Origin of the sequence: Rahnella selenatireducens (assembly GCF_046449555.1) — a bacterium.
GTDB lineage: Bacteria > Pseudomonadota > Gammaproteobacteria > Enterobacterales > Enterobacteriaceae > Rahnella > Rahnella selenatireducens.
In genome coordinates, this window is record NZ_JBKEZJ010000001.1 from 57,672 (window position 1) to 115,342 (window position 57,671).

Below are 57,671 nucleotides of genomic sequence, written 5' to 3' on the forward strand. Positions count from 1 at the left end.
ACATGCCCCGGGCAGTTCATCGGTTTGATGCAATATTCACGGTTTTCAGAAGACGTGGTGAACATCGCTTCTTTGTAATTTTCCCAGTGACCGGTTTTTTCCCACAGCACGCGATCCATCATGAACGGGCCTTTCACTTCCTGATAGTCGTAAGACTTCAGTTTCATACGTACGAAGGCTTCCAGCTCACGGAAAATAGTCCAGCCATCGTTGTGCCAGAACACCATGCCCGGCGCTTCTTCCTGCATGTGATACAGGTCGAGTTGCTTACCGATTTTACGGTGATCGCGCTTACCGGCTTCTTCCAGACGCTGAATGTAGGCATTCAGTTGCTTTTTATCTGCCCAGGCAGTGCCGTAGATACGTTGCAGCATTTTGTTATCGCTGTTGCCACGCCAGTATGCACCGGAAGTTTTCTGCAGTTTGAAATGATGGCAGAAACGCATATTTGGTACGTGCGGACCCCGGCACATATCCACGTATTCTTCATGATGATACAGACCCGGGCGATCATCATGGCTGATGTTTTCATCCAGAATCGCGACTTTGTATTCTTCACCACGGCTTGCAAAGGTATCGCGCGCTTCCTGCCAGCTGACTTTCTTTTTAATAACGTCGTAATTCTTTTCAGCCAGTTCGTGCATGCGCTTTTCAAGCAGTTCGATGTCTTCCTGAGTGAGCGTGCGATCTAAATCGACGTCATAATAGAAGCCATTATCGATAACCGGACCGATAGCCATTTTGGTGTCTGGCCACAATTGCTTGATGGCGTGCCCCAAAAGGTGCGCACAGGAGTGGCGCAAAATTTCAAGACCGGCTTCGTCTTTAGCGGTGATGATCGCAAGTTGTGCGTCGGTTTCAATCAGATCAGTTGCATCAACCAGTTCGCCGTTAACGCGACCAGCGATACAGGCTTTCGCCAGACCAGGACCGATATCGAGAGCAACATCAAGAGGTGAAACGGGGCGATCAAAAACGCGCTGGCTTCCGTCAGGAAGAGTAATGACAGGCATGATAATTCCTTAATCTACAGTGGTGCCCCACACGACAGAGCACATCTAGAAAAATATTTGAGTTTAATTTCATGTAGTTATTCACGCTATTCAGCTTTACTTTGCCAAATATAGGCACCCTGGAATACATCACGTAATCGTATCGGGATGCGACGTGAAAACAGACAGCGAGTTTACCACCCGTAAAGTGCGAATTTCCAGCAACCTGTGTTGCTTAAGATGGATATTTTTCGTGTAATCCCCCCCGGACACGCTAAGGTAAACACAAACGCTTTTCAAAAGGGAAATTTATGTCAGAAGTCAGTCTGTTATTTCAGGCCATCGGATTAGGTTTAGTGGTGATTCTTCCGCTGGCGAATCCGTTAACCACCGTTGCCCTCTTACTTGGGCTATCCGGAAACATGACAGCGCAGGAGCGAAATCAGCAGTCGCTGATGGCCTCGGTGTACGTTTTCATTATCATGATGGTCGCCTACTACGCCGGACAACTGGTGATGAATACCTTCGGGATTTCAATTCCCGGTTTGCGTATTGCGGGTGGCCTGATTGTCACATTTATCGGTTTCCGAATGCTTTTCCCTCAGCCACACGTTGAAGAGAAAGTGCTGATGGAAAACAAAACCGAGGAGATGAAACGTCAGGATTCACCGAATATCGCGTTTGTGCCGCTGGCGATGCCAAGCACCGCGGGCCCGGGTACTATTGCGATGATTATCAGCAGCGCATCAACCATCAGAGAAGGTTCAGATTTTCCTCACTGGGTAATTTTAGTCGCGCCGGTGCTGATTTTCTTTCTGGTCAGCCTGATTTTATGGCTCACATTGCGCAGTGCGGGCGGAATTATGCGTCTGGTTGGGAAAAGCGGGATTGAAGCAATTTCGCGGCTGATGGGATTCTTGCTGGTCTGTATGGGCGTGCAGTTTGTAATTAACGGCGTGACTGAAATTATTTCTCATTTCCCGCCAGCAGCCTGATTTGCTACTGACGGAAAACAAAATTTAACGCATCGCCAGATAGGCGCTGTTCACTTTCCACAGATAACGCGGAGCCTGAGGCGCCGGATGTTTCTGCTGCACATGCTGGTAAAACTCTTGCGGAGACATCTGATTAATTTTCGCAATCGCGTAGGTTTTATCTTTCGCGAAAGTTCTCAGTAATGCCCCAGCCCCGTTAACGTAGGCTACCGTCGTTGCATAACGACGGGTTTCTGGATTACTGATCCCTGCCAGCTGCTGCTGCAGAATACTCAGATACGCCGTGCCCAGGTCGATATTCATCGCCGGGTCTTTCAATTCATGAGCGCTGGGCTGCCCGTAACGTCCTTTCATCCGGTAGGCATCGCGTCCTGCCGTTGAGGCCTTTAGCTGCATTAACCCAATCGCATTCGATTTACTGACAACGGTTGGGTTATATCCAGATTCAACCTGAATGATTGCTTTAACAAGTGTTTCGTCGACGCCGTAAGTATTTGCCGCCTGGTGAATAACGTCACCATAAGGCCCCGGATGCATTAATGAAGTTTCGCTTTGTATGGGTGGCGATGGATTCAAAAAATGCGTGGTTTTAACCGGTGTTTCTTTAGCGCAACCCGCCAGTAAAAGCGCGGCCATCAAATAAAGAATTTTTGGTTTCACGTTTTCTCTCTCGCGACTGGGACGAGGGCTAGCATATACATCTTCTTCCCACACCTGAATATATTTTTAGTCTATTATTATTATTGTTTTGTTAAACAAGGGGGTTAGGCACATGTCGATAAGACAATTCTGCATATAAAACCTCTTTGACGTCACATATTCTGAAATTAACAGATTCATTGATTACACTCTCAGTTCAGCCACGTCGGAATTCGCATAAATTAACAACATCATCTGATTCAGCCGTGCGCGGGATCGGGTTTTTGAAACACAAAAAACGCTAACTTAATGAATTATCGGGCCAGTCAGAAGGGGTGATACCATGTGGCAAGCCGTCAATCGTTTGTTGAGTGAACACCTGGGCAGTGCTGAAATCCGCGAACGTGTTGAACTGCCGGGAGGAGAAATTCACCCGGCCTGGCGGTTGAGCTACGGTGACAGGGATGTATTTGTTAAGTGCAATGCGCGTGAAATGCTCCCTATTTTCGCGGCTGAAGCCGATCAACTCGCCCTGCTTGCCCGAAGTCAGACAGTTCGCGTGCCTGAGGTTTATGGCGTTGGCAGCGATCGTGATTACAGTTTTCTGCTGCTTGAATATATCCCGCAAAAACCTCTGGATGCCCATAACGCCTATATCTTGGGGCAGCAGCTTGCAGCCTTACACCAGTGGAGCGAGCAGCTGCAATTCGGCCTTGATTTCGATAATGAGCTGGCGACCCTGCCGCAACCCAACAGCTGGCAGCGGCGCTGGGCGACATTCTTTGCCGAACAGCGTATTGGCTGGCAGTTGCAACTGGCGGCGGAAAAAGGAATGACGTTCGGCAATATCGAAGATATCACAGCAATGGTTCATGCCCGCTTACAGAACCATCAACCTCAGCCTTCTTTATTACACGGCGATTTATGGCCGCACAACTGTGGCCTTTCCGAACACGGCCCGGTCATTTTCGATCCCGCCTGTTACTGGGGCGACAGGGAATGCGATCTGGCGATGCTTCCGCTGTATCCTAATGTTCCGCCACAATTATATGACGGTTATCAGAGCAAAACGCCGCTTCCGGATGACTTCATTTCAAGGCAACCCATCTACCAGTTATATTACCTGCTAAATCGCAGTAATTTATTCGGAGGGCAGCATCTCGTCGTTGCCCAGCGCGCTATTGAAAGACTTCTCCACGACGATATTAATTAGCCTGATAAATATTTTATGCATAAAAAAACAAGGCCTGAATAATGAAAATATTCAGGCCTTGTTTTTGAGAAAGATAAGTTAGATGTTACAAAACCAATCTCAGATCAACCTGCAATTAAACCTAATAATTTCAAAACGAAATAGGCAACGACTGCAATAACGATGGGCAAGATATAGAGCGGGAAATACTGCACCAAGATCGTATGTCTCGGAATGACAATCCGTTCTTCAATTTGTGGTCGTGTACGCCCTTCCGCGCCTTTCGCCTGTTCGAGGATTAGCTGATCCTGAATGCCTTCACGGATATGTTTCACCTGACGGGACATTCTTGCGCCAGATGCCTGTAACGCCAGACCGACAAAAATCAGCCAGTAGATAATAAAAAACACGATGTTCGCGGTGGTCACACCCTGCCCCAAAACGGGAACGGGGGAGTTGTACCAGAAAACGTTAAGAAACGAGGTGTTGAACTTCACCATATCAACCATCACGTGGACGAAATCCAGCATGACAGCATTGATGCCCTGCTCAGTTTTAGTGTGTTCATTAATAAAATTAAGCAATGAAATCAGTGTTGAAAGCAGCGCAGGAATAAAAATAATCCATCCTGCAATCCGTTTAATCACTGCCACGCGTCCGGCTTGTTGGTACGTCATGAATTCCCCTTGTTTGGACACCTTAAGCAACACGTAAGTTTACCCACAGAAAGTATTTTGCGCCCAATGTTTTAATCAGTTACTGGCGTTGCCTGCCTGAAACAGCGCTGATGACGGTTTTCCTGACCGTTCCTGTATCGGATTTCACCCTCTGAACCGGCGGTGTTAAAGTAAAACGTCAATTCACTTTTACGGAGTCCGCTTTCATGGCTTATGTTCGCCCTGTTAATGCAGCAATTTTCGATATGGATGGTCTGTTAATTGATTCTGAACCACTTTGGGTTCAGGCAGAACTGGACGTTTTCGGTAGCCTCGGCGTAGATATTTCCCAGCGACATTTACTGCCAGATACGCTGGGATTGCGCGTCGATCAGGTGGTCAGAATGTGGTATCAAACGCTGCCATGGCAGGGGCCGACGCAGGACGAAGTGTCTAAAATGATCATCGCGCGCACCATCGAACTGGTGGAACAAACGCGCCCTTTGCTGCCGGGTGTGAACCAGGCACTTGAGCTGTGTCGTGACAGCGGGCTGAAGATTGGTCTCGCATCCGCGTCTCCTTTATTTATGCTCAGGGCCGTTCTTGAGATGTTTAACCTGCAATCCTATTTTCAGGTGATCACGTCGGCAGAAAAACTGCCTTATAGTAAGCCGCATCCCGAAGTTTATCTGCTCGCCGCTGGTGAATTGCAGGTTGACCCGCTGAACTGCGTCACGCTGGAAGATTCCTTTAACGGAATGATTGCCACGAAAGCCGCACGCATGCGCTCGATTGTTGTTCCCGCCAGTGAGTATCACGCAGATCCGCGTTGGGCGCTGGCCGACACCAAGCTCGCGACCCTTGAAGCTTTAGAGCCTGCACACATCCTCTGAGATATCTTCACGGGCAAACCGGCGCAGAGCCCCTGCTTCTGCGCCGTCTCCTGTTTCATGCCGTACTGCAGGTTATCCCTGCCACATTTTCCAGGCCTGCGTTTAATTTCCCGAATCTTGAACTGCCTCATAAACAAATAAAACGTTATTTCATTTTTATTGAATTCATATGCCAATGAACCTATGCTGCATTTAACAAGGACGAGCCGGGAGCTCTCCTGCTTCTGTACGCTGTCACTGCCACGCAACCGTCAGACTCGCCCGGCAAGTCCTCTTCATTGCAATCCTATGAGAGGCACCGACATGCAAGTTCGTCAAAGCATTCACAGCGACCACGCCAAAACGCTGGATACCGCAGAATTACGCCGCGAATTTCTCATCGAGAAAATCTTCGAGAAAAACACCTACACCATGACCTACAGCCATATCGACCGCATTATCGTCGGCGGCGTTATGCCCGCGGAAAAATCAGTTTCGGTAGGTGATGAAGTCGGTAAGCAACTCGGTGTGAGCTACTTCCTCGAACGTCGCGAACTGGGCGTGATCAACATCGGCGGACCGGGGCTGATTGTGGTTGACGGAACAACTTATGAGATTGGTCATGAAGAAGCGTTGTACGTCGGCAAAGGCGCGAAGCACGTTGAATTCAGCAGCGTTGATGCCGTAAAACCTGCCAAGTTCTACTACAACAGCGCCCCTGCGCACACGACGTTCCCCAACAAAAAAATTACGCTGTCCGAAGCATCGCCACAGACTATTGGCGATGCAGCCACCAGCAACCGCCGGACTATCAATAAATTTATCGTGCCTGACGTACTGGAAACCTGCCAGCTGACGATGGGATTAACCAAACTCGAAGAGGGTAGCCTGTGGAACACCATGCCTTGCCATACCCATGAGCGCCGTATGGAAGTGTATTTCTACTTCAATATGGAAGAAGAAACCGCCGTATTTCACATGATGGGGCAGCCACAAGAAACGCGTCATTTACTCGTTCATAACGAACAGGCCGTCATCTCGCCGAGCTGGTCAATTCATTCCGGTGTAGGCACGAAAAACTATACCTTCATCTGGGGAATGGTCGGCGAAAACCAGGTATTTGACGACATGGATCACGTCAAAGTCAGCGAACTGCGCTAACCCTTATGCTCTGCTGCTCGGCGGCAGAGCTAACATCCTTTAATGGCGAACGTGCCGTGCAAAAGAGACTTTGAATATGATCCTCAATGCGTTTGAATTAAGCGGCAAAGTCGCAATCGTGACCGGTTGTAACACCGGACTGGGCCAAGGTATGGCGCTGGGACTGGCGCAAGCTGGTTGCGATATCGTAGGTATTAACGTTTCAGCGCCAAACGAAACAGCCGAAAAAATCACGGCGACCGGTCGCCGGTTTCTCGATCTTCGCGCTGACCTGAGCAGCATTACGGGCATTCCCGAACTCATCGAAAAAGCGGTCAGTAAGTTTGGCCATGTCGATATTCTGGTGAACAACGCCGGTATCATTCGCCGGGAAGATGCTATCGAGTTCAGTGAGAAAAACTGGGACGACGTGATGAAAGTGAACAGCAAGACGCTGTTCTTCATGTCTCAGGCTGTGGCTAAGCAGTTCATTAAACAAGGTACCGGCGGTAAGATTATTAACATTGCTTCCATGCTTTCCTATCAGGGCGGCATTCGCGTTCCTTCTTATACGGCATCAAAAAGTGCCGTCATGGGCATCACCCGGCTGATGGCAAACGAGTGGGCGAAACACGACGTCAATGTTAATGCCATTGCGCCGGGCTATATGGCGACTAACAACACTGAACAACTTCGTGCGGACGGAGATCGCAGCAAAGAAATTCTTGATCGCATCCCCGCCGGACGCTGGGGTTTGCCGGAAGACGTCATGGGCCCCGTGGTGTTTCTGGCGTCGAAAGCCTCGGATTACGTTAACGGCTATACGATTGCCGTTGATGGCGGATGGCTGGCACGATAACCGTTCAATAAGTGACAGCGAAAAGGCGTATTTTTATACGCCTTTTCCTTTTTTATCATACCGTTGACAATTAGTTACAGGGTGTCTCTTCCAAGATTGTGACAGTTTCACTTATACTGGATAAAATAACAGTTATCCAGTTCGGACTCGTCATGACGGCGGAAGGCCACCTCATTTTTTCAATTGCCTGTGCAGTATTTGCGAAAAAGGCACAGCTTTCTCCGGAACTGGCGCACGGTGACTGGTGGCATATTATTCCGGGGTCCCTGCTCACGTGCCTGCTGCCCGACATCGATCATCCCAAATCCCTGATTGGCCAGCGCCTGAAATGGATTTCTGCTCCGATCGCGCGGGCTTTCGGGCACCGTGGATTCACGCACAGCCTGCTTGCCGTCGCCGGAGGAATTTTCCTTCTGCGCACCCATTTCCCTCACGACTGGGTGATCCCCATCGATGCCTTTCACGCTATGATCATCGGCTATTTGAGCCATATTCTGGCCGATATGCTGACGCCTGCCGGGGTTCCTTTATTGTGGCCTTGCCGCTGGCGTTTCCGTCTTCCCCTCATTAATAGCCAAAAAGGTAATCAGCTGGAGCGAACATTGTGCCTGCTGTTGGTCGGATTAACCCTTTTCTGGCCGGACTGGACGCCCATTATTGGTGCAATCAATCCCGACATTTTTAACCATATTCTAAAACTCTTCATCTGAACCGTACGAAAACCCGACAACCTGGCGATTTTCAATACGAATTTGGAGGAAAAGTTATAATGCATTCCTTTTGGATATAAATAATCGGACACCCAACTGATATTCTTCACCCCAATGCTATGGGATGGTGCAGTCCCTTTCGGGAACACCCGTTTGAAAAATTATAAGTTTGGAGTCTGGTATGAATTTTCCGCTCGTGATTAACGTAGTGGTTTTCGTTGCCCTCCTTTTGCTGCTGGCGCAAACCCGCCATAAGCAATGGAGTCTGGCAAAAAAAGTTTTAGCAGGTCTGGCTCTCGGTGTGGTATTTGGCCTGGCACTGCAACTGATTTATGGTTCTGACGATCCGGTTCTTAAAACGTCGATTACCTGGTTCAATATTGTCGGGAACGGGTACGTTCAGCTGCTGCAAATGATTGTGATGCCGCTGGTCTTCGTGTCGATTCTGAGCGCAGTGGCGAAATTACATAATGCCTCTTCACTGGGCAAAATCAGCTTTCTGACCATTGGCACTCTGCTGCTGACAACGCTTATCGCCTCTCTGGTGGGGATTTTCGTAACCGGCCTGTTCGGCCTGACGGCAGACGGTCTGGTACAGGGAACGCAGGAAACCGCGCGACTGACCGCTATCCAGTCCAATTACGTGGGCAAAGTCGCTGACCTGAGCGTTCCACAGCTTATTCTCTCCTTTATTCCTAAAAACCCGTTTGCTGACCTCACCGGTGCAAGCCCGACGTCCATCATCAGCGTGGTGATTTTCGCCGCCTTTGTTGGCGTTGCGGCGCTTCAGCTGGTTAAAGATGATGCAGAGAAAGGCCCGCGCGTTCTGGCATTCATCGATACCTTACAGGCCTGGGTGATGAAACTGGTTCGCCTGGTCATGAAACTGACCCCTTACGGCGTTCTGGCACTGATGACCAAAGTGGTTGCCGGTTCCAACATTCAGGACATCATCAAATTGGGCAGCTTCGTGGTGGCGTCTTACCTCGGTCTGGGTATTATGTTCGTGATTCATGCCGTGCTGCTGTCTTTCACCGGCGTTAACCCGGCGAAATTCTTCCGTAAAGTCTGGCCGGTGCTGACCTTCGCGTTCACCAGCCGTTCCAGCGCCGCCACTATCCCGCTGAGCGTGGAAGCGCAAACTCGTCGTCTGGGTATTCCTGAATCGATTGCCAGCTTCGCAGCATCCTTCGGTGCCACTATCGGCCAGAATGGTTGTGCCGGTTTGTATCCGACAATGCTGGCCGTCATGGTTGCGCCAACCGTGGGCATCAACCCGTTTGATCCGGTCTGGATTGCCACGCTGGTCGGGATTGTCACCCTGAGTTCCGCCGGTGTTGCCGGTGTCGGCGGGGGTGCGACTTTCGCAGCACTTATCGTGTTACCGGCGATGGGCCTGCCGGTCACGCTGGTCGCGCTGTTGATCTCCGTCGAGCCACTGATTGATATGGGTCGTACTGCCCTGAACGTAAGTGGTTCTATGACTGCCGGGACAATCACCAGCCAGCTGCTAAAACAGACAGACAAAGCGGTGATGGATTCTGAAGAAACCGCTGAACTGGCTCATCGCTGATACCGGTTCACTGAAAACAAAAAACCGAAGCCAATGGCTTCGGTTTTTTTATATCTGTGTTATTTATCCAAAGACTCAGAACGGGTAGTCGTGAAAACCAATCTGCTCAGAGATGTTGCGCGCGGCGGTATGCAGCATTTCGACGTAGTGCGCTTTGCTTTCTTCTGAGAAACGGATAGTAGGGAACGAAATACTCAGACCGGCAATCACCACGCCAAAACGGTCAAACACGGGAACCGCTATGCAACGAAGTCCCTGTTCCTGCTCTTCGTTATCTTCCCCGTAACCCTGCACACGCACCTGATCAAGCGCAGTCTGCAAATCAACGGCATTCATAATGGTGTTTTCAGTGCTGCGGGTAAACTCAATTTCCTGCAACAACGCGCTAACTTCCGCTTTATCGCCCCAGGCCAGAAGCACTTTACCGATAGCGGTAGTGTGCAGCGGATTGCGGCGACCAATGCGCGAATGCATGCGTAGGTTGTACATCGAATCGATTTTATGAATATAGACAATACCGTCTTCATCCAGCGCGCCAAGGTGGATCGTTTCGCGGGTCAGACGGGACAGTTCACGCATCTGAATGTCGGCACTGCGGATCAGATCCACATTTTGCAGCGCTTTCGCCCCTAACTCGAATAACTTCAAAGTGAGTGAATACTTTTCAGATTCCCCTTCCTGCGCCACGTATCCTAAAGATTTCATCGTCTGCAAAAAACGATAGACGGTACTTTTGGACATCATAACGCGCTGAGAAAGTTCAGTAATACCAATCTCCCGTTCTTCACCCAGGGCCTGCAAAATGCCAAAAACTTTCAGAACGGAAGAAACAGAATCGGGTTGCTTATCAAGATCTGCGATAGCCATAGGACGAATTACCTGCTCGCGTGAGTTTTGTTTCAAAAAAAATAGAACGTGGTTTTTATTATAGTGGTAAGCATCGGCGATAAGCAATCAACCCGATGCGTGAGAATGTAAGAACTGTTAAGCCAGTTTCATAACGGAGAGTTCAGTAAAAAATTCATTACATCGTGTGACAATTGTCACTTTAACTTCATTAGCGTAGTAATATTCCCCTCTCTGATGACTACGCACTGACATAACTCATGACACCTACACCCAACGACGGGCTTCCCGTTCCACAACGTTACGGTGCGATCCTCGCAATTGCTCTGGGTATTACCGTTTCGGTGCTGGACGGCGCAATTGCGAATGTCGCCTTGCCTACTATTGCCAATGATTTTCATGCCAGCCCGGCGGCCTCAATCTGGGTCGTGAATGCCTACCAATTGGCGATTACTATTTCACTGCTCTCTCTGGCGTCTCTGGGGGATATTTTTGGCTATCGCCGCATCTATCAGACCGGCCTGCTGGTATTCAGCATTACGTCGCTCTTCTGCGCCCTTTCCGATTCGCTGCTGACGCTGACCGTCGCGCGCGTATTGCAGGGGTTCGGGGCGGCGGCGATCATGAGTGTGAATACCGCGCTGATACGTATTATTTATCCGCAACGTTTTCTTGGGCGGGGAGTGGGGATTAACGCGCTGATCGTTGCTGTATCTTCCGCTGCAGGGCCGACGATTGCAGCGGGGATATTATCCGTGGCGTCATGGCAGTGGTTGTTTGCAGTTAACGTTCCGATTGGTATTGTCGCGCTGATTCTGGGTCTGAAATTTCTTCCGGCCAACTCAACACGCAGTCAGGGGCAGCGTTTTGATATCACCAGCAGCGTGATGAACGCGCTGACCTTTGGCCTGCTCATCAGTGCAATCAGCGGTTTCGCGCAGGGTCTGAACCATCTGCTGATTTTGGGCGAAGTGATAGCGCTACTGATTATTGGCTGGTTCTTTGTCCGCCGTCAGTTGTCGAAACCTTTCCCGTTGCTGCCGGTGGATTTGCTGCGCATCCCGATTTTCAGCCTGTCGCTGGGCACGTCGTTGTGCTCTTTCAGTGCCCAAATGCTGGCGTTCGTTTCGCTGCCCTTCTTCCTGCAAAATACGCTGGGGCTGAACTCTGTAGATACCGGCCTGCTACTGACGCCGTGGCCGCTGGCAACGATGGTGATGGCACCGATTGCGGGCCGTCTGGTAGAGCGTTTCCATCCGGGGATGCTGGGCGGTATCGGGTTGATTGTCTTTTCATTCGGGCTGTTTTCGCTCTCACTTCTGCCGCCAGAACCTTCGCATCTTGATATCATCTGGCGCATGTTATTGTGCGGTGCAGGCTTTGGTTTATTCCAGTCTCCGAACAATCACACCATCATCAGTTCCGCACCGCGTAACCGCAGCGGTGGCGCCAGCGGATTGCTGGGAACGGCACGACTTTTAGGCCAGACAACCGGTGCGGCAATGGTTGCCCTGATGTTTAACCTGTTTCCGTCACACGGGACGCATGCATCGTTAATTCTGGCAGGGACACTCGCCGGCGCGGGCGCGCTGGTCAGTCTGATGAGAATGACGCAAAAAACCAGCAGCCAGAAAGCCGCTGAGGGTTCTAAACCATAAATTCCGGAAAGCAAAATGCCTGGCATAAGCCAGGCATTTCTCTACATCTAAACGAACGGATGTTTATTTGATGTACTGACCGCTGCGCAGCGCTTCGATACGTTTGTCCAGCGGTGGGTGAGACATAAACAGCTCACTGAAAGACTTCGATTTGCCGTTGATACAAAACGCCATCATGCTGCCCGCTTCCTGCGGTTCATGGCTGGTTTTCAGACGCTGCAACGCAGCAATCATTTTTTCACGCCCAACCAGTTTCGCCGAACCGGCATCCGCGTAGAACTCACGGTGACGCGAGAACCACATGGTGATAATGCTCGCCAGAATACCGAACACCAGCTCAAGCACCGTCGCCACCGCAAAATAAATCATCGGATTGCCGTTACTTTCTTCGCCATCACGGTTGCCGGAAAGGAAACCAGAAGCCACCTGCGCAATCAGTCGCGAAATGAAGATCACAAAGGTATTCACAATACCCTGAATCAGCGTCATGGTGACCATATCGCCGTTCGCAATGTGGCTGATTTCGTGGGCGATAACCGCTTCGGCTTCGTCCTGGTTCATGCTTTGCAGCAAACCTGTGCTCACTGCCACCAGCGAGGCGTCACGGCGCGCACCGGTTGCGAAGGCATTAATATCTGGAGCGTGATAAATCGCAACCTGCGGCATGGCAATGCCTGCCTGCTGAGACTGGCGACGAACCGTTTCCATCAACCAGCGCTCAGTTTCATTTCGTGGCTGCTCAATAACTTCACCACCCACCGAACGCAACGCCATCCACTTCGACATCAGCAACGAGACAAAAGCACCACCGAAGCCAAACAGCCCGGCCATGATCATCAGCCCCGGCACGCTGCTGGACTGAATGCCCGTCAGGCTTAACACCAGCCCAAAGACCAGCATAACCGCCAGGTTAGTCAGCAGGAACAACGCTATACGCATCATAAAATTTTACTTCCTCATTGTTACTTCGTTGTTATTGATTGAGTCACACCGCCGGCACATAGCCTGCCCGGCTGTACTGATCCTATGGGCTTCTTCCCCAGATTCAAGAGTCCCTGCCCGCTAAAGGTCTAAAATCACAATACTTTACATTTTGAAGCGTTTTATTTCACAACCACCGCTGAAATCTATAGGGTTCCGGCGAGCTTTACTGCCCGGTTTTATACATAAAAAAAGCGCACCGGAGTGCGCTTTTTCATCTGACCACCGGGTGAAGAATTACTTCGCCGCGGTCTGGTCGCCCTGAGCTTTTTCCAGATTGCCCAAGTCAACGGCAATGTGGTCAGCTTCATCGAGATAAGGGTCCGGAGCCACGTAATCTTTCGGCAAATCGTCGAGAGATTTCAGCGGTTTCTTACCTTCACGCTTGAAGCGTTCGTTCAGACGGCTCAGACGTAATGCATCGTCCTCTTTGTCCTCTTTATCACGCTGTGCGTAATTAAGGGAGGCGGTATCACGTTTGTCCTTCAGTGCTTTGTAACGGGCGATATCTTGCTGGATGTACTGGAACTCAGGATCCTTCGCAATTCGTGCTTCATGCTCTTTCAGCAAGTCAGGCAGGAACGGTTTCATGTCGCCCAATTTGGTGTAAGTCGCCGCGTTGATGCTATCCCACGGAAGCGCGTTATCTTCGAACTTCTCACCCGTTTCAATCGATTCAATACCGGTTGGCATCAGTATATCCGGGGTAACCCCTTTACGCTGGGTACTGCCGCCGTTGATACGATAAAATTTCTGGATGGTGTACTGGACAGAACCCAGCGCAGGCCATTCCGGACGCAGCATCTGATCATAGATGCGGTTAAGTGAACGGTATTGCTGCACGGTCCCTTTACCGAAGGTCGGCTCACCAACAATCAGCGCACGGCCATAATCCTGCATTGCGGCTGCAAAAATTTCTGAAGCTGACGCACTGAAACGGTCAACCAGCACCACCAGCGGGCCTTTGTAGTACACGACGCCATCGGTATCGCTGTCCTGACGGATACGACCGTTGTTATCGCGAACCTGCACAACAGGGCCACTTGGGATAAACAGACCAGACAGAGAAACTGCTTCAGTCAGGGCACCGCCACCGTTGGTACGGAGATCGATAACCAGGCTATTCACGTTTTGCTTAGCCATTTTCTGCAACTGAACTTTAACATCGTCTGTCAGACCCACGTAGAAACCCGGAATGTCCATCACTGCGACTTTCTGATCACCGACATTTTTGATGGTCATTTTGACCGCGCGGTCTTCCAGACGGATTTTTTCGCGTGTCAGGGTAATAACGTGGTTTTTAGCATTTTTGCCCGCAGGTAGGATCTGCAGGCGCACTTTGCTGCCTTTAGGTCCTTTGATGAGTGCGACAACGTCATCAAGACGCCAGCCTATCACATCAACAATTGGGGTTTGTTTACCGGCCTGAACCTGGCCCACACCGACAATACGGTCGCCAACAGCAATGGCTTTACTTTTGGCCGCCGGGCCTCCAGCTACCATTGAATTGATGACGGTATAATCATCATCACCCTGCAGGACGGCACCGATACCTTCCAGAGACAGGCTCATTTCGGTATTGAACTGCTCAGTGCTGCGGGGAGAGAGATAATTGGTGTGCGGGTCAATTTCATGCGCAAAGGCATTCATCACCAACTGGAACACATCTTCGCTGTTACTCTGGGTCAGACGTTTCATCGCAAAATGATAACGTTTGGAGAGCACATCGCGAATTTCCTGATCGTTTTTGCCAGTTAGTTTGAGGTTCAGCTCGTCATATTTGACTTTCGCATCCCACAACTTATCCAGCTCAGCGCGGTCTTTCGGCCACGGGGCTTTACTGCGATCAAGCTCAATGGTGTCATTGCCAGTGAAATCCATCGGACGCTCAAGCACTTTCAACGCATAGTCATAGCGTTCAAAGCGTCGTTTTTGCGCCAGATTGAATAAGGCATAAGGCGTGGTTAACTGACCGGATTTCAGTTCCTCACCCAAAGTGGCACGTTTATCAGTAAACTGCGCCACGTCGGAAGCCATGAGTACGTTATGGCCATAATCGAGCATGTTGAGGTAACGGTCGAAGATTTTCGCTGAGAAATCTTCATTAAGGTCGAACTGACGATAATGTGAACGGGTAAAGCGTGCAGTCACACGCTCACTTACCGTTGCATCTTGCGGATCTTGCGTTAAGTTAGGGAGTTGAGCGAGAGTCACCGGTGCACTCTCGTTCGCTGCAAAGCTGGTATTCACCAGCCCTGCCCCTGCTATTAACAGACCCGCAATAACGCTTAATCTGACAAATTTGTTCATGCCTGAGTTGGCCTCCGTATCAGAACTGCAAGTGTTCTGCGCGCACAATCATCGCCAGACCCGAAGAGAGCTGAACGCGAACACCGTCTTTGGCAATTTCCAAAACGGTTGCATCCATCGCACTCTGACCAGCTCTGACTTTGATTTCCTGGCCAATTTGCAGTTTTGAAATGTCTGTTACTGGCACCTGACGCGGTTCACGTTTTTCCTCACGCGGAGGGCGAGGTGTACGTGGTTTGCGATTTTCCTGACCAGCCACAGCTGCGGGCGCATTTTCACGACGCGGCGCAGGTTTTTTAGCGGCCGGACGTGGACGACGTGGCTCAGTGGTTTCACCGGCTTCACGACGTTTAGCCTGTTGTTCTGCACGTTGTGCCTGAACGCGGGCTTTTGCTTCTTCCAACTGTTTACGGGCATGTTCGACGTGTTGCTCTTCGAGAACGCCACATGAATTACCATCAAGGTCAACGCGTTCAGCGCCAACTTTAACGCCATACAGATAGCGCCAGCTTGAGGTATACAGACGCAGAGCAGAGCGTAACTGAGTTTTGCTCAGATTCTCTTCACCTTGCACGCGCTCGACCAAATCCGCAAAGATACCGATCTTTAATGGGCGTGCTTCGCCTTCGGCGGTAAAACAGAGCGGGAACCGCTCAGCCAAAAAGGCGATGACTTCTTTACTACTGTTCAACTTAGGTTGATTTTCCATGAAATTTCCTGATTACAACGGGTTTGCCAACCGGCGCAGGCATGAACAGGCGCCATTATAATGACGCCATTATTAAATGCCACGTTATCCGACGATCAACTTGCGATCAGATTGACATATTTTTCAGCATCGCCGTTTTCGAGATGCTGGCAAAGCCCGCTGACTAACTCTGTGAGCCCCTGTTCATCGGCTTCATCGAAGCGCTGATAAACGGTGCTATCAATGTCTAATACGCCGATAACCGCGCCTTTCACCGTAATGGGAAGGACAATTTCGGCATTACTTGCAGCGTCACAGGCGATGTGGCCCGGGAAGGCATGAACATCACCAACACGCTGTACGGCATTTTCCGCCACTGCGGTACCGCAGACGCCTTTTCCTACCGGAATACGCACGCAGGCAATTTTACCCTGGAATGGTCCCAGCACCAGCGATGTGCCGTCCATCAGATAAAAACCTACCCAATTCACGCCGTCAAGACGCTCAAAAAGTAAGGCACTGGCGTTCGACAGAGTCGCAATAAAATTGTTTTCTCCGGCGATCAACGCGCTCAAATCACGTTTTAATTCCGTGTAGAATGCTTCTTTATTCATGTAGTAACCAATAATAACCTAAGGGCACTGAGCCGTTCTGGTGTGCTTAACCTCTCTAAAATAAGCATTAAATGCCCATATGAACAAGGTTAATCCTGTGTGACATCAAAAAGACTCACCTACAATAACTGTTTGCCGACCGCATAATACGTTATTTTGTCAAAAAAACCTGGCTGATATTGGCTCAATGGCCTCGCCTGACCCCTTCGCGGGATGCGTAATTGTAACAACAGGTATTCTTTACTATTCCAGGTACTATGAAAATACACACAATTTCAGCCCAACTGCCGCATATTCGCTACCAGCGGTGCAGTGAATGTGACTACCTTTTTGCGCTTCCCGCACTGCTGCGGACGCAAACGGCGCACTGTCCGCGCTGTAACGCCAAAGTTGAAAAGGGCCGGGTTTGTTCCCTGCCACGTCTGATCACCATCGCCATCAGCATTTTATTGCTGATGCCGTTCGCCTATACCGAGCCCCTTATCAGCATCCGCCTTCTGGGCACGCGTATTGACGCCAGTTTGCTGGAAGGAATCTGGCAAATGTCGCGTCAGGGTGATCCGGTCACCGCCAGCATGGTCGCGTTTTGCACCATTGGCGCGCCGCTGACGCTGGCCCTCTCCATTCTTTATCTGCATTTTGGCAGCAAACTGGGGATGAACCTCAAACCCGTTTTGCTGATGCTTGACCGTCTGAAAGACTGGGTGATGCTCGATATCTATCTGATTGGCATGGCCGTCGCCAGTATCAAAGTCAAAGAATATGCCGATATCAATGTCGGTATTGCGCTGGCGGCGTACCTGATGATGACAGTCATGGTCACACTGACGATGATTAATCTGAACATTGAACAACTTTGGGAAGAGTTTTATCCGCAGCGCCAGCCGAAAGGCGTCCCCTCTTCCCTGCGCCTGTGTCTGGCCTGTAAATTTACGGGGCAGCCGGATGAAAGGGGGCGCTGTCCGCGCTGCCATGTGCCGATGCGTTTACGTTATAAACACAGCTTGCAAAAAACCTGGGCGGCACTGATTGCAGCCATCATCTTTTTGATCCCCGCAAACCTGCTGCCCATTTCGATCATTTATGCCAACGGGCAACAGCTAAAAGACACTATTTTTACCGGTGTTGTTTCCCTCGCCACATCAGGTAACGTGCCAATTGCCGCCATCGTTTTTATTGCCAGTGTGCTGGTACCTTTTACAAAAGTTATCGTGATGCTGACTCTGCTGATCAGTATCCACTTCAAGGCGATTCAGGGATTGAAAACGCGTATTCGTCTCTTACGACTGGTGACCTGGATCGGACGCTGGTCGATGCTCGATTTGTTTGTTATTTCATTGATGATGTCGCTGGTAAATCGTGACCAGCTTTTGTCTTTTACAATGGGACCGGCTGCCTTTTATTTTGGCTCTGCCGTGATCCTCACCATTCTTGCCGTTGAATGGCTTGATAGCCGCTTGATTTGGGATGCACATGCAACAGGAAACGCCGAATACACCGACTGAAGCACGGATAAAACACAGGCGCCGGATTTCACCCTTCTGGCTTCTGCCGTTTATTGCTTTACTGATCGCCGGATGGCTGATTTACAGCAACTTTCAGGAGCGGGGAACGACTGTCACTATTGATTTCCAGTCAGCAGCGGGCATCGTTGCAGGCCGCACGCCTGTGCGTTATCAGGGCGTTGAAGTCGGTTCGGTCGAATCCATCAGCCTGAGTAAAGATCTGCGCACCATTCAGGTGAAGGTCAGCATTAAAAGCGATCTGTCTGACGCGTTGCGCGAAGGCACTCAGTTCTGGCTGGTGACGCCGAAGGCATCGCTGGCGGGAGTGTCCGGCCTTGATGCGCTGGTGGGCGGTAACTACATCGGCATGATGCCGGGTCCCGGTAACGAGAAAGATCACTTTGTCGCCCTCGATACACAGCCGAAATTCCGGCTGAATACCGGCGAGCTGATGGTTCATCTGCACTCAAAAGATCTGGGCTCGCTGAGCACCGGTTCGCTGGTGTATTACCGTAAAATCCCGATCGGCAAAGTTTACGATTACGATATCGAAAGCGGCAACAACGGTGTGACAATTGATTTACTGATCGACAAGCGCTTTGCCAATCTGGTCAAAGACAACACCCGGTTCTGGAATGTTTCCGGCTTTAAAGGCGAATTCAGCCTGAGCGGTGCAAAAGTTCAGATGGAAAGTCTGGCTGCGTTGGTTAATGGCGCGATCTCGATGGATTCTCCGAACGACGGGCAACCCGCCAGGGCCGACCAGTCTTACGTGCTTTACCCCGATCTGGCGCAAAGCCAGCGCGGCGTGGAAATCGACCTGGATTTGCCGAATGGCAATGGTCTGTCCGAAGGCCAGACACCGCTGATGTACCAGGGTTTGCAGGTCGGGACGCTGACAAAAATCACCTTGCAACCGGATAACAAAGTCACCGGGAAACTGACCGTCGACCCTTCCGTGCTGGATATGATGCGCACCGGAACGCGCATCGAAATGAACAGCCCGAAACTCAGCCTGAATAATGCCAATATCAGCCAGTTGCTGACCGGCAACACGCTGGAACTGATCCCGGGCGACGGCGATGCGCAGAAGCATTTCACCGTCCTCGACAGCAACCAGCGTCTGCTTCAGGATCCGGGCACCAGCAAGATTCAGCTGATCGCACCGCAAAGCTATGGCATTGATGCAGGTCAGCCAATTAAATTGTATGGCATCACTGTCGGTCAGGTTATCGACCGCACGCTGACCGACGAGGGCATTTTGTTTAATGCCGCGATCAAACCGGAATACAAACACTTACTGCATAAAGACAGCAAGTTTGTCGTCAACAGTCGTGTCGATGTGAAACTGGGTATCGACGGGATGGAAGTGCTGGGTGCCAGCGCGCAGGAATGGGTCGACGGTGGCGTCCGTATCATTCCGGGCACAAAAGGCGACCCACTGCAGAAATATCCGTTGTACAGCAATGCGGAAAAAGCCGCCGAGGGTATTCAGGGAGACCAGCCGGGCGCGACACTGACGCTGACGGCGAAAAGTCTGCCAGATATCCAGGCCGGTTCCGTGGTGCTTTACCGTAAATTCCAGGTCGGCCAGATTGTTAACGTGCGCCCGAAAGCCAGTGAATTTGAGGTGGATGTTTATATTTTGCCGCAATACCGCAATTTGCTGACGGAAAAAAGTATTTTCTGGGCAGAAGGTGGCGCGAAAGTTCAGCTAAACGGCAGCGGCCTGACCGTTCAGGCATCGCCGCTGGATCGCGCACTGAAAGGGGCGATCAGCTTCGATAACTTTGAAGGCGTGCTGACCAGCAAAGGCACCAAGCGCATTCTTTATGATTCTGAAACCTCCGCACGCGCCGTGGGCAGCCAGATTACGCTCAATACCTACGACGCCAGCAAACTTTCCGCGGGCATGCCAATCCGTTATCTGGGGATCACCATCGGTCAGGTGGAATCCCTGAAACTGGATCCTCAGCTCAATCAGGTTTCCGCCAAGGCCGTGCTGTACCCGGAATACGTCGACAACTTCGCCCGCCGTGGCACACGTTTCTCGATCGTTTCACCGGAGATTTCGGCCGGTGGTGTCAGCAATCTCGACACGCTTCTCCAGCCATACATTAACGTTGAAGCCGGTAAAGGCGTTCCTGCGCGTAACTTTGATTTGCAGGAATCCACGATTACCGATTCGCGTTACACCGACGGTCTTGGCATTGTGGTTGATGCTGCAGAAGTCGGCTCACTGCAAATCGGCACGCCGGTGCTGTTCCGCGGCATTGAAGTGGGTACAGTTTCAGGCTTCTATCTGGGCGCGATGGCTGACCGCGTCAACGTGACATTGCGGATCAGTAAAAAGTACCAGTATCTGGTACGTGAAAACTCCGTATTCTGGCTGGCCTCTGGCTATGATTTACAGTTCGGTCTGACCGGTGGCGTGTTCAAAAGCGGAACATTCCAACAGTTCATCCGCGGCGGGATTGCCTTCGCAACGCCACCGACCACACCGCTCGCACCGAAAGCCGCCAACGGCAACCACTTCCTGCTCAATCCGGAAGCGCCGAAAGACTGGCAAAAATGGGGAACGGCGATCCCAAGAAATTAACAGACTCAGTACTTTTAGAGGCCACCTTCAGGTGGCCTTTTCATTGCAAACGAGCAATGCGCACGCCTTAATCTGCCGCTAAATATGATAAACTGCGCAGCAGAAATTACTTTCAGTTCTGGAACCCAACTCTTGTCAAAACTCACCACCGCCAGCGATTTTGCTGATAAGTTACCCTCCGAATTTCTGGACGCCACGCGCGCAATCATGCCAGCCAGCCTGACTATGGAAGATTTCATTGCGATATGTCAGCGCCCTCTGCGCCCGAGTCTGCGGGTCAACACCCTGAAAATCAGCGTGGCCAGTTTTCTCGAAATGGCGTCAGGCTATCAGTGGGAACTGGAGCCGGTGCCCTGGTGCGCGGAAGGTTTCTGGATAAACCGGCACGCACTGGATGATTCACGTTTAGGCAATGCGCTGGCACATCTCGCCGGGCTTTTCTACATTCAGGAAGCCAGTTCCATGCTGCCTGTCACTGCCCTGTTTGCTTACGACACGCAGCCTGTGCTGGTGATGGATGTCGCCGCTGCACCGGGCTCAAAAACGACGCAGATTGCCGCACAGATGGAAAACCGCGGGGGCATCGTTGCCAATGAGTATTCCGCCAGCCGCGTGAAAGTGCTGCATGCCAACATCAGCCGCTGCGGCGTGAGTAATACCGCGCTGACCCATTTCGACGGGCGCGTGTTCGGTGCCGCGTCACCCGAAACGTTCGATGCAATTCTGCTGGATGCGCCCTGCTCTGGCGAAGGCGTGATTCGAAAAGATCCCGATGCCATGAGCAACTGGTCAGAAGCCAGCGTGGCTGAAATTGCCACCACGCAACGCGAACTTATCGACAGTGCGTTTCACGCCTTAAAACCGGGTGGCGTTCTGGTGTATTCCACCTGCACGCTCAATGCGCAGGAAAATCAGCAGGTTTGCCAGTGGTTACTGGAAACTTACGCCGGTGCGGTTGAAACGGAAACACTGGAAGATTTATTCGATGGTGCGAAAAAAGCCGTCACGCAGGAAGGCTATCTCCACGTATTCCCGCAAATTTATGACAGCGAAGGATTCTTCGTTGCCCGTTTCCGTAAAAGAGACTCCGTACCCCGTTTGCCGGCTCCCGGATATAAAGTCGGTCGTTTCCCGTTCTCACCACTTTCACGACAGGACAGCGCGGAAATAATCAAAGCCGCCGCCAGCTCCGGGCTTTCATGGCCGGAAAAACAATACACATTGTGGCAGCGCGACAAAGAAATCTGGATCTTCCCGGCCGTGCTTGAACCCTTATTCGGCAAGGTCAGATTTTCGCGTATTGGCGTCCGTCTGGCTGAACGCTTTCCAAAAGGTTTCCGCTGGCAACATGAAGCCGTTGTCGCTTTCAGCATTAATGACGCAAACAACCGCTTTGATATTGATGATGTGCTGGCACAGAACTGGTTGCGCGGCGTCGATATTTATCCTGAAAATACCCCGGCGACGGATGAATGTCTGGTGACGTGGGCTGATCAGCCGCTGGGGTTGGCAAAAAAAATAGGGAGCCGTATCAAAAATAGCCTGCCGCGTGAGCTGGTCCGGGACGGCGCTACGCGACATCAGATAATCTCAAACGATTAATTAGCTTAACCCTCCCCTAATTTCTGTGCCACAGCCCCCACCTGCTGGCGCAGAAAATTCTAATAAACTCTCCTTAAATTCGATAAAAAATAAATCTGCTAAGCTTTTAAGCCAATACTGTGACAGTACATTTTTAGGTGAAATCGGGGTGACAAACTGCATAGAACAAATGACTGCGAGGAATTTTGTGCTGCATATATTGGATATCTCTTTATTTTATCTATAAAGGTGATTGGAATTATAAGTAGGAATAATCCTACCCTGACATGTATTATTGCCCTCAAGATAACATTGCCGGTGATATATCATTTTTAGATATAAATCATAGTGCCTGATGTTGAGTAAAGACCTGCCAGTCGGAGAAGTATCATGTCGGATGAAATGAAACTCGAATCAGCAGATGGCCTGCTTTTACAGCAAATGGCCAGTCTGCGGGATATTATCGATAACAATTCTGACTGGATCTGGGAAGTCGATGCACAAGGGCGTTACGTCTTTTCCTCCAATAAATGCATCGAGTTTCTTGGCATTCCGCCCGAACAAGTTTTAGGCAAAACGCCTTTTGACTTCATGCCGCCTGACGAAGCCAAACGCGTGGGTGAGCAGTTCGCTGCGATTGTTGAACGCCGCGCCCCTTTTGGCGGATTACTGAACCGTAATATCCGCCCGGATGGCAGCGAAGTTATCCTCGAAACAAGCGGTGTTCCGCTGTTTGATAACGACGGCAATTTCCGCGGCTATCGTGGCATCGACCGTAATCTGACCAGTCTGGATCAGGCTCCCGGCCAACGTCTTTTCCAGCTCGAAACCATTTATTCTAACGCCCCGGTTGGCCTGTGCTTCATTGATTTGCAAATGCGATATGTCACCGTGAATGATGCGATGGCCAATATTATTGGCCTGCAACCGTATGAAGCGATTGGTCGCAAAATCGGGGTCTTCCTGCCCGGCCTTTCACCTCTGCTCAATAACGCATTGGAGATGGCGCAGCGTAATGAAACCACACCTGATCGTGAATTTTCCGTTCCCGGTAAAAATCAGGTTTTCTTCGTGCGCATCAAAGCGGCTTACGATGCACAAAATCAGCTGAACGGGCTTTCTGTAGCGATGACGGACATCACCAGCCTCAAACGTATGGAGCGGGCGCTGCGCGAAAGCCAGGAGCATTACCGCAACATGGTCGAGCTGAACCCGCAAATCCCATGGACCGCCGACCCGCGCGGCATGCTCAATGACGTCAGTTCGCGATTTCAGCGCATCACCGGCATGACGCGTCAGGATATTCTGGCGGATAAATGGATCCAAAGTATGCATGTTGAAGACCGCCGTGCTGCGGTTCAGACCTGGGAACAATGCCTTAAAACCGGCGCGCCTCTGGATATTGAAGTCCGTTTTTGCCACGTTGACCGCGGCTGGAACTGGATGCGTATCCGCGCGGCGGCCAGTTATGCAACGGACGGCTCAATTCAGCGCTGGTACGGCACGGCTGAAGACGTTCACGAACGCAAATTGCTGGAACTGAAACTGGTTAAAGCCAACCGCCGTCTGGAAATTCAGGCCCGCACCGATTCGCTGACCAAGTTACCGAACCGGCGCGAATTTAAAAAAGTGCTCAGCCACGAATATATGCGCGCCAAACGCAACCGAACGCCGCTGACCGTAGTGATGATCGACATCGATTATTTTAAACATTTCAACGACCATTACGGGCATCTTTCGGGCGATGCCTGTCTTCGTCTGGTGGCAAGAACGCTGCGGAAATCGCTCAAGCGCAGCACAGATGTAGTTACCCGTTTTGGCGGTGAAGAATTTGCCGCTATTTTGCCGGATACCGATTTAAAAGGTGCATGGATTGTCGCGCAGCACATTATGGAATCAATCGAAGTGCTGGGTATCAAACACAGCTTCAGCGAATTTAATCGTGTGACCATCAGTCAGGGCATTGCAACCTACCGGCCTGATCACGATCCGGATATCGAAGATCAGTCGGACATTGTCAGCGCGGCAGACGAAGCTTTGTATCTGTCCAAAAATAATGGTCGTAATCAGATCAACGCAATGCCGGTTTCAATCAGATTTAACCCGCTCTGAGAACAAATGAAAGGGGCCAGTTCGTTTATCAAACACTGGCTCCTTATTATCTTCCTTCCGCACTTTGGTTTCCCCTCTGAAAATTCGTTTCTTCACTGCCATGAAAAAATCCAGTGGCACTTTTTGTGCTGTCGACTATTCTGAGATCAGGGCGCCCAACTGGTCGTACCTGATGTTACTGAAATCACTGACGTCATCCTGGCAAGGAGTACCTTATGGGAAAATCGATTATCAGAATTGGCAGTTATGAAATTGACGATGCACATCTCTCAACGCCTGAAGCAAAAGGCGGCGATAAAGTGCATATTCCGTGCAAATCAGACCCTGATTTGTGCATGCAACTTGATGCGTGGGATGATCACACCAGCGTCCCGGCTGTTGTCGATGGCCGTCATTCTGTTTTGTATAAAGAGAAGTACGATAAGCAGAAAGATGAGTGGATCATGCGACTGGAGTAACACAGCATGGCGAACGGTATTGTGTTCGCCATGCCGCTTGCGGTCAGTCAGTGTCAGACACCAGAGCTATTCCGCGCCCGGCAAAAAAGCGGGCAAAAATTTCAACTGGCAGGGTGACATCCTGCTGCGAGGAAATATCGTGACCCGACGGGTTATGGAAGGTCACTGATCCGGCATCAGCCCGCGTGACCAGAACCAGATGTCCGCCCTTATTCGGCGGAATAGTTTCAGGAAGACGAATAGAAGGATGCACCGAAGCTATAAAAAACCGGTGTGAATCCAGTTGTGAAGCAATATCTTGCGCAGAAATATCTACTTTGACCTGTGCGGTCAGACCTAGCTCTTCCCGAACATACTCCACAAACGGCGCATAAATCAGCCCTTTGATATGACTCCCTTCACGGACGTAAGCACCGTACACCAGGCCTCGGTAAGTCAGTTCGAGAATGGGTACGATAGTTCCGGAAACTGCCGCCAGCACCATTTTAAGACAGCACATTCCGCACACATGGTTGGCCCATTCGATAAATTCCTCCTGAGAAGACGCCCCGGACTGGCGCCAGAGGCGGATATCACTGAGCGCAATATCACCGGCGATAATTCCCGCTGCGCAGGACGGATCTTCCCACTGGCTGAAATACGGAACTCCGGAAAGGGGTGAAAACGTATGAGGGTTTGCTGTATTGGCGGACATGACTCATTCCTGAACGACAGATCGACAACATCAGGTAGATCTTATGCCTTAAGGTTTTGGCCTGATTTTCCTTATCAGGCCATATGATGAAGTTAGAACTTTTCGATCATCCGGAACTTCATGAGCAACAGAGGCATGGTCGGTTCAAACATTTCATATTCCTCGAAGAAACGCTGGTGCTCTTTACGCCAGTAAGCCAGCGTGCGGTCACCTTCACCTTCTTCCCAGGCATGCTGCTCTGTTACCTGATCAAACGGAACTTGTTTCACTTCGGTCAGTTGCACGGCACAGACCGGATTATTGCGACCATCGACCACAACAAACACTTCGCCCGGCTCGGGTTCCGGATCGTCATCAAGATTTGAGCAGGTCGCTGTTTTGGTACCGGCTATAACACGCTTGGCCAGTTCATCTGCTGACGATTCAGTATCACCAAAAGACCAGCGTTCTGCGTCCCTGTATTTAAGCGGGATCTGCGGGATCATAATTTATCCTTTCAATTGAGATAGTTCACTGCCATTACAGTTAAACATTAGCACAAAAAAACCCGCCGTAGCGGGTTTTGAACGCAAGCATCAGACTCAGGGTTTGCAATTATCCGGCATTTTCTGTGGCCACTGGCGCGAGCTACCCGCGCCGTATAAAACAGAAATGCCGCACTCTTTATCTAAGCGCGCGAGTGGCTTGCCTGTCTTATCGATCATCATCGACATTGCCGGTGTCGAAACAATCGCAACCCCACCGTCAAAGGGTGAAACTGCGCTGTAAACAGGCGCGATCACATAGTTACCCTGCGCATCCACGAAGCCATAGGAAGTATCCGCTTTAGCGAACGCGAGACCGTCCTGAGGTAAACCGAGATCGGCGTAAGAGACAGCATCAGCGGCTTTCCCCTGCCCGTCAATCCAGGTTTTTGTGCCATCAGCACGTGTCAGAACAGCATGTCCGTCAACCATACGGCTGGCGAAACCTGCCACAGTCAGAACCAGCTTGCCGGTATTATCAACATAGCGCGTTGCGGCCTCACTGTTTTGCGGATCATAAGAAACAGACCACGAACTGCCCAGCGGCAGGTTCCATTTCCCGTCAGGCAACGCGGCGACACGCGAACCTTTATCGTCAATCAGCTCAGTTCCGGCTGACGTTGAACGCAATGCCCGCCCTTGTACAAAACGGGATCCCTGCATATCAATGGCGGGCTGGATTTGCCAATCACCCTGCGCGGATAAATAACCTTCCTGTGGCTGACGGGATAGTTTCACCCAGTCGCCCAGCGCACTGATACGGGTTTGCTGCTCATGAAGCTGGATATTGCCTTTGGCGTCCAGAAGCCAGGATTGCCCGGCGGCAGACGTAGCCAGAATACGCCCATCACTGAACTGATTCACCGCCAGACCGGCTGTCGGCGCAATCCGGGTTTTCGTATCATTGCCGATAATTTCTGCAACTACGCCGGACTCTGGCTGACCATCCGTGGCTGGCTGTGTCAGCAGCCACAAGGCCGTATTGATGCGCTTAACTTTAGCGTATTTAGCATCCACCACCGTTTTACCCTGACCGTCGAGTATCCCCCAAAGACCATTTGGCGTCTGAACTGCAACCTGATTGTTGGCATAATCACCCACATCCAGATAGGAGGGCTGAATGACCATTTTCTGGTTAATGGCATCGTAAATTCCCCACAATGCGCCTTCTGCTGCCGTTTCGTGGTAACGGAACCAGCCGTTACCGACCGACTCCAGATCGAACACATCCGGCAAATTATAATGCTTACCGGCGTGGTCGAGCGCCGTCAGCTTGCCGTCCAGATAATCCAGCGCATAGCCTTGTACAAACGGAGATATATTGTCTTCTGTCAGAGGAATCACCACTTTCCCTTGTGGATCAATCACACCCGTACCGTCGGCCGTTCTGACAATAAATTGCCCGATATCCGCACTGCTGTCCGCAGATTCAATATCCTGCCATTTATTGTCAATTTGCAGAGTGCCATCCGGTTTTAGGAAACCTGCACCTGTTTTACCGGTTCCTGCCTCAGGGCGTATCAGAGCCAATGGCGACTGAGCGGTAACGTGGTCACCGCCAGCATTGAGCGGTTCAATCCGGGTATTTTCTAGCGCGCTGATCGTCTTCTGATTCAGCAACGCCTTTCCGGTCGCATCCACGACATTCAGGACGTCGCCTTGGTCATTGCGCAGCCACAGCCGGTGATTGATCACTTCCGCACTGGAAATTTGCGCCAGCCAGCCGACATTCTGGGCACCACCAATCATTCCGCCTGAAGGCGCAACGATAGCATTCACTTTTTTCTGCTCACCGCGGGTGGTCACCAGAAACTCACCGGTAGTCTGCCCCCACGGCTCGCTGGCGGCAGGCAACGTCAGAGGTTGTTTACGGCCGGGAACAAATACGATGAGATTTTCTTTCGGTGTCAGGTTAAGGACATAGTCTCCCGAAACCCGCAGAGCGGCGGCATCAGAATCGCTAAACGTTGCAATCACAATGGCGGAGTTATCCAGTAACTTCACACCATCAGCCGTTTTCGCCAGCCAGAAAGCGCCGGTTTCTTCACTTACTGATAAATACTTTTGCTCATCCGGAACACCGTCTGCACGAATTAGCGTAATTCCGTCGGGATTTTTCGCGAGTGCCACTGCCGGATTACGCGGGTCGAGAGCAATTTCGGCGTACTGCGGTGTAACACGCCAGCTCAGATTTTCATCCACGATGCCATAACCTTTGCTGGCATCGAAGGCGATGAATAATCCCTGAGAACCAAAGGGTTCAGTAACTTCCATTTTGTCTGTTGCAACATGACGGACGCCATCAGGGGAAAGCAGCACACTGTTAAATGAAAGCTGCAATCGTGCCGGAAGACCGTTGCTCAGAATGGCCTCATCCACTAAACCATCCAGTGCTTTTCCAACCTGTAAGCCTTTGCGGTCGATAATCTGTGATTTGCCTGCAACCGTCACAACGGCCAAACCCGATTCAGTAAAAGGTTGTACCGCATCGAAAGCTGGCTGAATCAGCCAGTTCCCCGTGGTATCAATAAACCCCCACTTCCCCTGCTGTTTAGCAGCCGCGATGCCGTTGTGATAATCACCTACATCTTCAAAGACAGGTTTTATAACCAGTTGCCCCTGATTATCCAGAAAACCCCAGCGTTCAGTGGCTGCGTCAGCAGCCGGTAAAAGCACAGCCGCGCGCCCTTCACGAACATCACGGATACACAGGTTTTGAACAACCGGCAGCGCGTTACGCCGTTGTACATCGTTTTGCGAAGCAGGCAACTGAGCAAAACAACCAGAAGTTTCAGCCGCATTTACAGAAACTGTCAGCGTCGATAAGGCCAGTGCACTGCTGGTATTCAATGCGCAAAGAAGTGCTATCCGTAGCCTTGAAGGTTTGCTGACAATCATCAATTACTCCCGGTACCGCATGAAGGCGCTTTTGCAGGCCAGAGATAAGCGCCTTTTGCGTCCACGATTACGCGCTGATTACAACGCACCTGAATTTTCGCCTGAACGGCACCTTCTGCGTTCAGCAGACTGACAATACCTTTGCCGCCCGCCCAAGCATGTTTCTCGCTGAAGTTATCTGCCCAGTCGAATTTAGGCAAGACAGCAAAACGGCCGGTTGTGCTGATATAACCGAACAGGTTTCCGTAAGTTGATTTCTTCATGGCAGTGGCAAAGTTATTATTCATAGCGCCAACCTGATCAAAATAAGAACCGATCAGTTTCTTACCCTGTTGATCAACAAAACCATAAAGCCCTTTGCTGTCTCGTAGCGGGATAACGCCCGCACTGGCTTTGTCTGCCTGTAAGCTGTCGAGCCCGGCGAAACGCTGGATCTCATTACCATCATTATCATAAAGCACCGTTTCACCATTCACGTCATCGTTCATGGTCAGACGCACCAGTGAATTCAGCGGTTGAGCCTGCGCGAAGCCATCCAGCGGAACAGCACCGTGATCGTTAATCAGTGTAGTATGCCCGTCGCTGACGGCACGACTCCAGTTCAGAGGTGAAATGAAATTGAATTCGGCCGTGTAGAGAGGCTGAATCTGCCAATCACCCTGCGCGTTAATGGCGCCAAAGTGAGGCGCGAAACTGAGCATTACCCAGTCTCCCTGCACTGAGCTTGATGAAGATACAATGGCTTTACTGACAGGATAGCGCCCAGCGCTGTCTAACAGTGCCACGCCCCCTTCAGTTGGCTGGACCAGCCAGTGTCCCTGCCCGACGGATTGTGGTCTTGCCAGCAGGTCTTCGGCGATCGCCTGACCGCTGTTTGCGCTGTACAGGCTGTAATGACTCGAAATATCACTGCGTTCGCCTGGCTGATCGTTATCGGACAGGGTGAAAACGCCCTGTCCGATATACTGGAACTTCCCACTGCGGCTTGAATCTGGCGCAATTGCCCATACGCCGTTAGTGCTGATCACCCCCCAGCCGGCATCGGCTTTCGCCAGGGCGAACCCCTCATTGAAGGATTCGATTTGAGTAAACTGAGGGGCAGCTTTAATACTCTTGCTCGCAATATCCCATAAGCCCCAGCGACGGGCATCATTAGCACCTTCAGTGTAATACAACAGACCGCCGGAAAGACGCTGGGCATTTTGCAAGATATCTGCTGGCACATCCGTTGCGATGCCATTGCGGTCAATTAAGCGTTTGGTATCGGTATTATTACTGTTTTCGACAGCCCAGGTGTAGTCACCGGAAAACGCGCTGATCTGCTGATAAGCCGGCTGAATAACCCATTTACCCGCGCCGTCTACCGCTCCCACTTTTTGGGTTTGGGTATGGACAATCAGCGGAGCCTGAGACGCATCGCCATCGAAAGCAGCCCACTGAGGATCTGAAAGAACGTTACCCTGCGAGGTCAGGATTGCCGGTGGTTTAGCCGTATCCGCAGGCGCGAGAATTGCCCAAGGCAGCGTATGCGCTACATCCGCAGTAACTTCCGGCAATGTGGCAATATCATCGGTCAGCACAGAGGTACCCAGTGGCTTCACCTGATAATCTTTCAGCGCAGCGAGCGTGGCATCATTGAGTAATGCAACGCCATTGTTGTCATAAACCTGTACAACCTGCGGAGCTTTACCTTCAGTTTGCATAACCCAGAGGCGGTTTCCCTGTTGCAGGAACTGAGGCTTATTCACTTTAAGGGAAACGACCTGGTTATCGGCCCCAACAATAACAATACCTTTGCTACCAGTTCCCAGCGTTGCCTTGCCCCAGACAATAATATTTTCCGACTGATCGGCAGGAATATCCTGCACTTTTTCCAGTTTGCTGCTGAGCAACTGCCTGGAATTATCGTTGCCGGTAACCAGCCAGCTACCGGAAGAGAGAGGACGTACAGATTTATACTGTTCTTTATTTAATGAAACGCCCTGACGATCAACGAAACTCCACATATTTTTGATTTTGACAGCAACCACGTCGCCGCTGAGCTGAGGCTCATCGCGCGCTTTCAGGATCATAGGGTCAATTGCCCAGTCACCATGCTCGTCCAGATATCCCCAGTAACCGTCATTTACGGAATCACGCTTTTTAGCAGGGATAAGCCCGGACTGCGGCAGATCGAGCGCCATAACATCGTCAGGCAGAGAAAGAGAGCGATCGGTTGCAGCATTCCACAGCGTCGGGGAAACCTGAGTTTGGACGCTTGCCAGCGCCTGTCCGCCCGCAAAACCATGGCTGTCGGGAGAAACGGCAAACGGCAGCGTTTTCAAAACGGCACCTTTGCGGTCAATTAATGCCAGACGATTATCCGTGACAACCAGCGCCGTACCCTGTGCATTGAAATCGGTTGCGCGGGTAAAACGCGGTTCAATTACCCAGTGGCCTTTCTTGTCGATGTAGCCGTATTGATCGCCTTTTTTAACAACGGCGAGACCATTAACAAATCCGCGCGCGTCGCTGAAATCGGGTTTGATTGCCATGTGCCCGGTGGTATCAAGATAACCCCACTGCGGCTCACGTGATAACCCTACCTGAACAGCCGAAAGCCCCTGTTGAAAAGGTAACTGGCAGTCTTTGGCCGTTTTTGCATTGCCACATGCCCGTAACTGCGAGTCATCCGCATTTACAGGCAGGCTAAAAGTCGCATTCAGAACCAAGGCTAATGCGCTGAAGTTTCTGAAATGTTTGAATTTTTCGGAGCAAATCATCCGATGCCCTTATAACTGGAGAAAATAAGAAAGTGTAGCGCACGTTTTTTTCATCACCCGCATTGTGCGCGTGTGAGACGGTAAAAATCCGATAATAATCAATTTCAATCGCACGCACATGCCATACACCTATAGGGTGTCAGCTTGTGAAAGAAAAAGCAGCTAATTTATTACACTGTAACGAATGAATACACTTCATCACTGCATAGAAAGATAATCTTCGAATGTTACCATCCAATTTAATTTCTCACCGGTCATTAACCGCGCAACTACATTTACGCTGCATTGGTAAAAGTATGGTCATTTTCATTTACAGCTACATGACTGATGAATAATTAATCTTCAGAAGAGTCTTACAAGTTTTGATTAAAGTCATTATTCCCCCTGCTTTACTCTGGTTTTATAGGTTAAAGAGCGTTATGTGACCAAAATCACTCCTGGTCTGGGTGACGTAAAACCTGGCAGTGTTCCGTTACAGCGTATTTCAGGTACTTTATCTTCATTGGGGGAAAGTCATGCCTATCGTTCGAGCCAGATTGAGTCTGTTTGGTGGCGACACTGTCGTCATTCGTTGTTCAGAAAAATGCCACATCCATCTGATGTGTGAAAATGATATTGAGCGAAATGGACGCCACTCAGGTTTCGGGGATATCTTGACGGTTAACGATCAAAATACGGCCTACGTGGGCATCCCTTATAAAGGGATCTGGAATGTGCTTATCGATTCCCAATGCGATTCTCTGGAGCATTCCATTAGTTACATGCCCGCTTAATCCTCTTTATTTCCTCTCAGACACCGTCATTATCTTGAGACGTCATATCAGGCGGATGCATAGCATTTGCCTGATATTTATAAAATCTGCCTGTGCCGGTAGAAGCAATACAACGGTATAGACATGCGACCAGAGCGTCCAGAGTCAAAATCATGAATTGCGCAACATCGCGTAAAAACTTTAGCTCGTTACATCAATTACATACCGTGATTGAATTGAACATTCCATAATTTCAAAAACCCGGTTTTCTCACTGATTAATTGATTGCCAGTCGGGTTTTCGCATTGCATTCTGTTCCCTGTAATGACGTGGCACCGGTCCTGAGGCCGGATATCTTTCAGGCAAAAACAGATCCTCATAATGAATAATAAATCATTTTGTACCATCGCTGACGTGGCCGACCTTGTTCCGGGGCTGCGTGAAGTTCGTCAACACCTGCATCAGAATCCTGAGCTTTCTAATGAAGAATCCGACACTGCAGCTTTAGTCGCTGAGAAGCTGCAGTCTCTGGGGTTTAAAGTCACATCCGGCGTCGGTGGTCACGGGGTTATCGGTTCGATGACTCTGGGGAAGGGGAAACGCAGTATCGGCATCCGTGCAGATATGGATGCCCTGCCTATCACTGAACAGACAGGTGTCAGCTATGCAAGCCAGTCGCCGGGGAAAATGCACGCCTGTGGCCACGATGGCCATACCGCCATGTTGCTGGGAGCCGCCGGGCAACTGGCACGCAGCAAAAATTTCTCAGGCACAGTGAACCTGATTTTCCAACCCGCAGAAGAAATTGGTTTCAACAGTGGCGCAGAGCGCATGCTGGCCGAGCAATTGTTCGAGCGTTTCCCCTGTGACGCGGTATACGGCCTGCACAATCACCCCGGTTATCCGGTTGGAAAAATGATGTTCCGCTCAGGTCCGTTCATGGCGGCCTGCGATACGGTAAATATCACGATCCACGGCAAAGGTGGTCATGCTGCACGCCCTCATATGACCGTCGATCCGATTCTGGTCGCCAGCAGCCTGGTTGTGGCGCTGCAATCCATTATTTCCCGGAACATTGATCCCAATGAAACAGCCGTTGTCACCATCGGCTCTTTACATTCAGGGCATGCGGCCAACGTAATCCCGGAAATAGCTCGCCTTGAAATGAGCGTTCGTTCATTTGATGCTGGTGTGCGAAAAATACTGGAGGAGCGTATCCGCACGCTGGTATCCAATCATGCCTCGGGGTATGGCGCGCATGCTGAGATTGAGTATGTACCGGGGTATCCGGTGCTGGTTAATCATGATAAAGAAACAGCGTTCGCGCTGGAGGTGGCACAAGAGCTGGTCGGTGAAGAGAACGTGGTCGAAAATCTGGCCCCTATTTCCGGCAGTGAAGATTTTGCGTATTTCCTGCAACAAAAACCGGGCTGCTTCCTGCGTCTTGGGAACGGCGACAGCGCCGTACTGCATAACCCCGCCTACAATTTTAATGACGAAAGCCTGAGTTTCGGTGCCGCATACTGGACGCGTCTCGTTGAGCGTTATTTAACGGATGAATAACCAACCGGACTGTTACATGTTGCGGAATAAACTTACTTAGGTCTGACATAAATAGACACTGCGTTTGTTAACTTTATTACCGAGGAAAACATTCCTTCTCCTGTGTCCACTATGAACTGTCCTTCATAGTGTGTAAGACCCTCGCATTACCCCTTTCAGCCCGCCCCGAGCGGGCTTTTTTTTATCAGCAGATTAACCTTCATTCTCTTAAAGATATGCCATGAGTGACGCCGGATATTTTTCAGCAGCGCCACCCACATGATGAATATTTTACTTATGAGTAAAATCGATCACCATTCTGCCTTTAATTTTGCCTTGTTCCATTTCATGGAAAATTGCATTGATGTCACCCAATGGGCGTTTAGTGACTTTTGGTACGACTTTGCCTTCAGCGGCAAACTGGAACGCTTCCGTCAGATCTTCACGGGTACCGACAAGCGAGCCGACAACCTGAATACCGTCCAGAACCAGACGCGGAATATTCAGGCTCATAGATTCAGGAGGCAGACCAACCGCAACGATACGTCCACCGGCACGCATGGCATCAACGGCAGAGTTGAATGCCGATTTCGCCGTTGCAGTGACAACTGCGGCATGAGCCCCCCCCACTTTTTCCTGAATGATTTTTGCAGCATCGTCTTTCAGCATATTAATGGTCAAATCTGCGCCCATTTCAGCGGCAAATTCCAGTTGCAGGTCATTCACATCGATTGCGATAACTTTTGCATTGAACACATTTTTAGCATACTGCAACGCCAGATTACCCAGTCCACCTAATCCATAAATAGCAATCCATTTACCCGGCTGAATACCTGATACTTTTACGGCTTTATATGTGGTTACGCCCGCACATGTCACGCTGCTTGCTGCAGCCGATTCCAGACCATCCGGAACTTTCACAGCGTAATCAGCCGAAACGATACATTCTTCAGCCATACCTCCGTCCGCGGTATAACCCGCATTCACAACCTGACGGCAAAGTGTTTCATTGCCGGTGGTACAGTACTCGCAGTGTCCGCAGCCTTTAAAGAACCATGCGACGCTCGCACGATCGCCTACTTTCAGCGCAGTCACACCCGGACCAATTTTCTTAACGATACCAATGCCTTCATGGCCAAGGATCACGCCAGTCTTGTCACCAAAATCCCCATTTTTTACATGTAAATCTGTATGACAAACACCACAGCACTCCATCTGTAAAAGTGCTTCACCATGCTCCAATGCACGAAGAGTTTTCTCAACGACATCAACAGAATGATCTTTATTGACAACAGCAGCTTTCATTTTCCTTTCCTCTCATTGTGGCGGAATATCAAAGTTAAAACTGTCACTCTGTAACTGCAATACAAATAATAATTATTTCATGTAATACAATAAATTAGGACTGTATTACCAGGTTTACAAAGCGTGTAATACTGTCAAAAAATCGGGTTGAAGTCTGAAAATGGAGTGAGAGAAGCTATTCCCTTTTAGTTAAAAATCTTCTGCTGATACACTTTCCGATTGATTCTTTTGAAGAATTTACTATTTATCATCGAGGGCTACGTCTTGCTTTGGAATATTCTGACCTATTTTGGCGACAGTATGCTCATTTTGCCCACAGGAATAACCCTCGCTTTATTTATGTTATGGAAGGCTGCCAGCCCGGCAACATCATTAATATGGCTGATTACTTTGGGTATTTCGGGTCTTGCAGTAAGCATCTCAAAACTACTGTTTCTCGCCTGGGGTATTGGCAGCAGTACATTTAATTTTACAGGCTTCAGCGGACATACCACGATGTCTGCCACTTTATGGCCGGTGATGTTCTGGCTGATAAGCCAACGTTTTCAGCCTGACAGACGCAGGCTGATGATTGCTGTTGGGTATTTCATTGCCATCATGGTGGGTATCAGCCGGCTCGCACTAAATGCCCATTCTGTCAGCGAAGTGATCTCAGGGTTAATCCTCGGCAGTTTTTGCAGCGGAATCTTTTTATATACACAACGCAGCCGTGACATGCGTTATTCCACATTCACTCCATTAGTTATTCTTCTTATTCTTCCTCTGTCCCTGATGAGTTATGGCAAGAAAGCACCAACGCAACAGCTGATCGAACAGATCGCCTCACAAATCACCGGCAAACAACCTTGGACGCGTGCAAAACTGCTTCAATGACTGTCGAAATCCACCGGAAATAGGTTGCGGCTAAGAGAGCTGAATTGCAGCTATGGAAGAAGTAGAGGTACGTAACTCACTGAGTTAAAAACAGGCAAAAAAAAGACCGAATACGATTCCTATATTCGGTCTAGGGAAATGGCTCTTGGGAGAGAGCCTTGCGCTAAAAGTTGGCATTAATGCAGGCGGTTAAGCCGTACAACTTAAAGAGTAGCCGAGGACTGACTATTTTCCACCCAGTTTGAAACATAGTGATAATAACAATGATGTATTATTCTCATTGTGTGACAACATACGCAAAACATGGGATTAACATCAGGCGGTTACCGGCTGCACGGCGATTCAGCAAAGCGTCTCGGCTTTGGAGATAAACGGCGCGAGGCTCATTTTTTGCCCCGGATTAGCCGGGTCGTCTAGCCAGATTTTCTCCAGCGGCACGGCCTGAACCTGGCGGTTTTTGACCTGCTCTTTGGCGACATCGTTCAGAGGATATTGTGCCAGTGTGCTGTCGTTAATGACATACAACGCGTTACCGGGACGGCATTGCAGCATGACTTCTTCACGCGTAAAAGCCCAGGCTTTGCCATATTGCAGGCGGCTGATCGTCTCGACCTGCGGCGCCGCAAAACTGCTGGCAGATAAGGTTAGCAACACACAGGCGAGCAGTGTTTTCCTCATAATTTTTCCTCAGTAAATAGTAAGTTCTTCATGCTTTTCAGCCCGGTGCAAGGGTTGCAAACCAGCTCACCGCCAGTAAAACCAATAACGCCAGCCCCCATTCGAGCCACGTCATCATGATGAAACGGCGCTGAGCCTGCTCCGGCTGTTTACCCATTAACGGCACCAGCCGGTAACGGTTGAAAACAGCAATGCAGCACATCAGCCCGACCAGCACCACTTTGATAACCAGAAGACGCTGGTAGAGCGAGGCCATATCGACCGGCCAGCGTTGCAAAATAATCGCTGTATTCAAGATGCCAGTCAGTATAACCAGCGCGACGGCGGCATGGCCCCAGATGGAAAACCGGATGAGCGTGGCGATCGCATAAGGGCGGATCGCAGGTTGTCGTGTATATAACATGCAGGTCAGCAGCGGAAATAAGCACCCGAACCAATAGGCCGCGCTAAGCAGATGCACGACGTGATTAGTCCGTTGTAGCAGGCCCAGCACACCGTCGTGCATCGCCGCATGGCCGATCAGCGCCTGAGTTATCAGTAAACCGAGTGCGCACAGAAAGACGATCACATTGCGTCCCGGCAACCAGTCCATCAGCATGACCAGCAATAATGCTGCCGTCAGCAACAGATGCCAGCGCCAGACATCACCAAACGAGGTCGTGAGCACCAGTAGCCAGACGTTCAGGTTCAACCCGTCCCCCCAGCCATTACCCATCAGCGCAGCCTGAATCGCCAGCATTCCTACCGACGTCACCGCCGCCAAAATGCCAGACCACATCATCAGAGACTGATTTTTACGCAGCAATACGGCAGAAAAACCTTGCGGTGCCAGTAAGGAGCAAAAAACGCTCAACCCAAAAATTTGCATCAGTGAAGCAAAGTGGACAAACCGGCACAGGATAAACATGGCAGTCAGGCTCATCGTTTATTTAACGGTGAAGCTGTACTGACCGTGTGTTTTATGACCATCAACCGAGACAACGCTCCACGTGACCAGGTATTTACCCGGATTCAGCGTTTCCAGAAGCGGGAGAACCGCCTGAGTTTTGTCATTCGCGGCAAGCGTCATAGCGCCGGCTTTAACGGTATTCTTATCTGCGTCAGTCAGCGTAATTTTACTGAAATTAGGTTCGATGCCTTCGCTAAAGCCCAGTGACAATTCGGACGGGCTGACGGTGACAATGGTGTCGGCGGCAGGTGTTTCTGTTTTCAGATGTGCATGAGCAGTAGCCTGCTGTGAGATAAATCCGCCCAGCAAAACAGCTGAGACTGCCAGTGCACGGCAAAGAGAAGTGGTTTTTTTGAACACGATAATTCCTTGGCTTGCTTAACGATGAATTTATAACGCCGTCACTTTATCGCAAACCGCTCCAAAACGTTTGTCAAAAAAACATAAAAAAACGCAGAGGCCTGAGCACTCTGCGTTTTTATGAACCACAACGACTGCAAAATTAGCCAGCCGGCGCCTGTGCCACCATGTTCTTCAGGTCTTTATCCACGAAGAACAGGCCGTTACCGGTGTTGCTGACCAGAGCCAGTTTATCGAGAACGGATTTGAACAGCGTTTCTTCTTCATGCTGCTCAGATACGTACCATTGCAGGAAGTTGAAAGAAGAATAGTCTTTCAGCGTCATGGACAAATCAGCCAGTTCGTTGATTTTCTGGGTGATCAGTTGCTCGTGCTCATAGGTTTGTTTGAACAAATCAGTCAGAGATTCAAACGTCACCGGTGGTGCAGCAATCGCGCCCAGCAAAGGTAATGCGCCAGTATCGCTGACGTATTTAAACAGGCGATGCATGTGATCCATCTCTTCCATGGAGTGCTGTTTCAGGAACGCCGCTGCGCCTTCGTAGCCTTTATCGCTGCACCATGCACTCATCTGCAAATATAAATTGGCAGAGTAAAACTCGAGATTCAGCTGTTCGTTCAGCTGGTCGATCATTTCTTTTTTAAGCATGATGCGGCTCCATAAATAAATTAAGGCAAATGAATGGGGTTATTTACCCGCATTATGCCCGCATCAATACAAAATAAAAACACCCGATTCACATTATTAATCAAGCAGGCAACAATACATTACAACCAATTGAATTATATTGGATTTATTTTGCATTAAATATACATTAATGATAATCATTAACATAAAGAATGTTATTAAAAAGAATCATTCTTATTTAAATCTCCAGTTTTATTATTCCCGTTGAATATAATTATCACTTAGATTTCAGGAATAATTCTTATTTACTCATTATCACCAAGGAATCACACCGACAGCGCGGGGGATAATAAAATTCAAAAGACAACATTCACCCTACGCAGGGTGTCGGGTACAATGCGGCGAAATGGTTTAGCAGGAAACAACAATGAGCATCAATCTGGCCGAAATCAGCAAAGACGAGATGGATCGCATTAACGTCGATCTCGCCGCGTCAGCCATCGCTTTTAAGGAACGTTACAATATGCCCGTCGTGGCTGAGATGGCGGAACGCGAGCAGCCTGCGCATTTGCGCACTTACTTCCGTGAACGTGTCATGTTTTATCGCGGGGAATCACATAAATTCTCCCGTTTACCTTATGAACCGAAGCAAAAATAGCGACGAGCTCACCGGTAAACGGAAGCAGAAAAGCCGTTAACGCCGGGCGGAAAAACGCTGGTTGGTGCGGATCAATTGGTCGAGGATCCCGGGCTCGTCAAACGAATGCCCTGCCCCTTCGATGATGTGCAGTTCAGCTTCAGGCCAGATTTGCGCCAGGTCCCAGGCATTTTGCACCTGACAGGCCATATCGTAGCGACCGTGGACAATCACGGCGGGAATGTGGCGGATGCGTTCCACATTGCGTAACAGCTGATCGTCGCTGTCCAGAAAACCCAGATGCGTAAAGTAATGGTTTTCGATGCGGGCAAAGGCCAGCGCGAAGTTATCCTCGCCGAAAGATGACGAACCTTCCGCAGGCAGAAGCGTCACGGTTTCCCCTTCCCACAGGCTCCAGATTTTCGCGGCTTCAAGCTGAACGGCGCGATCTGCTGACGTGAGACGTGCGCGATAGGCGGCGATGACATCCTTGCGTTCCTCATCATCTAAAATCGACAAAATACGCTGCCATTTTTCAGGGAAGAAACGGGATGCACCATCCTGGTAATACCAGGCCAGCTCCTGCTTGCGCAGGGTAAAAATACCGCGCAGAACCATTTCACTGACACGATCAGGATGCGTTTCGGCATAAGCCAGCGCGAGCGTTGATCCCCACGAACCGCCAAACACCAGCCATTTCTCGACCCCCGCTAATTTACGCAAGCGTTCAATATCTTCGACCAGATGCCAGGTCGTGTTGTTGTCGAGACTGGCGTGAGGTTTTGAACGCCCGCATCCACGCTGGTCAAATAGCATGACGTCATAATCATTGGGATCAAAAAGTTGCCGGTGAACCGATGAGCAGCCACCGCCCGGGCCGCCGTGTAGAAATACCGCTGGTTTACCTTCCGGGTTTCCGCTGCGTTCCCAGTAAATCTGGTGTCCATCGCCCGTATCAAGCATGCCGCTGGCATAGGCTTCCAGAGGTGGATACAACCCTTTTAATTTTGGCATGACATTTCCTGTTCTATTCGGCCAGTGTATTGATTGATGTAGTTGCACCTTAATAACAGCGCATTGATTACCCGCCGACAAGGTGTAATGACCAAAAAGCATTGTTTTGCATGCTGTTCGCATACTTATCGCGCAATCTCACTACCGGGTTATAAAACAGAAGCTGTGTAAAGTTTTGCAGGAAACACGATGACACTTGCAACTGGCACGGATTAGGCAGTAAATAGCAGAGCAACCCAATCCACCAGCTTTAAAGAGAGGCGATTATGAGTAAAGGAATGGATAGCAAAAAAAATGCGAAGAAAAAACCATTGAAGACCCCTGCCGAGAAGAAGGCTGATAAAAAAGCCAAAAAAGCAGCTGCCTGATAAAGCTACTTCGTAGAATAAACCCGCTGAATGCGGGTTTTTTTATGGCAGAAATTCATTAACGGAAGCGATATCAGTCCTTCGCCGCCAGCGACAGAACAAAGGCATATTCCAGCGCGATATCTTCGTAAGCCTTGAAGCGGCCAGATTTACCACCGTGGCCGGAATCCATATCCGTGTGCATCAGCAGCTGATTAACGTCAGTTTTGAGATCACGTAGTTTCGCGACCCATTTCGCTGGTTCCCAGTATTGCACCTGTGAATCATGCAAACCGGTCGTCACTAACATGTGCGGATAAGCCTGCGCGCGAACCTGATCGTACGGGCTATATTGCAGCATATAGTCGTAATACGCTTTGTCGTTAGGATTACCCCACTCGTCATACTCGCCGGTCGTCAGCGGAATAGATTCATCGAGCATGGTGGTGACGACGTCGACGAAAGGAACCTGCGCAACGATGCCGTGGAACAAATCGGGAGCCTGATTAATCACCGCCCCCATTAGCAAGCCACCTGCGCTGCCGCCCATCGCATAAACCTGCCCTGCATCGCCATAACCTTCGGCCACCAGTTCTTTCGTAACGTCGATGAAATCGTGGAACGTGTTGAGTTTATTAAACAGTTTACCGTCGTCGTACCACTGCTGACCAAGTTCAGCGCCGCCGCGAATATGCGCCAGTGCGAAAACAAAGCCTCTGTCGAGAAGGCTCAGACGGCTGCCGCTGAACGCAGGATCCATGCTGCTGCCGTACGAGCCGTAGCCGTAAACCAGTAACGGATTAGTATTAGGCTTGAACAACTCACGACGATAAACCAGGGAAACCGGGACTTTCACGCCGTCGCGCGCTGTTACCCACACGCGTTCGCTGCGGTAATTCGCCGCATCAAAATCTTTCACATCCTGCTGTTTGAGCAACGTGCGTTCGTGCGTGTCGAGATCCAGCTCAAAGAGTGAACTTGGCATGGTCATCGATGAATACCCGTAACGCAGCAACGACGTATCCGGTTCAGGGTTATACGCCAGCCAGGTGGTGTACGTCGGGTCATCAAACGCCAGTGATTTTTCCTCACCGCTGGTCCAGTGGATCTGGCGCAGCTGCGTCAGCCCCTGATGGCGTTCTTCTACCACCAGCCAGTCGCGGAACAAACTAAAACCTTCAAGCATCACTTCAATGCGCGGTGCGATCAGCGTCTGCCACTGCGCCTCGGTGCCGTTTTCACTTTTATACAAACCGAAATTTTTACCGTCTTTGTTCGAACGGATATAGAAGTTTCCCAGATAATGATCGAGCGCGTATTCATGATCTTTACGGCGCGACAGGAACACTTTCGGCGTCGCCAGCGGATCATCGGCATCCAGCAGCAGGATCTCGGACGTTGTGGTGCTGTCCAGGTGGATCAGGATGTATTTTTCTGACGTGGTTTTATCCAGCCCGACGTAGAATGTGTCGTCTTTTTCTTCGTAAACCAGTTGGTCCGTCTTCGGATCCGTGCCAACAACGTGGCGATAAACCTGATACGGCAGCAACGTTTTCTTGTGCTTACGGACGTAATACAGCGTCTGAGAATCGTTTGCCCACTCGCTGCTGCCGGAAGTGTTTTTCAGCAGGTCGTCAGTCCAGGTTTCATCATCCAGTTTTTTTATGCGGATGTCGTACTGGCGGCGGGACAGGAAATCTTCGGCCACGGCCATCAGTTTATTGTCCGGGCTGATATCTAAACCACCCAGCGTATAAAACTCGCCGTCGCTGGCACGTTCATTTCCGTCGATCAGCGTCTGCCATTTTTCATGTTCGGCGGCGGGCTGACGCAGATAAATAGCGTATTCATTGCCCGGTTCATAGCGGGTCTGATAACGATAGCCGTGTTTGATGTAAGGAACGGAGTGATCCTGCTGCGCAATGCGCGCGACCATTTCCCCGTAAAGCGTTTCACGTAACGCCTGATGTGGCTGCATGGTCTGATCGGTATATTCGTTTTCTGCCGTCAGATACGCCAGAACCTGAGGATCGGCGCGGTCATCGTCACGCAGCCAGTAATAATTATCGACACGGTCATCGCCGTGTACGCTCAGAGTTTGCGGGCGTTTTTCAGCCTTTGGAGGTGTCATCATCTCGGATCTCTTTGTCCTCTTTATGGTGTGACAAGAGTGACAGGTTTACACGGGGAAACCAAGAGACGGAATGTACGGGAATTAGCGGGAATGTGCGCCCGTCAGGGGCTGCGGGCGCAGGGGAAAAACTCAGGCCGGCGTACTGTAACTGATTTCACCGAGCTGGCAGTTGAGCGTAACGTCGTAGGTTTTGTCGGCATGATCACCGCGGACTTTCAGCGGAATATCCCATTTCTTGTTATCGCCGCTGATGCTGCCAGCATCAACCCACGCAACCGGCGTTGAGGTGCCGAGCGCTTTTTTATCCGTATCCCAGCGCGGAATACGGTTTTGCAGAAAATCGCGTTTCACCAGCGCCGCGAGTTCATCTTTCGTCGCATTTGCGCACGGTGTAACCGTCGCCGTTCTCACTTCAGGCTCATCGGCCTGAGCAGTCTGGACCAGACCGCTCATTCCTGCGACTGCCATTACCGCGCTCAAGATTATCTTTTTCATCGTTCGTCTTCCCAGTCTTTGTCATTTATTACGCTGACCTTGCCGGAAAAATAACCATACATACCGAAAGGTCATCACTTGTGTCAGACAATATAATCACCAACAAGCCAATAACACAACATTAACAATCAGACGAACAATGGAAAACGCGACATAACACTTTTAGCGCAAAATAATTGCTTTGCAGTTTTTGCCTTTGACTTTCCCTTCCTGCAGGCGTTGCAGGGCTTTCTTCGCACTCTTCTGACGGATAGCGACGTAAGCGTGGATCGGGAACATATCAATTTTACCGACTTCTGCCGCGGTCAGCCCGGCATCGCCGGTCAGCGCGCCGAGAATATCGCCGGGACGGATTTTGGCTTTACGGCCACCGTCGATACACAGCGTGGCCATTTCAGCATCCAGTGCCACCGGCGTTGCCGCGAGTGCCTGCACGGCAGGTTGCCATGTGAAGCGCTGACGGGTGTAATCTTCCAGCGCCGTCACACGCGGCATTTCCTGCGGAGTCACCAGACTGACCGCCAGACCGCTTGTTCCCGCACGCCCTGTCCGGCCGACACGGTGAACGTGAACTTCCGGGTCGAAAGACAGTTCATAGTTAATGACCAGACCTAACTGTTTGATGTCCAGTCCGCGCGCTGCAACGTCTGTTGCGACCAGCACACGACAACTGCCGTTGGAGAAACGCACCAGCACACGGTCACGGTCGCGCTGTTCGAGGTCGCCGTTCAGCGCCAGCGCACTGATCCCTTTGCCCGAAAGCGCGTCACACACTTCCTGGCAGTCGCGCTTGGTATTACAGAATACCACACATGATGTCGGCTGATGCTGGTACAACACCGCCGCCAGCAGGGATAAGCGCTGATGTTTATCCGCTTCGATAAACACCTGCTTGATATCTGCCACATCATCTTCGCCTTCAATTTCCACTTTCAGCGGCTCGCGCTGGAATTTGGAGCTGATGCGCTCAATGCCGTCCGGATACGTCGCGGAGAACAGCAGTGTCTGGCGGGTTTGCGGCGTATAGCTGACCACATCTTCGATATCTTCACTGAAACCCATGTCCAGCATGCGGTCGGCTTCATCGAGCACCAGCACTTTCAGATCATCCAGCTTCAGCGTGCCTTTGCGCAGGTGCTCCTGAATACGGCCCGGCGTGCCGACCACGATGTGCGGCTGACGAACCAACGATTCGTTCTGAGGGCCGATTGACTGGCCACCGCAAAGGGTCAGGATTTTGATGTTCTGGGTAAAACGTGCCAGACGGCGCAATTCTTTACTGACCTGATCGGCCAGTTCGCGCGTCGGACAAAGCACCAGCGCCTGCGCCACAAACTGTGAAACGGTGATGCTGTTCAGCAAACCAATGCCGAAAGCGGCTGTTTTACCACTGCCGGTTTTGGCTTTGGCGCGGACGTCCTGACCTTGCAGGATAGCGGGCAAAGAGGCTTCCTGAATCGGAGTCATTTCGGTGTAACCCAGTTCATTCAGGTTGGAAAGTTGCTCAGCGGGCAATGTAAGGGCAGAAAAGGAATGCGTGCTCAAGGCGATAACTCTTTATGTGAGGCAAAAATCGGGGCAGCGGCAGGAGATCTGGCGCCATGGTTTGCTAAATGATAACAGAGACGCCCGCAGACTGCCTTAAACAGCGGAAAACCGGCTTAAAAAATCCTGTAAATCCCCTTCTGACTTACGCAGGGAATTTTTCAAACGTGCCGCGCAATCGTTTTCGTCCCCGATAATTTCAGATATACTGCGCCCCGAAATTCTTACTTTCCTTCATCAAAGATCTGGGTACGAAGCTATGTTAACCATTGGTACTGCACTGCGCACCGGCGCCACCCGCGTCATGTTGTTAGGCTCTGGCGAGCTGGGTAAAGAAGTGGCGATCGAATGTCAGCGCCTGGGTCTGGAAGTGATCGCCGTCGATCGCTATGCGGATGCACCCGCGATGCAGGTCGCTCACCGCAGCCATGTCATTAACATGCTCGATGGCGATGCGCTGAAAGCCGTTATTGAAAGCGAACGCCCTGATTTTATCGTGCCGGAAATTGAAGCTATCGCCACCAGCATGCTGGTCGAGCTGGAAAAACAGGGCCATAACGTGGTGCCGTGCGCCGAAGCGACGCGTCTGACCATGAACCGTGAAGGCATCCGTCGTCTTGCCGCGGAAACCCTCAAACTCCCGACATCGACGTATCAGTTTGCTGACGATGAAGCGTCTTTCCGTCAGGCTGTCGACGCAATCGGTTACCCGTGCATCATCAAGCCGGTGATGAGTTCATCCGGTAAAGGCCAGAGCCTAATCCGCAGCGCCGAGCAGCTACAGACGGCCTGGGATTATGCCCAGCAAGGTGGCCGTGCAGGTGGCGGACGCGTCATCGTTGAAGGTCTGGTGAAGTTTGATTTTGAAATTACGCTGCTGACTATCAGCGCCGTTGACGGCATTCATTTTTGTGCGCCAATCGGGCACCGTCAGGAAGATGGCGATTACCGCGAATCCTGGCAGCCACAGCAGATGACCGAACTGGCATTACAGCGTGCGAAAGACATCGCGGAGAAAGTGGTGAAGGCGCTGGGCGGCAAAGGTCTGTTTGGCGTTGAGCTGTTTGTCTGTGGCGATGAAGTGATTTTCAGCGAAGTGTCACCGCGTCCGCACGATACCGGAATGGTCACGCTGATTTCTCAGGATCTGTCCGAGTTCGCCCTGCACGTTCGCGCATTCTTAGGTCTGCCGGTCGGGAAAATCCGCCAGTTCGGTCCGTCGGCTTCCGCGGTTATTTTGCCGGAACTGACCAGCAACAACGTCTCTTTCAGCGGGCTGGAAAACGCGCTGACCGGTTTTAATCAGATCCGTCTGTTCGGTAAACCGGAAATTAGTGGCAAACGCCGACTGGGCGTGGCGCTGGCGATTGCCGATAACGTCGAAGACGCGGTTGAGCAGGCGAAACAAGCCGCAGCGGCAGTTGCCGTTAAAGGCTGATACCTGAAGGAAGATGAAAAAAAACCGGACTCCGCAAAGGGTCCGGTTTTTTATGCCTGATATGTGTCTATCAGGGCGGAAATTTACTCGTCTTCGTCATCAAAGATAACGGTCACGCGATCGCCTTTGTGCGTTTCACGGATTTCTTCCGCAACGGTTGCAATGGCTTCGCCGCTGCTCATTCCGGTTTCCATTAACTGGCGGATACGATCGGCGGCCTGTTCTTGTTCGGAATGTGATAATGAAGGCATACCTGTCAGCATGGGAGATTCCTGTTGTACGTTAAATCGGCCCGCAGGCTGCGGGGTTGCACAGTATACGCCTTATTGCTGCAAATCGCCTGTGCTGCTTTCAGGCAGCCGAATCTATGTTAGGATCGGCGCTACAGTACGTTTTAATTGCGCCCGGAAGCTTTTACCTGCCATGCAATCCACCCGTTCCATAAATTTTCATACTTTGCCTTATCATCCCGATGCGCTGTCCGAACAATTTTCTGCGCTCTCTGCTGTGCCCTGGGCCATGCTTTTGCATTCCGGCTCTGCGCAGCATCAGCATAATCGCTTTGACATTCTGGTGGCGGATCCGCTGGTCACGCTGACGACACACGGTGAGATCACGCAGGTTGAGCAAAACGGTGAAATGACGTCACGGAAAGACGATCCGTTTGCTCTGCTGGAGGAATACCTGTCGGCGACCGGTTTGCAGGCGGAAAGCTCGCCTGATTTTCCGTTTCTGGGCGGTGCGCTCGGGTTGTTTGGCTATGATTTAGGGCGGCGTATTGAGGCGCTGCCCGACACGGCAGAACAGGATATTGCCCTGCCGGATATGGCGGTGGGTATCTATGACTGGGCGCTGATCGCCGATCACCATCTGCAACGTGTGACGCTGATTTGCCACGATGATGTTGCAGTCCGCCTGCACTGGCTGGCGCAACATAAAGCCACCGCCGCGCAGCCTTTCCGGCTGAAAGCACCGTGGCAGTCCAACATGACCCGCGAGGCATACGGAGAAAAATTCCGGCAGATTCAGGAATACATTCACAGCGGTGATTGCTATCAAATTAACCTCGCGCAGCGATTCTCTACGCACTATTCCGGTGACGAGTGGCAGGCATTTTTGCAGCTGAACAATGCGAATCGTGCCCCCTTCTCGGCGTTTATGCGTTTGCCTGAAAATACGGTGATCAGTCTGTCACCTGAGCGTTTCATCTGGCTGAAAGACCATCAGATCCAAACGCGTCCGATTAAAGGGACATTGCCGCGCAGTGAAGATCCCGCAGAAGATGTGCGTCAGGCTGAGCGGCTGGAGGAATCGGAAAAAGATCGTGCGGAAAATCTGATGATCGTCGATTTATTGCGAAATGATATTGGCCGCGTTGCCACGCCGGGCAGCGTGCGCGTTCCCGAATTATTCAAAGTCGAGCCTTTCCCTGCAGTCCATCATCTGGTCAGCACCATCACCGCAAAACTCCCGGAAGCGTGCCACGCCAGTGCGTTACTGCGCGCCTGCTTTCCCGGCGGCTCGATTACCGGTGCACCGAAAGTCCGCGCGATGGAAATCATCGAAGAGCTTGAGCCACAGCGGCGTAACGGTTACTGCGGTAGCATTGCATACATCAGTTACTGCGGCACGATGGACAGTAACATCACCATCCGCACGCTGCTAACGGCGAAAGGGAAAATTTACTGCTGGGCAGGCGGCGGGATTGTGGCAGACAGCCAGGAACAGGCAGAATATCAGGAAACGTTCGATAAAATTGCCCGCATACTGCCTCAGTTAGGAGACGTTCAGCCGTGACTTTGCTGGAACAACATGCACCCGTGCAGACTTTTTCCCCCGCGGTGGAAGATTTCATCCTGCGCTTTCAATTGCAGCAACCGCGTATGCCTGCCCCCGCATTGCGCGGAACCCGTCACGCCGCCGTCTTAATTCCGATCATCTGCCGGAAAGAGCCGACAATCTTACTGACGCGCCGTTCCGACCATCTGCGCAAACACCCCGGTCAGGTCGCCTTTCCCGGCGGCGCAGCCGATGTAACGGATACCTCAATTATTGCCACCGCGCTGCGGGAAGCTCAGGAAGAAGTCGCCATTGAACCGCAACAGGTTAACGTTTTAGGCACGCTTTCACCGCAGGACAGCAGCAGTGGTTTTCAGGTAACGCCGGTTGTCGGGCTGTTGCCGGTCGATGTGACGTTCCATCCGGCTGAGGATGAAGTCGCCGAGCTGTTTGAAATGCCCTTGCAGGAAGCTTTTGATCTTGCCCGCTATCACACTCTGGATATTCACCGCAGAGGCATCCATCACCGGGTGTATTTATCTTGGTATCAGCAGCAATTTGTCTGGGGACTCACGGCGGCGATCATCCGCCAGCTCGCCCGGCAGGTTGAAGCCTGAGCTCACTGATTACATTCCGATCACACTTTTGCATCAAATAAGTTTATTTCATGCGAAAAATGAAACTTTTGCCCCTCAGGCCTTTTAAACTATAGAGTGAGCCACAAGTTCTGTTGTGGCTGTCAGGGTCCCGTTCCCTGCCGTAATTCATTACAGGAGTATTCGACGTGATTAGCGTTTTCGACATGTTCAAGGTCGGGATTGGCCCTTCCAGTTCCCATACTTTGGGCCCGATGAAAGCCGGGAAACAGTTCGCTGATGACTTGCTTGAAAAGGGCTTGATGCCTGCCGTTACGCGTGTCGCCGTGGACGTTTTTGGTTCTCTGTCACTGACAGGCAAGGGCCACCACACAGATATCGCCATTATTTTAGGTCTGGCGGGTAACCAGCCAGATACCGTCGACATCGACGGTATTCCCCATTTTATTCGCGACGTTGAGCAGCGTCAGCGCCTGCCGCTGGGTGTCACTCAGCATGAAGTCGATTTCCCCCGTGACACCGGCATGGTGTTTCGCGGTGAGAATTTGCCGCGCCATGAAAATGCAATGCAAATTCATGCCTTTGCAAGCGACAAAATGATTTACAGCAAAACCTACTACTCCGTCGGTGGAGGTTTTATTGTCGATGACGAGCATTTCGGTCAGCCAGTGCTGAATGAAGTGACGGTGCCTTACAGTTTTAACTCGGCCAGCGAAATGCTGGCAAAGTGCAAGGAAACCGGCCTTTCGTTGTCAGGTTTGATGATGAAAAATGAGCTGGCCCAGCACAGCAAACAGGACATCGAACAGTATTTCGAGAAAATCTGGCACACCATGCAGGCCTGTATTGACCGGGGTCTGAATACCGAAGGCGTTCTGCCTGGTCCGCTGCGCGTTCCACGTCGCGCTTCTGCCCTGCGCAGAATGCTGGTGTCAAACGATCAACTCTCTAAAGACCCGATGAATGTAATCGACTGGGTGAACATGTTTGCGCTAGCGGTAAACGAAGAAAATGCCGCCGGTGGACGTGTGGTTACCGCTCCGACCAACGGCGCCTGCGGGATTGTTCCCGCAGTGCTAGCCTACTATGACAAGTACATACAGTCGGTCAGTCCTGACATTTACCTGCGCTATTTCCTGACCTCCGGCGCGATTGGCATTCTCTACAAGATGAATGCGTCGATTTCGGGTGCGGAAGTCGGTTGTCAGGGCGAGGTCGGCGTGGCCTGTTCGATGGCGGCAGCGGGTCTTACGGAACTGCTGGGCGGCAGCCCGGAACAGGTGTGCGTGGCAGCGGAAATAGGCATGGAACACAATCTGGGCTTAACCTGCGACCCGGTTGCCGGACAGGTTCAGGTTCCGTGTATCGAACGTAATGCGATTGCTTCCGTGAAAGCCATCAACGCCGCACGCATGGCCCTGCGCCGGACCAGCGAGCCACGCGTTTCACTCGATAAAGTCATCGAGACAATGTATGAAACGGGCAAAGATATGAACGCGAAGTACCGCGAAACGTCCCGTGGCGGTTTAGCCATTAAGGTTCAGTGCGACTGATCCTTTCCAGGGTTTGTTGTGTTTCTGCGGCAGGAGGGTTGAACCCTTTACAGCCCCTTTGCCGCAGGAAATAGCCCCCGGGTAGTAGCCCGTAGCAATAAAACCTTCGTTAACAACAACCTGTTGTATTATCAATACATAATGGTACTGACACTTGCATTATACCCTGCAGGTACGGCATGCTGATTTCCGCCTGATTTTCCCGTTCAGAGAACCTCTCTAAAACACTGAAAATACATGCCGGAGAAAGGCAGGAAAAACGGATGTGACAACGTCACTGATACGGATTTTCTTTGTTTTTAACAGAGAAAAATAGGGAGTTTTCTATAACTCAGGCAGAGCGCCCGGGGATTTACAGCTACTATCAATAATAACAAAATGGCTGTTACGCATCGGTAAACCTTTAAGAATAATAATTTTGAGCCTGCACTTAACACGGGATACAAGGATTAGAACGATGCTGTTCTCCCAGACCGGACTTGCGAGGTATCGTTACTATCGCATTGCGCTTGCCTGCGCAATGGGGATATGTACGTTGCTTCTGACTCTGGGCATTCGTATTTACGAACAAGCTCAGGTCATCGCGGAAGATCAACAACGCGTGGCAATTCACACCGTTGAAAAATTAGAGAAATTACTCGAACCTGCCTCGCCAGCCGGCAGAGCGATTCCTATCGACCAGACACTCAGTTGCAACGCGTTGCAACCGGTTATGCAACAAACCGTCGCCCGTATGCAAACGCTGCGATCCATCAGTCTGGTCAGTAACGGCACCATCGTCTGTTCGAGCCTGATCGGAACTTTAGACCTTAATTTCAATAAAACACTGCCGGCTCTGGCTCAGGGCAAAACTCAGCTTGATCTGCGCGCGTCAAAATGGAGCAAGGTTGATGCACCGACGCTGGTACTCTGGCAACCGACAACGCCGGATAATCTCAACGGCGAACTGTTTGTTTATAACATCGGTGTCCTTTCAAACTTCCTGCTTGAGCCGCAACCGCCTTACGCCAGCCACATCGTTCTCAATGTTGGAAGACAAAACCTCGAGTACGGCAGTGACGAGATTGTGGAAAGCAGTCATCTCCCGCAGCCCGCGTTGCTCAGCGTTAGCTCTGATAAATACGATTTTTCCGTGTCGCTCTATGGTGAAGAAGCCAGCGATTTGGCCTGGAGTGAGCTTTTATCGCATCTGCCCCTTTCGGTTTTAATCAGTCTTCTGACCGCCACGGCGGTTTATCTGCTTTCCGGCAGCCGGATCAGCCTGGCTTATCCGATCAGCCACGGGATTTCACACCGCGAATTTAAGGTCTATTGCCAGCCTATCATTAACAGTACCGATGGCCGCTGTATCGGCGTGGAAACCCTGATGCGCTGGAAAAATCGCCGTCAGGAATGGGTGTCGCCCGATGTCTTTATTCCGCTCGCCGAGCAGCATGGGTTGATCATTTCGCTCACGCGCTACCTGATTCAGACGGTGGCCGATAATCTGGAAGTTTTCCCTGCCACACCGGGTTTTTACGTCAGTATTAATGTCGCGGCACAGCATTTTAATAACATGGAAATTGTGGATGATATCCGCAAAATCTGGCTTCCGGCGCAGCCTTCGGTTTCCCTAATGCTGGAACTGACCGAACGAACACGTTTGCAGGAATTACGCGCGGCAGAAATTTCACAACTGAAAGAGATGGGGATACTGCTGGCCATTGACGATTTCGGCACCGGCCACAGTTCGCTGAGTTATCTCAAGACGCTGAATCCTGACGTACTCAAAATTGATCAGGCCTTCACCGCGTCGATTGGTACGGACGCGATTAACGCGACGGTCACCGACACCATCATTACGCTAGCGCAGCGCCTGAATCTGAAGCTGATTGCTGAAGGGGTGGAAACGCGTGAACAGGTGGAATATCTGCGGCAGCGGAAAGTTGATTCATTGCAGGGTTACTATTTTGCCCGGCCAATGCCCATTGAAGTGTTTCCTATCTGGCTTGAGCGCTATAAAAAATCGACTCAAATCATCACGCCGCCGAATGAAACCAAACCGGCCTGATAGCCTGCCACTGAATTCAAACCATAAAAAACGGCGACCGGAGTCGCCGTTTTCACAGAAGCGGAACCGGTTACTGTTCCTGCTCCCAGTCATTTTCTGACTTAATGCGTGAAATGCGCACACGCTCAATGCGGTATTCCGACACGTCCAGGATTTCGAAGCGCAGCGAAGCCATTTCAATCACCTCACCCGCCACCGGCATCTGCCCGGACTTCGAAAGCAGTAAGCCCGCCAGCGAAGCGAAATCATCGTCAGGACTGACCAGCGTGTTCACGTCGAGGATTTGCTGCAACAAATGCAAATCCGTACCGCCTTTCGCAATCCAGGACTCACCGTCGGCAATAACGTCCGGCGTTTCATCTTCGTCCGGGAACTCGCCCGCAATCGCTTCGAGCACGTCGAGTGGCGTCACCAGCCCCTGAATCACACCAAATTCATTGCTCACGACCACCAGACGGCCTTTCGCCTTACGCAGAACCGCCAGCAGGTTGATGACGTCCATGGTTTCCGGCACCACAATCGGCGGCGTTTTCTCCGCAAATGCCACGATGTTTTCACCGTTTTCCAGCGCAACCAGCAGGTCCTTCGCACGAACGACCCCGATCACATCATCCAGAGAATGGCGGCAGATAGGGAACAAACTGTGCGGCGTATCGAGCAACTGACTGCGAATTTCAGCCGGGGATTTTTCACAGTCAACCCAGGAAATTTCGGTTCGCGGCGTCATTACGCTGCGCAGGGTTCTCGATGCCAGCGTCAGTACGCCGGTGATCATATGCCGTTCTTCTTCAGCAAACGTCTCGCCGGCCGGTAACACGTCGTCAGCCGGTTCATCTTCGTTCTGATTCTGACGTTTCCCGCCCATCAGACGCTGAATTGCTTCGGCAGTACGTTCACGCATCGGCCTGTTCGACTGGCTTTTCAGGAAGTTGCGGCGCGCAATCTGGTTGAACAGTTCAATCAGAATCGAGAAACCAATCGCGGCGTACAGATAGCCTTTCGGAATATGGAAACCAAATCCTTCTGCAATCAGGCTCAGGCCGATCATCAGCAGGAAGCTCAGGCACAGCACGACAACCGTCGGATGGTTATTCACGAAACGCGTCAGCGATTTCGACGCCAGCAGCATCACGCCCATGGCGATCACCACCGCCGTCATCATGACAGCCAGGTTGTTCACCATGCCGACGGCCGTAATCACCGCATCGAGCGAGAATACTGCATCAAGCACAACAATCTGCGCCACCACTGACCAGAAGCTGGCATAGCCGCGGTTTGGCGTTCCTTGTTCGTCGTGCCCTTCCAGCCGCTCATGCAGCTCAGTGGTGGCTTTAAACAGAAGGAACAGACCGCCGACCAATAGGATCAGATCCCGCCCCGAGAAGCTGAACTGCGCAATGCTGAACAACGGCGTGGTCAGTTTGACCATCCACGAGATCAGCGACAGCAGGCCTAAACGCATAATCAGCGCCAGCGACAGGCCGATGATTCGGGCTTTATCTCGCTGTTTAGGCGGCAGTTTATCGGCAAGGATGGCGATAAAAACAAGGTTGTCGATACCCAGAACAATTTCCAGGACAACAAGCGTCAGTAAACCGACCCATATTGAAGGGTCCATCAGAAATTCCATGTCAGACTCCGCAATGAGTTAAAGAAAAAAGACGCAAAGAAACGCAGTTCGCAGAGCTATTGATAGCACGGCAAACTTTTTTTACTGCAAAATTAACAGATGAAAGCGGTTTCAGTGCGGCAAAAATCAGGCCCATTGGGGCGGATTTGCCGGTGATCATGAGGTGAAAAAGCGAAGAATAGTGACGTCGGTGACAGTCCATAGGGAGGGCTGAGGCCCGGTACTCCTGTTCAATTATTGGGAAATTCACTCTATCAGGAATGATTATATGAAGAAAGTATGTTTTTTTACCTTCAGCATCATCCTGTAACAACTATGCTGTTTTATTGCCCACGTGAAGCGTATTCACATTACGTCGTTGAATAACGGACAGTCGTCACAAAAATTATTTTTTCGCACACTAAAATAAATCACGTCGCACAACCTGTTGAGGTTCTGCAGTTTCACTGTTTAGCAGTCTTATCAGAAGTTAAGGAAAGATCAGTTACGCAGGGAGTGCCCTGTTCGCCTCAGGAATAAAAACGGGCGGACATCATCAGCACCATTACTTATGTGCATAACTCTTTCCCAGAGTTAACAGAGGAGGTAGCGAGTGAGTATTGCTATTATCATCGGCACGCACGGGTCAGCAGCTGAGCAGTTGCTGAAAACAGCGGAAATGATTTTAGGTGAACAGGATAATGTCGCCTTCATTGATTTCGTTCCCGGCGAAAACGCCGAAACCCTGATCGAAAAGTACACGGCAAAGTTGGGTGGTTTAGACACCAGCAGCGGCGTTCTTTTCCTGGTCGATACATGGGGTGGCAGCCCGTTCAACGCCGCCAGCCGCATTGTTGTCGATAAAGAAAATTACGAAGTTGTCACCGGTGTTAACATCCCGATGCTGGCAGAGACTTTCATGGCTCGTGATGATAACCCCTCTTTCGCAGAGTTGGTTGCCATCGCAGTAGAAACTGGCCGAATCGGTGTGAAAGCACTGAAAGCGCCGGAAGCTGCGCCTCAAGTTTCTGCTGCCGCCCCTGCGCCAAAAGCAGCCGCCCCGGCGAAACCTGCCGGTCCGAACGACCATATGAAAATCGGCCTTGCCCGTATCGATGACCGTTTGATTCATGGCCAGGTAGCGACCCGCTGGACCAAAGAAACCAACGTGACCCGCATTATTGTTGTCAGCGATGAAGTGGCTGCCGACACCGTGCGTAAAACGCTGCTCACTCAGGTTGCCCCTCCTGGTGTTACCGCACACGTTGTCGACGTCGCGAAAGCCATTCGCGTCTGGGACAACCCGAAATATGCCAACGACCGCGTCATGCTGTTGTTCACCAACCCAACGGACGTTCTGCGTCTGGTTGAGGGTGGCGTGAAAATCACTACCGTAAACATCGGTGGTATGGCTTTCCGTCAGGGTAAAACTCAGGTGAATAACGCCGTGTCTGTCGACGAAAAAGATATCGAAGCGTTCAAGAAATTGAATGAAAAAGGTATCGAGCTTGAAGTGCGTAAAGTCTCTACCGACTCGCGCCTCAAGATGATGGATCTCATTAATAAGATGAATTAATAAGCACATCGAGTTTGTGCAGATTCCCTCAACGTTATCTGCCTGATGCGCCTGTTTATACTCAGCGTCCTTTGGTCATAGGAGAAGTGCAATGGAGATCACCACACTACAAATTGTGCTGATATTTATTGTTGCATGTATTGCCGGGATGGGTTCGATCCTGGATGAATTCCAGTTTCACCGTCCGTTAGTTGCTTGTACCTTAATCGGTTTTGTTCTGGGTGATGTTAAAACCGGGATCATCATCGGCGGTACTCTGGAAATGATCGCTCTGGGTTGGATGAACATCGGTGCTGCTGTTGCACCCGATGCCGCTCTGGCTTCCATTATTTCCACCATTCTGGTTATCGCAGGCGGACAGTCTGTTGGTGCAGGTATCGCACTGGCAATCCCGCTGGCTGCGGCCGGCCAGGTATTAACTATCATCGTTCGTACCATCACCGTTGCCTTCCAGCACGCTGCCGATAAGGCCGCTGAAAAAGGTAACCTGAACGCGATCAGCTGGATCCACGTTTCAGCGCTGGTTCTGCAGGCAATGCGTATCGCAATCCCTGCCGTCATCGTTGCAGTTTCTGTGGGTACTGCCATCGTTCATGATTTGCTGGCGTCCATCCCTGAAGTGGTCACCAACGGTCTGAACATCGCCGGCGGTATGATCGTCGTTGTCGGTTACGCCATGGTCATCAACATGATGCGCGCTGGCTACCTGATGCCGTTCTTCTACCTTGGTTTCGTTACTGCTGCATTCACCAACTTCAACCTGGTTGCACTGGGTGTGATTGGTGTGGTGATGGCGGTTCTTTACATCCAGTTGAGCCCGAAATACAACAAGTCTGCGCAAGCAGCGGCTGCACCGGGTGTTAACGACCTCGACAACGAATTGGATTAAGGGTGAAGGACATGGTTGATCAAACTGAAGTTAAAAAACTCACGGCCAGCGATATTCGCGGTGTGTTTATGCGCTCCAACCTTTTCCAGGGGTCATGGAACTTCGAACGTATGCAGGCACTGGGCTTCTGCTTCTGTATGGTGCCTGCAATTCGTCGTCTCTATCCTGAAAATAACGACGATCGCAAAGCGGCCATTAAACGCCACCTGGAATTCTTCAACACCCATCCTTACGTTGCTGCGCCAGTTCTGGGTGTAACGCTGGCGATGGAAGAACAGCGTGCTAACGGCGCCCCTATCGACGACGCAGCCATCAACGGCCTGAAAGTTGGTCTGATGGGGCCGCTGGCCGGTGTGGGTGACCCAATCTTCTGGGGTACTGTTCGTCCGGTATTTGCGGCACTTGGCGCGGGTATCGCGATGACCGGCAGCCTGTTGGGGCCATTGCTGTTCTTCGTGCTGTTTAACCTTGTACGTCTGCTGACCCGTTACTACGGCGTGTCTTATGGCTACAAAAAAGGTGTTGATATCGTTAACGATATGGGCGGCGGCTTCTTGCAAAAACTGACAGAGGGGGCGTCAATTCTCGGCCTCTTTGTCATGGGGGCCCTGGTTAACAAGTGGACGCACGTAAACATTCCGCTGGTAGTCTCCAAAATCACCGACCAGACGGGCCATACCACGGTCACTACAGTACAGACGATTCTGGACCAGCTGATGCCAGGCCTGGTGCCGTTACTGCTGACCTTCGGCTGTATGTGGCTGCTGCGTAAGAAAGTGAATGCCTTGTGGATTATCGTTGGCTTCTTCGCCATCGGTATCTTCGGTTACTGGATTGGCCTGTTAGGTCTCTAATAACCTTGAAAACCGGGGGAGCAATCCCCCGGTTTTTTTATCGCTGTATTTTGCCGGTTTCTGTGTTTCTATCTTGTTTTGCCTGATGGCTGTTTGCTGGAGTTTTTCATGTCTGTCACCGATATTGTCCTCGCCCTGTTTACCCTTCTGTTACTTGCCTACGCCATCTACGACGAATTCATCATGGGTACCCGGAATGGCAAAACGCAG

General features: G+C 50.9%; 49 protein-coding genes (2 of these 49 cut by a window edge). 26 read left to right on the top strand and 23 right to left on the bottom strand.

Going from position 1 to position 57,671, the window contains the following annotated elements; all coding sequences use genetic code 11:
* A protein-coding gene (gene thrS / locus ACLBVC_RS00280; RefSeq protein ID WP_101077102.1) for a threonine--tRNA ligase crosses the window boundary here: on the bottom strand, positions 1-1,013 show its 5' portion. The gene continues 916 nt to the left of window position 1, outside the view; only the first 1,013 of its 1,929 coding nucleotides appear in the window; the start codon lies at positions 1,011-1,013; the stop codon falls past the left edge of the window.
* Positions 1,014-1,303: 290 nt separating this feature from the next.
* Here thrS and ACLBVC_RS00285 point away from each other — a divergent pair, with 290 nt between their 5' ends.
* Positions 1,304-1,987, top strand: a complete 684-nt coding sequence (locus ACLBVC_RS00285) for a MarC family NAAT transporter (RefSeq protein WP_104922568.1) — start codon at positions 1,304-1,306, stop codon at positions 1,985-1,987.
* A gap of 24 nt (positions 1,988-2,011) precedes the next feature.
* Here ACLBVC_RS00285 and ACLBVC_RS00290 read toward each other — a convergent pair whose 3' ends face one another.
* Positions 2,012-2,647, bottom strand: a complete 636-nt coding sequence (locus tag ACLBVC_RS00290; protein ID WP_152326331.1) for a transglycosylase SLT domain-containing protein — start codon at positions 2,645-2,647, stop codon at positions 2,012-2,014.
* Between the two features lie 322 nt (positions 2,648-2,969).
* On the opposite strand from ACLBVC_RS00290, the gene ACLBVC_RS00295 reads away from it, so the two are divergent.
* A complete protein-coding gene (locus ACLBVC_RS00295) occupies positions 2,970-3,839 on the top strand; it encodes a fructosamine kinase family protein (protein WP_195814429.1) in 870 nt (289 codons plus the stop codon).
* 104 nt (positions 3,840-3,943) lie between these two features.
* Here ACLBVC_RS00295 and ACLBVC_RS00300 read toward each other — a convergent pair whose 3' ends face one another.
* A complete protein-coding gene (locus tag ACLBVC_RS00300; protein ID WP_410147430.1) occupies positions 3,944-4,495 on the bottom strand; it encodes a YniB family protein in 552 nt (183 codons plus the stop codon).
* 206 nt (positions 4,496-4,701) lie between these two features.
* On the opposite strand from ACLBVC_RS00300, the gene hxpB reads away from it, so the two are divergent.
* From hxpB to ACLBVC_RS00325, 5 genes are all read left to right on the top strand, one after another.
* Entirely contained in the window at positions 4,702-5,367 is a 666-nt protein-coding gene (hxpB, locus tag ACLBVC_RS00305) for a hexitol phosphatase HxpB (RefSeq protein WP_410147432.1), read from the top strand.
* Between the two features lie 303 nt (positions 5,368-5,670).
* Positions 5,671-6,507 carry a 5-dehydro-4-deoxy-D-glucuronate isomerase gene (gene kduI, locus ACLBVC_RS00310; RefSeq protein ID WP_410147433.1) on the top strand — a complete coding sequence of 279 codons (837 nt, stop codon included), beginning with the start codon at positions 5,671-5,673 and terminating at the stop codon, positions 6,505-6,507.
* A 76-nt stretch (positions 6,508-6,583) separates the two neighbouring features.
* The gene (gene kduD, locus ACLBVC_RS00315; protein WP_410147434.1) at positions 6,584-7,345 is read left to right on the top strand and encodes a 2-dehydro-3-deoxy-D-gluconate 5-dehydrogenase KduD; all 762 of its coding nucleotides are present in this window, start codon (positions 6,584-6,586) and stop codon (positions 7,343-7,345) included.
* Between the two features lie 152 nt (positions 7,346-7,497).
* Positions 7,498-8,055, top strand: a complete 558-nt coding sequence (locus tag ACLBVC_RS00320) for a metal-dependent hydrolase (RefSeq protein WP_410147435.1) — start codon at positions 7,498-7,500, stop codon at positions 8,053-8,055.
* A 181-nt stretch (positions 8,056-8,236) separates the two neighbouring features.
* The gene (locus tag ACLBVC_RS00325; protein WP_410147437.1) at positions 8,237-9,628 is read left to right on the top strand and encodes an L-cystine transporter; all 1,392 of its coding nucleotides are present in this window, start codon (positions 8,237-8,239) and stop codon (positions 9,626-9,628) included.
* A 75-nt stretch (positions 9,629-9,703) separates the two neighbouring features.
* On the opposite strand, the gene kdgR is transcribed toward ACLBVC_RS00325, so the two are convergent.
* A complete protein-coding gene (gene kdgR / locus ACLBVC_RS00330; protein WP_410147439.1) occupies positions 9,704-10,495 on the bottom strand; it encodes a DNA-binding transcriptional regulator KdgR in 792 nt (263 codons plus the stop codon).
* A gap of 239 nt (positions 10,496-10,734) precedes the next feature.
* Between kdgR and ACLBVC_RS00335 the strand changes: the two genes are divergently transcribed.
* A complete protein-coding gene (locus tag ACLBVC_RS00335; RefSeq protein ID WP_410147441.1) occupies positions 10,735-12,132 on the top strand; it encodes an MFS transporter in 1,398 nt (465 codons plus the stop codon).
* A gap of 63 nt (positions 12,133-12,195) precedes the next feature.
* Here ACLBVC_RS00335 and htpX read toward each other — a convergent pair whose 3' ends face one another.
* The 4 genes from htpX to ACLBVC_RS00355 all read right to left on the bottom strand — a co-directional run bounded on the left by htpX (position 12,196) and on the right by ACLBVC_RS00355 (position 16,725).
* Positions 12,196-13,074, bottom strand: a complete 879-nt coding sequence (htpX, locus tag ACLBVC_RS00340) for a protease HtpX (RefSeq protein ID WP_152325681.1) — start codon at positions 13,072-13,074, stop codon at positions 12,196-12,198.
* 276 nt (positions 13,075-13,350) lie between these two features.
* On the bottom strand, positions 13,351-15,423 hold the full coding sequence (gene prc, locus ACLBVC_RS00345) for a carboxy terminal-processing peptidase (protein ID WP_410147443.1): 2,073 nt from the start codon (positions 15,421-15,423) through the stop codon (positions 13,351-13,353).
* Positions 15,424-15,442: 19 nt separating this feature from the next.
* Positions 15,443-16,132 (bottom strand): RNA chaperone ProQ, encoded by a 690-nt coding sequence (proQ, locus tag ACLBVC_RS00350; protein WP_104922581.1) that lies wholly within the window; start codon positions 16,130-16,132, stop codon positions 15,443-15,445.
* A gap of 95 nt (positions 16,133-16,227) precedes the next feature.
* Positions 16,228-16,725: a GAF domain-containing protein gene (locus ACLBVC_RS00355; RefSeq protein ID WP_410147445.1), complete on the bottom strand. Its 498-nt coding sequence runs from the start codon at positions 16,723-16,725 to the stop codon at positions 16,228-16,230.
* 257 nt (positions 16,726-16,982) lie between these two features.
* On the opposite strand from ACLBVC_RS00355, the gene yebS reads away from it, so the two are divergent.
* The 5 genes from yebS (at position 16,983) to ACLBVC_RS00380 (ending at position 24,980) form a co-directional block, all read left to right on the top strand.
* Positions 16,983-18,230: a membrane integrity lipid transport subunit YebS gene (gene yebS, locus ACLBVC_RS00360; protein WP_410147447.1), complete on the top strand. Its 1,248-nt coding sequence runs from the start codon at positions 16,983-16,985 to the stop codon at positions 18,228-18,230.
* On the top strand, positions 18,199-20,829 hold the full coding sequence (locus ACLBVC_RS00365; RefSeq protein ID WP_410147449.1) for a PqiB family protein: 2,631 nt from the start codon (positions 18,199-18,201) through the stop codon (positions 20,827-20,829). Before yebS ends, ACLBVC_RS00365 begins: the two co-directional genes overlap by 32 nt.
* Positions 20,830-20,913: 84 nt before the next feature.
* A complete protein-coding gene (gene rsmF, locus ACLBVC_RS00370; protein ID WP_410147450.1) occupies positions 20,914-22,431 on the top strand; it encodes a 16S rRNA (cytosine(1407)-C(5))-methyltransferase RsmF in 1,518 nt (505 codons plus the stop codon).
* Positions 22,432-22,800: 369 nt separating this feature from the next.
* Entirely contained in the window at positions 22,801-24,522 is a 1,722-nt protein-coding gene (locus tag ACLBVC_RS00375) for a sensor domain-containing diguanylate cyclase (RefSeq protein ID WP_410147451.1), read from the top strand.
* A 215-nt stretch (positions 24,523-24,737) separates the two neighbouring features.
* Entirely contained in the window at positions 24,738-24,980 is a 243-nt protein-coding gene (locus tag ACLBVC_RS00380; RefSeq protein WP_410147453.1) for a YebV family protein, read from the top strand.
* A 43-nt stretch (positions 24,981-25,023) separates the two neighbouring features.
* Here ACLBVC_RS00380 and ACLBVC_RS00385 read toward each other — a convergent pair whose 3' ends face one another.
* The 4 genes from ACLBVC_RS00385 to ACLBVC_RS00400 form a co-directional block, all read right to left on the bottom strand.
* Positions 25,024-25,674: a hypothetical protein gene (locus ACLBVC_RS00385; RefSeq protein WP_410147454.1), complete on the bottom strand. Its 651-nt coding sequence runs from the start codon at positions 25,672-25,674 to the stop codon at positions 25,024-25,026.
* 92 nt (positions 25,675-25,766) lie between these two features.
* On the bottom strand, positions 25,767-26,159 hold the full coding sequence (locus tag ACLBVC_RS00390; RefSeq protein ID WP_104922589.1) for an ASCH domain-containing protein: 393 nt from the start codon (positions 26,157-26,159) through the stop codon (positions 25,767-25,769).
* Positions 26,160-26,255: 96 nt separating this feature from the next.
* Positions 26,256-29,096 (bottom strand): WG repeat-containing protein, encoded by a 2,841-nt coding sequence (locus tag ACLBVC_RS00395; RefSeq protein WP_410147455.1) that lies wholly within the window; start codon positions 29,094-29,096, stop codon positions 26,256-26,258.
* A complete protein-coding gene (locus ACLBVC_RS00400; protein ID WP_410147457.1) occupies positions 29,096-31,858 on the bottom strand; it encodes a WG repeat-containing protein in 2,763 nt (920 codons plus the stop codon). Before ACLBVC_RS00400 ends, ACLBVC_RS00395 begins: the two co-directional genes overlap by 1 nt.
* A gap of 515 nt (positions 31,859-32,373) precedes the next feature.
* Between ACLBVC_RS00400 and ACLBVC_RS00405 the strand changes: the two genes are divergently transcribed.
* Positions 32,374-32,631 carry a DUF1883 domain-containing protein gene (locus tag ACLBVC_RS00405; protein ID WP_152325668.1) on the top strand — a complete coding sequence of 86 codons (258 nt, stop codon included), beginning with the start codon at positions 32,374-32,376 and terminating at the stop codon, positions 32,629-32,631.
* Positions 32,632-32,991: 360 nt separating this feature from the next.
* Positions 32,992-34,173, top strand: coding sequence for a M20 aminoacylase family protein (locus tag ACLBVC_RS00410; RefSeq protein WP_410147459.1), 1,182 nt, complete (start codon positions 32,992-32,994; stop codon positions 34,171-34,173).
* A gap of 270 nt (positions 34,174-34,443) precedes the next feature.
* Here ACLBVC_RS00410 and adhP read toward each other — a convergent pair whose 3' ends face one another.
* Positions 34,444-35,457, bottom strand: a complete 1,014-nt coding sequence (gene adhP, locus ACLBVC_RS00415) for an alcohol dehydrogenase AdhP (RefSeq protein WP_410147461.1) — start codon at positions 35,455-35,457, stop codon at positions 34,444-34,446.
* A 264-nt stretch (positions 35,458-35,721) separates the two neighbouring features.
* Between adhP and ACLBVC_RS00420 the strand changes: the two genes are divergently transcribed.
* Positions 35,722-36,330, top strand: coding sequence for a phosphatase PAP2 family protein (locus ACLBVC_RS00420; protein WP_410147462.1), 609 nt, complete (start codon positions 35,722-35,724; stop codon positions 36,328-36,330).
* A gap of 342 nt (positions 36,331-36,672) precedes the next feature.
* On the opposite strand, the gene ACLBVC_RS00425 is transcribed toward ACLBVC_RS00420, so the two are convergent.
* From ACLBVC_RS00425 to ftnA, 4 genes are all read right to left on the bottom strand, one after another.
* Complete coding sequence (locus ACLBVC_RS00425; RefSeq protein WP_410148061.1) at positions 36,673-37,011, bottom strand: YebY family protein; 339 nt, start codon at positions 37,009-37,011, stop codon at positions 36,673-36,675.
* Between the two features lie 34 nt (positions 37,012-37,045).
* Positions 37,046-37,930: a copper homeostasis membrane protein CopD gene (gene copD, locus ACLBVC_RS00430; protein WP_410147463.1), complete on the bottom strand. Its 885-nt coding sequence runs from the start codon at positions 37,928-37,930 to the stop codon at positions 37,046-37,048.
* 3 nt (positions 37,931-37,933) lie between these two features.
* Positions 37,934-38,320: a copper homeostasis periplasmic binding protein CopC gene (gene copC / locus ACLBVC_RS00435; protein ID WP_410148063.1), complete on the bottom strand. Its 387-nt coding sequence runs from the start codon at positions 38,318-38,320 to the stop codon at positions 37,934-37,936.
* Positions 38,321-38,459: 139 nt separating this feature from the next.
* Positions 38,460-38,966 (bottom strand): non-heme ferritin, encoded by a 507-nt coding sequence (gene ftnA, locus ACLBVC_RS00440; protein WP_410147465.1) that lies wholly within the window; start codon positions 38,964-38,966, stop codon positions 38,460-38,462.
* Between the two features lie 406 nt (positions 38,967-39,372).
* Here ftnA and ACLBVC_RS00445 point away from each other — a divergent pair, with 406 nt between their 5' ends.
* Positions 39,373-39,603, top strand: coding sequence for a DNA polymerase III subunit theta (locus ACLBVC_RS00445; protein ID WP_410147466.1), 231 nt, complete (start codon positions 39,373-39,375; stop codon positions 39,601-39,603).
* A 36-nt stretch (positions 39,604-39,639) separates the two neighbouring features.
* On the opposite strand, the gene pip is transcribed toward ACLBVC_RS00445, so the two are convergent.
* The 4 genes from pip to dbpA all read right to left on the bottom strand — a co-directional run bounded on the left by pip (position 39,640) and on the right by dbpA (position 45,117).
* Positions 39,640-40,596, bottom strand: a complete 957-nt coding sequence (gene pip / locus ACLBVC_RS00450; RefSeq protein ID WP_410147467.1) for a prolyl aminopeptidase — start codon at positions 40,594-40,596, stop codon at positions 39,640-39,642.
* Between the two features lie 441 nt (positions 40,597-41,037).
* On the bottom strand, positions 41,038-43,077 hold the full coding sequence (locus tag ACLBVC_RS00455; RefSeq protein WP_410147468.1) for a S9 family peptidase: 2,040 nt from the start codon (positions 43,075-43,077) through the stop codon (positions 41,038-41,040).
* A gap of 129 nt (positions 43,078-43,206) precedes the next feature.
* Positions 43,207-43,572 (bottom strand): protein YebF, encoded by a 366-nt coding sequence (gene yebF / locus ACLBVC_RS00460; protein ID WP_410147469.1) that lies wholly within the window; start codon positions 43,570-43,572, stop codon positions 43,207-43,209.
* A 162-nt stretch (positions 43,573-43,734) separates the two neighbouring features.
* On the bottom strand, positions 43,735-45,117 hold the full coding sequence (dbpA, locus tag ACLBVC_RS00465; RefSeq protein ID WP_410147470.1) for an ATP-dependent RNA helicase DbpA: 1,383 nt from the start codon (positions 45,115-45,117) through the stop codon (positions 43,735-43,737).
* Between the two features lie 259 nt (positions 45,118-45,376).
* On the opposite strand from dbpA, the gene purT reads away from it, so the two are divergent.
* On the top strand, positions 45,377-46,555 hold the full coding sequence (gene purT / locus ACLBVC_RS00470; protein WP_410147471.1) for a formate-dependent phosphoribosylglycinamide formyltransferase: 1,179 nt from the start codon (positions 45,377-45,379) through the stop codon (positions 46,553-46,555).
* An 83-nt stretch (positions 46,556-46,638) separates the two neighbouring features.
* On the opposite strand, the gene ACLBVC_RS00475 is transcribed toward purT, so the two are convergent.
* Positions 46,639-46,818, bottom strand: a complete 180-nt coding sequence (locus ACLBVC_RS00475; RefSeq protein WP_101077138.1) for a YoaH family protein — start codon at positions 46,816-46,818, stop codon at positions 46,639-46,641.
* A gap of 160 nt (positions 46,819-46,978) precedes the next feature.
* Between ACLBVC_RS00475 and pabB the strand changes: the two genes are divergently transcribed.
* The 4 genes from pabB (at position 46,979) to ACLBVC_RS00495 (ending at position 52,533) form a co-directional block, all read left to right on the top strand.
* Positions 46,979-48,352: an aminodeoxychorismate synthase component 1 gene (pabB, locus tag ACLBVC_RS00480; protein WP_410147472.1), complete on the top strand. Its 1,374-nt coding sequence runs from the start codon at positions 46,979-46,981 to the stop codon at positions 48,350-48,352.
* A complete protein-coding gene (locus tag ACLBVC_RS00485; protein ID WP_410147474.1) occupies positions 48,349-48,951 on the top strand; it encodes a CoA pyrophosphatase in 603 nt (200 codons plus the stop codon). The genes pabB and ACLBVC_RS00485 overlap by 4 nt, the downstream gene beginning before the upstream one ends.
* A gap of 167 nt (positions 48,952-49,118) precedes the next feature.
* Positions 49,119-50,483 (top strand): L-serine ammonia-lyase, encoded by a 1,365-nt coding sequence (locus ACLBVC_RS00490; RefSeq protein ID WP_410147475.1) that lies wholly within the window; start codon positions 49,119-49,121, stop codon positions 50,481-50,483.
* Positions 50,484-50,940: 457 nt separating this feature from the next.
* The gene (locus ACLBVC_RS00495) at positions 50,941-52,533 is read left to right on the top strand and encodes an EAL domain-containing protein (RefSeq protein WP_410147476.1); all 1,593 of its coding nucleotides are present in this window, start codon (positions 50,941-50,943) and stop codon (positions 52,531-52,533) included.
* Positions 52,534-52,603: 70 nt separating this feature from the next.
* Here the strand turns inward: ACLBVC_RS00495 and ACLBVC_RS00500 are convergent, their stop codons facing one another.
* On the bottom strand, positions 52,604-54,163 hold the full coding sequence (locus tag ACLBVC_RS00500; protein ID WP_410147477.1) for a TerC family protein: 1,560 nt from the start codon (positions 54,161-54,163) through the stop codon (positions 52,604-52,606).
* A gap of 592 nt (positions 54,164-54,755) precedes the next feature.
* On the opposite strand from ACLBVC_RS00500, the gene manX reads away from it, so the two are divergent.
* The 4 genes from manX to ACLBVC_RS00520 form a co-directional block, all read left to right on the top strand.
* Positions 54,756-55,718 (top strand): PTS mannose transporter subunit IIAB, encoded by a 963-nt coding sequence (gene manX, locus ACLBVC_RS00505; RefSeq protein ID WP_410147478.1) that lies wholly within the window; start codon positions 54,756-54,758, stop codon positions 55,716-55,718.
* A gap of 91 nt (positions 55,719-55,809) precedes the next feature.
* Entirely contained in the window at positions 55,810-56,607 is a 798-nt protein-coding gene (locus ACLBVC_RS00510; RefSeq protein WP_101077145.1) for a PTS mannose/fructose/sorbose transporter subunit IIC, read from the top strand.
* Positions 56,608-56,618: 11 nt separating this feature from the next.
* Positions 56,619-57,461 (top strand): PTS mannose transporter subunit IID, encoded by an 843-nt coding sequence (locus ACLBVC_RS00515; protein WP_195814359.1) that lies wholly within the window; start codon positions 56,619-56,621, stop codon positions 57,459-57,461.
* 108 nt (positions 57,462-57,569) lie between these two features.
* On the top strand, positions 57,570-57,671 hold the 5' portion of the coding sequence (locus ACLBVC_RS00520) for a DUF986 family protein (protein WP_410147480.1). 357 nt of this gene lie beyond the right edge of the window; the window shows 102 of its 459 coding nt (coding positions 1-102); its start codon is at positions 57,570-57,572; its stop codon lies off the right edge, out of view.

Coding starts and splice junctions, on each gene's coding strand:
- ACLBVC_RS00285 (WP_104922568.1), top strand. CDS start 1,304: ATGTCAGAAGTCAGTCTGTTATTTCAGGCCATCGGATTAGGTTTAGTG.
- ACLBVC_RS00295 (WP_195814429.1), top strand. CDS start 2,970: ATGTGGCAAGCCGTCAATCGTTTGTTGAGTGAACACCTGGGCAGTGCT.
- ACLBVC_RS00300 (WP_410147430.1), bottom strand. CDS start 4,495: ATGACGTACCAACAAGCCGGACGCGTGGCAGTGATTAAACGGATTGCA.
- hxpB (WP_410147432.1), top strand. CDS start 4,702: ATGGCTTATGTTCGCCCTGTTAATGCAGCAATTTTCGATATGGATGGT.
- kduI (WP_410147433.1), top strand. CDS start 5,671: ATGCAAGTTCGTCAAAGCATTCACAGCGACCACGCCAAAACGCTGGAT.
- kduD (WP_410147434.1), top strand. CDS start 6,584: ATGATCCTCAATGCGTTTGAATTAAGCGGCAAAGTCGCAATCGTGACC.
- ACLBVC_RS00320 (WP_410147435.1), top strand. CDS start 7,498: ATGACGGCGGAAGGCCACCTCATTTTTTCAATTGCCTGTGCAGTATTT.
- ACLBVC_RS00325 (WP_410147437.1), top strand. CDS start 8,237: ATGAATTTTCCGCTCGTGATTAACGTAGTGGTTTTCGTTGCCCTCCTT.
- kdgR (WP_410147439.1), bottom strand. CDS start 10,495: ATGGCTATCGCAGATCTTGATAAGCAACCCGATTCTGTTTCTTCCGTT.
- ACLBVC_RS00335 (WP_410147441.1), top strand. CDS start 10,735: ATGACACCTACACCCAACGACGGGCTTCCCGTTCCACAACGTTACGGT.
- htpX (WP_152325681.1), bottom strand. CDS start 13,074: ATGATGCGTATAGCGTTGTTCCTGCTGACTAACCTGGCGGTTATGCTG.
- prc (WP_410147443.1), bottom strand. CDS start 15,423: ATGAACAAATTTGTCAGATTAAGCGTTATTGCGGGTCTGTTAATAGCA.
- proQ (WP_104922581.1), bottom strand. CDS start 16,132: ATGGAAAATCAACCTAAGTTGAACAGTAGTAAAGAAGTCATCGCCTTT.
- ACLBVC_RS00355 (WP_410147445.1), bottom strand. CDS start 16,725: ATGAATAAAGAAGCATTCTACACGGAATTAAAACGTGATTTGAGCGCG.
- yebS (WP_410147447.1), top strand. CDS start 16,983: ATGAAAATACACACAATTTCAGCCCAACTGCCGCATATTCGCTACCAG.
- ACLBVC_RS00365 (WP_410147449.1), top strand. CDS start 18,199: ATGCAACAGGAAACGCCGAATACACCGACTGAAGCACGGATAAAACAC.
- rsmF (WP_410147450.1), top strand. CDS start 20,914: ATGATAAACTGCGCAGCAGAAATTACTTTCAGTTCTGGAACCCAACTC.
- ACLBVC_RS00375 (WP_410147451.1), top strand. CDS start 22,801: ATGTCGGATGAAATGAAACTCGAATCAGCAGATGGCCTGCTTTTACAG.
- ACLBVC_RS00380 (WP_410147453.1), top strand. CDS start 24,738: ATGGGAAAATCGATTATCAGAATTGGCAGTTATGAAATTGACGATGCA.
- ACLBVC_RS00385 (WP_410147454.1), bottom strand. CDS start 25,674: ATGTCCGCCAATACAGCAAACCCTCATACGTTTTCACCCCTTTCCGGA.
- ACLBVC_RS00390 (WP_104922589.1), bottom strand. CDS start 26,159: ATGATCCCGCAGATCCCGCTTAAATACAGGGACGCAGAACGCTGGTCT.
- ACLBVC_RS00395 (WP_410147455.1), bottom strand. CDS start 29,096: ATGATTGTCAGCAAACCTTCAAGGCTACGGATAGCACTTCTTTGCGCA.
- ACLBVC_RS00400 (WP_410147457.1), bottom strand. CDS start 31,858: ATGATTTGCTCCGAAAAATTCAAACATTTCAGAAACTTCAGCGCATTA.
- ACLBVC_RS00405 (WP_152325668.1), top strand. CDS start 32,374: ATGCCTATCGTTCGAGCCAGATTGAGTCTGTTTGGTGGCGACACTGTC.
- ACLBVC_RS00410 (WP_410147459.1), top strand. CDS start 32,992: ATGAATAATAAATCATTTTGTACCATCGCTGACGTGGCCGACCTTGTT.
- adhP (WP_410147461.1), bottom strand. CDS start 35,457: ATGAAAGCTGCTGTTGTCAATAAAGATCATTCTGTTGATGTCGTTGAG.
- copD (WP_410147463.1), bottom strand. CDS start 37,930: ATGAGCCTGACTGCCATGTTTATCCTGTGCCGGTTTGTCCACTTTGCT.
- ftnA (WP_410147465.1), bottom strand. CDS start 38,966: ATGCTTAAAAAAGAAATGATCGACCAGCTGAACGAACAGCTGAATCTC.
- ACLBVC_RS00445 (WP_410147466.1), top strand. CDS start 39,373: ATGAGCATCAATCTGGCCGAAATCAGCAAAGACGAGATGGATCGCATT.
- pip (WP_410147467.1), bottom strand. CDS start 40,596: ATGCCAAAATTAAAAGGGTTGTATCCACCTCTGGAAGCCTATGCCAGC.
- ACLBVC_RS00455 (WP_410147468.1), bottom strand. CDS start 43,077: ATGATGACACCTCCAAAGGCTGAAAAACGCCCGCAAACTCTGAGCGTA.
- yebF (WP_410147469.1), bottom strand. CDS start 43,572: ATGAAAAAGATAATCTTGAGCGCGGTAATGGCAGTCGCAGGAATGAGC.
- purT (WP_410147471.1), top strand. CDS start 45,377: ATGTTAACCATTGGTACTGCACTGCGCACCGGCGCCACCCGCGTCATG.
- ACLBVC_RS00475 (WP_101077138.1), bottom strand. CDS start 46,818: ATGCTGACAGGTATGCCTTCATTATCACATTCCGAACAAGAACAGGCC.
- pabB (WP_410147472.1), top strand. CDS start 46,979: ATGCAATCCACCCGTTCCATAAATTTTCATACTTTGCCTTATCATCCC.
- ACLBVC_RS00495 (WP_410147476.1), top strand. CDS start 50,941: ATGCTGTTCTCCCAGACCGGACTTGCGAGGTATCGTTACTATCGCATT.
- ACLBVC_RS00500 (WP_410147477.1), bottom strand. CDS start 54,163: ATGGAATTTCTGATGGACCCTTCAATATGGGTCGGTTTACTGACGCTT.
- ACLBVC_RS00510 (WP_101077145.1), top strand. CDS start 55,810: ATGGAGATCACCACACTACAAATTGTGCTGATATTTATTGTTGCATGT.
- ACLBVC_RS00515 (WP_195814359.1), top strand. CDS start 56,619: ATGGTTGATCAAACTGAAGTTAAAAAACTCACGGCCAGCGATATTCGC.